The organism is Mesorhizobium sp. WSM3873, from assembly GCF_001672445.1.
GTDB lineage: Bacteria > Pseudomonadota > Alphaproteobacteria > Rhizobiales > Rhizobiaceae > Mesorhizobium.
In genome coordinates this window covers 1-55424 of record NZ_LYTM01000024.1, presented here as the reverse complement: position 1 = coordinate 55424, position 55424 = coordinate 1, and the positions used below count along the sequence as shown (strand labels likewise).

Here is a 55424-nt window from a genome sequence, read left to right as displayed (position 1 = left end):
GGCGGTTCTTGCCTATCTCTCCGACATGACGCTGCTCGACACCTCGACCTTCGCGCATGGCCGCGCCATCTTCGATCGCGACATCCAGGCGGCGAGCCTCGACCATGCCATGTGGTTCCACCGCAGTCATTCGCTGGACGACTGGATCCTCTACACGCAGGACAGCCCCTCCACGCAAGGCTCGCGCGGTTTCACCCGCGGATCGCTGTTCGCGCGCGACGGAACGCTGATCGCCTCGGTCGCGCAGGAAGGCCTCATCCGGCTGAAACGCTGAGCCGGCTTCGAGGCATGGCTAGAAAGCAGGCATTTTCCAAATTTTGCTCATTTTTTAATCATGAGCCATTAAGGCGCTGCGCCCGTTTGTTGAGCAAGCGCTGCTGATCACCTATGTTTACAACAGGTTAACGCCCTGCTTCGGCAATTGGCACGGAGCTTGAATCCTGTCCTGCACTCTCCGGCTCTCCTCGGGATCGGTGAAGGTGTGCAAACGCGGGGGACCGCAACAGCAAAGGGTGAAACCTTATGAAAATCGTGATGGCAATCATCAAGCCGTTCAAGCTCGACGAGGTGCGCGAAGCGCTCACCGCCGTCGGCATCCAGGGCCTGACCGTCACCGAAGTCAAAGGCTACGGGCGTCAGAAGGGACATACGGAAATCTATCGCGGCGCCGAATACGCGGTCAGCTTCCTGCCCAAAATCAAGATCGAGGTCGCCGTCGGCGCCGACATGGTCGACAAGGCCGTCGAAGCCATCAGCTCCGCCGCCAAGACCGGCCAGATCGGCGACGGCAAGATCTTCGTCTTCGGCATCGACCAGGCGGTGCGCATCCGCACCGGCGAAACAGACACCGACGCGCTCTGAGCGGCGACCAGCTATTCCAACGGAGAGTTCAATGAATATTCCTTCCCCCTTGAAGACGACGGGACGGGCGGCCGCTGCGCTCGCTCTCGTAGCGTTCAGCACCGCCGCCGCCTTCGCGCAGGAGGCCGCTCCGGCAGCCACGGCCGCAGCGCCGGCCGCCCCGGCGCCCGCGCTCGACACCGGCAACACCGCCTGGATGCTGACCTCGACGGCGCTGGTGCTGATGATGACCATCCCGGGCCTGGCGCTGTTTTACGGCGGCATGGTGCGCAAGAAGAACGTGCTCGCCACCATCATGCAGAGCTTCGCCATCACCTGCCTGGTGACGGTGCTGTGGTTCATGTTCGGCTACTCGCTGGCCTTCTCCGACGGCGGCGGCATGAACAAGATTATCGGCGGTGCCTCGAAATTCTTCCACCACGGCATCACCACTTCCTCGCTGTGGGCGCCCGGCGTGGCGAACATCCCTGAATTCGTCTTCTCGATGTTCCAGATGACCTTCGCCATCATCACCCCGGCGCTGATCGCCGGCGCCTTCGCCGAACGCTTGAAGTTCTCGGCGCTGCTCATCTTCATGGGGCTGTGGCTGCTGGTCGTCTACGCGCCGGTGGCGCACTGGGTATGGGGCGGCGGCTTTCTCGCCACCGCCGGGGTGCTCGATTTCGCCGGCGGCACCGTCGTCCATATCAATGCCGGTGTCGCGGGCCTGGTCTGCGCGCTCGTTCTCGGCAAGCGCGAGGGCTACGGCACCACCAACATGGCGCCGCACAACCTGGTCTACTCGGTGATCGGCGCCTCGCTGCTGTGGGTCGGCTGGTTCGGCTTCAACGCCGGTTCGGAACTGGCGGCCGACGGCCTCGCCGGCGCTGCGATGTTGAACACGCAGGTCGCCACCGCCGCGGCGGCGCTGGCCTGGATGTTCGCCGAATGGATCGTCGCCAAGAAGCCTTCGGTGCTCGGCATCATCTCGGGTGCTGTCGCGGGCCTTGTCGCGGTGACGCCGGCTTCCGGCTTCGTCAACCCGACCGGCGCCTTCTTCGTCGGCATCATCGCCGGCGTCGTCTGCTACCTGTCGGCGGTCAAGCTCAAGCACGCCATGGGCTATGACGACTCGCTCGACGCCTTCGGCGTCCACGGCGTCGGCGGCATCGTCGGCGCACTGCTGACCGGTGTGCTCGCCGATCCGGCGATCAACAGCCTGTCGTCGGGCGCCTCGCTCGCCAAGCAGGCATACGGCGTCGCTGTCACCATCGTATGGACGGCGGTCGCCACCTTGGTGATCCTATACATCGTCAAGGCGCTGGTCGGCCTGCGTCCGAGCACCCAGGAAGAGGTCGAGGGTCTCGACGTCACCCAGCACGGCGAAGTCGTGCCGTAAGGCCGACCCGGCCAAGGACCGGCGGATACTCCTCCCGCCGGTCCGGATATCAAGGGAAGCCGCGGCGCGGCTTTCCCGATTTGCTCCCAAGATCCCGTCGTGATGCTCTCGAAAGGGGCTCACGCCTTGAGGCCCGGAAGATTTTCCGGGCCTCCTTTTTTCTCGGATATGAGCATTGAGCGTTTCGATCACATTCACTTGATCGCGAATGTGTGAAACGTCCGCCCTTCCGGTTCCGTACTGGGATTGCGACAGCCATCGTGGTGTCGCCAAATATCAGGGAAGGAATCGACCAATGAACTGCAAGAATATCTTCCTGGGAGCAATGGCTCTGTCGATGGTCAGCGGTGTTGCACTTGCCGGCGCGCTCGACTCGCCTGACAATATGGCTCCGTTCTTCACCGATTCCAGCATGAAGACCATGAAGTCCGAGGCCGATTTCAAGGCCGCCTGGGCGACGACGGCAAAGGACAAGCAGGACGCGATGATGAAGGAGTGCCAGGACGCGGCGATGAGCAAGCCGCATGCCGAATTCTGCGCCAACCTGATGCAGTACGCCGGCCATAAGTGATTTGCGGCAGGTCGGGTCCTTACGGGCCTGATCGTTTCATCTTTGCCAATGAGATGGCGAGCTTCATGGGCCCGCCATCTCCCTTCGGGGGAGCATGTCGGTAAAAGGCCATGGTTAATGCGGCCTTAACCTTCCCGCCGATAGTCTGGGAGACGAATCTCCCGGCATGCGTCACGCATCCGGCCAGGCATCGACACACGGGGAAGAGGCATGCGTTCAGGCGCTTCAGCACCGCTCGCGCTGACCGATACGGGGCACGGCATCCAGGCGTTCGCGCGGCGGCAGGTTGGGCGCCTGGTCGGTGCCGGGATGTTCGTGTTCACCGCTTTCGGCGTCGCCAGCCTCGCTACCTGGAACGTCGCCGATCCGAGCTTCTCGCACGCCACCAACAATCTCGTCACCAACGCCATGGGCTATGCGGGCGCGGTGTTTTCCGACCTTGCCATGCAGTTCTTCGGCCTTGCCGCCGTCGCCGGACTGGTGCCGGCGGTGATCTGGGGTTTTCTGCTCTTCTCCGCCCGCGGCGTCGACAGGCTGGGCAAGCGCGGGCTTGCTTGGTTCGGCTTCGCGCTGCTTGCCGCGTCGATCGTCGGTTGCGTGACGCCGCCCAACACCTGGCCGCTGCCGACCGGTCTTGGCGGTGTGTTCGGCGATATGGTGCTGAAGATCCCGGGCATCGCCGTCGGCGGCTATCCGAAGGGCCTCTTCGCCACCGTCATCGCCGTTGTGCTCGCCACACCGGCGCTCTGGCTGTTCGCCTATGGCTCGGCGCTGATCGCGCGCAAGAACGGCTTTGCCGTCATGGAGCGCGCCGCCGAGCCGGAGCCGCGCGAGCAGGACGATCTGCTCTTCGATGAGGATGAAGACGAGGGCGACGAAGGCATTCTTGCGCTCGGCGCCATCACCCATTGGTGGCTGTCCTTCCGTGCATGGATGCATCGGCGTGCCGCGCGCCGCAGGCAGGAGCGTGACGAGTTTGAGCCTCAGATGGAGCCGCGGGCCAGCGCCTGGCGCCGCGCCGCCGAACGGGTCGAATCGGCCGAGTACGCGGAATCCAGGATGAGCCCCGGCGGCCGCGCCCGTGTCGAGCCGGAATTCTTCGCCGCAATGGTCAACGACCGCAGCGCTTCGGTCGATCCGGTGGACGACAATGACTTCGACGACGAAGAGGCCGATCTCGACGACTTCGACGACGAAGAGCCGGTCCAGCGCCGCGCCAATGTGCGCAACTTCCGCTCGGACGCGGCGACGCGCGTGGAGGCGCCTGCGCCGCGCCCGGTGCAAGGCGCACGCGTTCAGCGCGAGGCGCAGACCTCGCTCATCGGCTCCGGCACGTTCGAGATGCCGTCGCTGCATTTCCTGTCCGAACCGAAGAACGTGGCGAAAGACCCTAGCCTGTCGAAGGACGCGCTGGAGCAGAACGCAAGGCTGCTCGAAGGCGTGCTCGAGGATTTCGGCGTCAAGGGCGAGATCATCCATGTCCGCCCGGGTCCGGTCGTCACCCTCTATGAGCTGGAACCTGCGCCCGGTATCAAATCCTCGCGCGTCATCGGCCTTTCCGACGACATCGCCCGCTCGATGAGCGCGATCGCCTGCCGCGTCGCCGTCGTGCCCGGCCGCAACGCGATCGGCATCGAACTGCCGAATGCCAAGCGCGAGACGGTCTATCTGCGCGAGATCATGGCGAGCCGCGACTTCGAAACCACCAAGGCGAAGCTCGCCTTGGCGCTCGGCAAGACCATCAACGGCGAGGCGGTCATCGTCGACATCGCCAAGATGCCGCATGTGCTGGTCGCCGGCACCACCGGCTCAGGCAAGTCGGTCGCCATCAACACGATGATCCTGTCGCTGCTCTACCGGCTCACCCCGCAGGAATGCCGGCTGATCATGATCGATCCGAAGATGCTCGAGCTCTCGGTCTATGACGGCATCCCGCATCTGCTCACGCCCGTCGTCACCGATCCGAAGAAGGCCGTGGTGGCGCTGAAATGGACGGTGCGCGAGATGGAGGACCGCTACCGCAAGATGTCCAAGGTCGGCGTGCGCAATATCGACGGCTTCAATGCACGCGTCAGCCAGGCCGAGAAGAAGGGCGAGAAAATCTCGCGCACCGTGCAGACCGGCTTCGACCGCCAGACCGGCGAGGCGATCTACGAGACGGAGGATCTCGACCTCGAGCCGATGCCCTATATCGTCGTCATCATCGACGAAATGGCCGACCTGATGATGGTGGCCGGCAAGGACATCGAAGGCGCGGTGCAGCGCCTGGCGCAGATGGCGCGCGCCGCCGGCATCCACGTCATCATGGCGACGCAGCGCCCGTCGGTCGACGTCATCACCGGCACCATCAAAGCCAATTTCCCCACCCGCATCTCCTTCCAGGTAACGTCGAAGATCGACAGCCGCACGATCCTGGGCGAGCAGGGCGCCGAGCAGCTGCTCGGCATGGGCGACATGCTCTACATGGCGGGCGGCGGCCGCATCCAGCGTGTCCACGGTCCCTTCGTCTCGGACGACGAGGTCGAACGGATCGTCGGCCATCTCAAACTGCAGGGCGTGCCGGAGTATCTCGACGCCATCACCGAGGATGACGAGGAAGACGACGAGGACGGCGCCTCGGGCCGGGGCGGTTCCGGCGGCGGCGGTGGGGGCGGCAATTTCGAGGATTCCGATGATCCCTACGATCAGGCGGTGGCCGTGGTGCTGCGCGACGGCAAGGCCTCGACCAGCTACATCCAGCGCCGGCTGGGCATCGGCTACAACCGCGCGGCGTCAATCATCGAAAAGATGGAGAAGGAAGGCATCGTCGGCCCGGCCAACCACGCCGGCAAACGCGAGATTCTCGTTCCCACCGAGGACGATAAGTTCTAGCCCGGCGACGTCCACGGGAGGCGGCCGGCAACTTTGAACCCTCTGGCGCGTTGATGCGACCAAGCGCCGTGCGACCCGCCAAACTTAGGCCCAACTGGCGGTCCAGAGACTGCGACCAAGGCAAATCACAGGAAGTGACCGGCATGAAGACCCAGACAGATTTCGCTCCGACCCGCCGACAGCTGCTCGGCCTTGGCCTGGTGCTTGCGGGCGCCGCCGCCATCAATGTCGTGCCGGGCTTCCAACTTCTGGCCTTGGCTCAGGCCGCGGTTCCGCCGGCGGCGCAAAAGATCGCCGACCATTTTTCCTCGGTCAAATCGATGAGCGGCGAATTCGTGCAGTTCGGCCCGAAGGGCGAGCAGACCGGCGGCAAGTTCTTCCTCGAACGTCCCGGCAAAATCCGTTTCAACTATGACGGATCGTCGAATTTCCGGGTGATCTCGGACGGCAAGTCGGTCGTCATCCTCAACAAGAAGCTGAACACCTCCGACCTCTATCCGCTGTCGAAGACGCCCTTGAAGCTTTTGCTCGACGACCGGATCGATCTGTCCGGCGGGCGCGTGAAGGCCGTCAAGGAAGAAGACGACCTCACCACCATCCAACTCTCCGACAAGTCGGTGTTCGGCAACGCCAAGATCACCATGATGTTCGATCCGAAGACCTATGAACTGCGCCAGTGGACGATCACCGACGCGCAGGGCAAGGACACGACGGTGATGATCTTCAACGTCAAGGAAGGCGTCTCCATTCCGGACGGCACCTTCGCCATCGACTATACGGCGAACCGCGAGCTCAATACCAAGACGCGGTAGGTCCGCCCATATTCAGGGCAGGGCCGGCTTGCAGCGCGGGCCGGCTTGTCTTTATGGCGCGTGGCTGGCAGTAGATCGGCGATCTTTTGCCGGACCTGCCTGAATGCCCTTCACCATAGCCACCTGGAACATCAACTCGGTGCGTCTGCGCATGCCGATCGTCGAGCGGCTGCTCAAGGAGCAGGCGCCGGACGTGCTCTGCCTGCAGGAAACCAAGGTCCCGGACGAGCTGTTTCCGGAAAAGGCTTTCCGCAAGGCGGGATACCAGCACATCCTGTTCCACGGCCAGAAAGGCTATCACGGCGTGGCGACGGTGGCGCGCCGGCCGATCGAGCTGGTCGAGAAGCGGCGTTTCTGCGAGATCGACGACAGCCGGCATCTCTCGGTCAGGGTCCAGGCCGGCGGCAGGTCGATTCTACTGCACAATTTCTACGTTCCGGCCGGCGGCGATGAGCCGGACCCGGAGATCAACCGGAAATTCCGCCACAAGCTCGATTTCGTCTATGAGATGAACAGCGTGCCGGCGAGCCGGGACGATGCCTCGATCCTGGTGGGCGACCTCAACATCGCGCCGCAGGAGCATGACGTGTGGTCGCACAAGCAATTGCTCAACGTCGTCAGCCACACGCCGGTCGAAACCGAAAACTTCGAGGCGATGCGGCGGGCCGGCGGCTGGGTTGACCTGATGCGGCTCAACGTGCCGGCCGAGCAAAAGCTCTACACCTGGTGGAGCTACCGCGCGAAGGACTGGCAAGCATCGGACCGCGGCCGGCGGCTCGACCATATCTGGTCGTCCGCCAATCTGGTGCCGAGCTTTGCCGGTTACGAGATTGTCAAGGCGGCGCGCGGCTGGGAGAAGCCGTCGGACCATGTGCCGGTCATCGCGAAGTTTGAATTGGATTGAGCGCTATCAATCGGCAGAGGCGCTGCGGCGCGTCTATTCCGTAAACCGTGGCGCGAGCTCCTCGATGCGGGCGATCATCTCTTGGAATTCCTCCAGGATGCGCTCGTGCAGCTGCACCGCCAGCTCCGGATACTCCTCCAAGATGCGGCGGAACATCTTGCGGCTCAAGCGGATCACCTCCGAATCGATCACGGCCGAGGCGCTGGTCAGCCGGTTTGTGTCGGCGATAAGGGCCAGTTCGCTGAGCATGGCGCCGGGGCCGGCCGTGCCGATCGGGACGCGTTCGCCACTGCCGTGCTCGCGATAGAGGATTATGCGCCCGCTGACGACGATATAGGCCGAGTCGGCCACGTCATCCTCGCGGTAGAGCTTGTGGTCGGCCTGCAGAAAAGTGGTCTCGGCGCCGAAGGCCAGCAGGCGCAACTGTTCCTGCGTGAAGCCCTGAAAAAGCTTCACGGCGGACAGGATGCGGATGTCGTCATCCAGCGCCATGCTAGCTGTGTCCCCGAGCGGTCAGTCCAGTCCCTCCTTTGGAGCGCCGCCTCCTTGCGGGAGCGCGCACTCCAACTTTCAATCACGCGTCGTGCGATGCGTGCAGCGAGCCGATCCATCACCCTCCAGCATCAGGATCGTACCCGAGGCAGTCCCGCCCGACCGCCTATCTGTTTGGTTCGACGCAATTCCGATCGGAAAACCGCTTTCACACTTTTCCTGGAATTGCTCTAGATCATGAAATGTTTAAGGAACCAGCTTGTAGCCGCCGCTTTCTGTCACAAGAATTTCGGCATTGGAAGGATCGCGCTCAATCTTCTGGCGCAGCCGGTAGACATGGGTTTCCAGCGTGTGGGTGGTGACGCCGGAATTGTAACCCCACACTTCTTCCAAGAGCACGTCGCGCGTTACCACCTTCTGGTCGGCGCGATAGAGATATTTGATGATCGAGGCTTCCTTTTCGGTCAGCCGCACCTTGGCGCCGCGCGGATCGATCAAAAGCTTCTGGCTGGGCTTGAAGGTGTAGGGGCCGACCGAGAAGGTGGCGTCCTCGCTCTGCTCGTGCTGGCGCAACTGCGCACGGATGCGCGCCAAGAGCACCGCGAAGCGGAAAGGCTTGGTGACGTAATCGTTGGCGCCGGCCTCGAGCCCCAGGATCGTGTCGGAATCGGTGTCGTGGCCGGTCAGCATGATGATCGGGGCCTTATAGCCGCCCTTGCGCAGGATCTTCACCGCCTCGCGACCGTCCATGTCTGGCAGGCCGACGTCCATGATGAGCAGATCGACAAGGCCGCCGCGCGCCGTGGCGACGCCTTTTGCGGCAGTGGCTTCCTGCTGGACGTCGAATTCCTCGTAAAGCGCCAGTTGCTCGACGAGGGTGGCTCGCAGGTCGTCGTCGTCGTCAACGATCAGAATGGTGCGTGATGTCATGATCAATCCGTTGTTTTAAAAAGAATATTCAGTTGACCTCCCCCCATTTATGCGGAAGCTCACCGGCGCAACAGTCGTTCACAGTGATTTGTTCCGTGAGACAATCATACAAGAAAAAACGCGCGCGCAATGCGGCAGGCGAATTTTTGCCGAAAGGGCTGCATGTCCTGGTTGTGCGTGCGAGGCCCGGCAACCCTGCGCAGGGATTGCTGCAAGCTGGCAAAACGGTGTTTCGCTGCGCCCTCGGGCGCGGCGGCATTTCCGCCAGCAAGCGCGAGGGCGACGGCGCGACGCCACTGGCTGCGATGCGGATATTGTCAGGCTATTTCCGCAACGACCAGTTTCCCGGCGGCCGCCGGACGGGGCTGGCGATGGCGCCGATCGGCCCGGATCTCGGCTGGTGCGAGGTGCCGGACGACCGCAACTACAACCGGCCGGTGAAGATCCCTTACGGCGCCAGCCATGAACGGATGCGGCGCGCCGACCGGCTCTACGATGTGTGCCTGGTGCTGGACTGGAACATCGCGCCGCGCCGGCGCGGGTGCGGCAGCGCGATCTTCTTCCATCTGGCGCGTCCCGGCTTCACGCCGACGCAAGGCTGCGTCGCGGTGACGGCGCGCACCATGGCGAGGCTGCTGCCGCTGCTGTCGGACCGGACGGTGGTGAAGGTGGTGAGGTAGGGAGTAGGGAGTAGGGGGTAGGGGAGTAGGATATGTCACGGAGGACGCACGTCCACCGAAGCGAGATTCTCTGCCTACTCCCCTATTCCCTCAGTGCCGCTTAGGCTGCTGCCAGCCGGTATCCAGCAATCCGATCCGGCCAAGCTCCCGGTTCATCGCCTTTGCGACGTCCCTGCGCTCGACGCCGATGTCGCGCAGCTGACGGTCGGAGAGATCCTCGACGGATTCGTCGGGAAGCCGAGCGGCGACCCCGGCCTGGCGCAGCCACTCGAATGCCGAACGCAGCCAAAGCGTGATGCCGGAGTCGGATTTCTGGACGGCGTGAGACTTCAGGACGATCTCGGTCATGGCGCTATCCGTGTTCTCCGGATATCAAATCCGGTTTGATGGTTTATCGATGCGGCCATCTTGCCGGATTGAAAAACAAACGGGAAACGAGTAGTTCTTGTCTGATCATCAAGTTTTTTTTGGAGATTGAGATGGCCCGCTTGCTGCCCGGAACGCGTGCGTTGAGGACGTTCGAGGCAGCGGCGAGGCACCTCAATTTCACCCGTGCCGCGGACGAGCTTGGCCTGACGCCGGCGGCGGTCAGCCACCAGATCAAGGAAATAGAGGATCAGCTCGACCTCGTGCTGTTCACGCGCACCAGCCGCACCATGCGGCTAACCGAAGCGGGGAACGTTCTGTTCGAAGCCTCGGTCGATGCGCTCGACCTGCTTGGCCGCGCCGTTACCCGCGCGCGCAAGATGGCGAGAGGCACGGCGCTGCTGAAAGTGACGCTCGACGCGCAGTTCGCAACCAAGTGGCTGATGCGGCGCGTCGACGGTTTCCGCCGGCAAAAGCCTGGCGTCGAGTTGCGCTTCGACATTACCTATGAAGTCAGGGATTTCGAGCGGGACGATGTCGATATCGGCATTCGTTTCGGCAGCGGCAAATATCCCGGGCTCTGCGCGCACCGGCTGTTCGAGAACATCATCATCCCCGTCTGCAGCCCGGCGCTGCTCGCCTCAGGCCCGCCGCTGAAGGAGCCGCGCGATCTCTTCCACCATACGCTGGCGCATATCGAATGGTCCCGGCAGGGCGTCACTTGGCCGAACTGGAGCATGTGGATGCACGCGGCAGGGGTCGAAGATTTCGACGACAGCCGCACCCTTGTCTTCGGGTCCTCGACCGATGCCGCGCAGGCGGCGCTCGACGGCAATGCGGTGGCGCTTGCCGACTTCGCCATGGTGGCCAACGACCTTTCGCAAGGGCGGCTGATCCGGCCCTTCGAACTCGGCATCAAGGTCGCGCCGGAGTTCGCCTATTTCCTGGTTTATCCGGAAGCGATGAAGGACGACGCGCGCATCGTCGCCTTCCGCGAATGGCTTCTCGACGAAGTCACGAAAGACGCAGACGCGGGGTAGCGGCGCTCCGGACCGCTCTCTCTGTTTATTGGGCGCAATTCCGACGGAAACCGTTTCACACTTTTCCTGGAAATGCTCTAGCCTGCCGGCGCGGCCGGCGCGCCGAACCAACCGATCACGGCGCCGATGATGAGCAGCACGCCGAGCCAATGGCCGGCATCGATCAGCGTGAGCTCCCAGCCGAAGCCCTGATAGCGGTGGTTGACCGACAACGTGGTGGCGACGAAGCCAAACCAGAGCACAAAGCCGAAGATCACGCCGGCGAGCGGGTTGGGCTCGCCGCCGGTCATCGCGCCGACCACCAGGGTCATGACCAGCGCCATGACGAGCTCGGCGACGAAGCTGACGATGAACGGAACGGCCGAGCGCTTCATCGTCGCCGGATCGAGCTTTGCCGCCTTCAGCCAGGGCCTGCTCAGGCCCATGTACCAGGCGGCACCGAACAGCCACGCCACGACGGCTGCGGCGATCACTGCCAGCCAGTTCACCGTTGAGAAATCCATAGAATCCCCTCCCGAACGATGAGCGATGGAATCCCTGTTCGCCGGCTGCGTCAAGCCGAAGCGGCGGAAACCCATCGCCACACGGTCGTGCGCTTGACCTCGGCATCCTCCAGCACGCGCGTCACCGGCACCTGGTAGACGGCGAGCGATTGCAGTCCGGTCTTCGGCAGATAGGCGCGCCCGGGATCGCCGACGAGGACGTCGGCGCCGCGCGCCTTGAGGCTCGTGAACCACGGCGTCAGCCTCTCCGCCAAAGGCTTGTCGTAGAAGACATCGCCGGCCAAGACGACGTCCCAGCCGTCATCCGTGCCGATGCAGTCCGCATCCAGGAAATCGGCCTTCACGCCATTGGCTTCGAGGTTGAGGGTGATGACCGTCGCGCAAAAGGGATCGATATCGGCCGCGTTCACTTCAGCCGCGCCGGCCTTTGAGGCAGCGATGGCGACCATGCCGGAGCCGGAAGCGAAGTCGAGCACGCGTTTGCCCTGCACCGTCGCCGGATGGTCGAGCACATAGCGGGCAAGGCCCTGGCCGCCGGCCCAGGCGAAAGCCCAGAAGGGCGGCGGCAGGCCGATCTCGGCCAGCTCCTCCTCGGTGCGCAGCCACAGGTCGTGTGCCTCGTCAGCCAGGTGCAGCAGCACTTCCGGCACGTGCGGCGGCGCCATCAGCGCCGTATTGTCGAGGATGAATGTCCTTGCGTTTTTGGGGGTGAGTCTGGTCACGGCGCCGGGTCGAGGCCGGCCATGCGGCAGACTTCTTTCCACTCTGCCGGCGTCACCGGCTGCACGGAAAGCCGGCCAAGCCGCACCAGCGCCATGTCGGCCAGCTTCGGATTGGCCTTGACCTGTTCCAGCGTCACCGGCTTCGGCACGTCTTTGCGGGCGCGGATGTCGACGCATTCCCAGCGTGGATCGTCCGTGGTGGAGTCGGGGTGGGCGAGCGCGCAGACCTCGGCGATGCCGACGATGTCGAGGCCTTCATTGGAATGGTAGAAAAAACCGAGATCGCCGATCTGCATGGCCTTCATGTTGTTGCGCGCGGCGTAGTTGCGCACGCCGTCCCACTGCGTGCCGGCCTTGCCCTTCGCCTTCAGCGCCTCGAAGGAAAAGACCGAAGGTTCGGACTTGAACAGCCAGTAGTTCATCTCAGTTGTCCCCTTGATTGTCGGTTCGCCACGATTGAAGCGTTGGCGCTCTTCCTTATCCTTTCCCCGTTCTCGCGGGGAGCGGGAGCGCCAGCGACCGGTCACGCGGCGGCGGGCTTCTGGAAGACCCAATTCCATGGACGGATTTCGACGCTTTCGAACAGGCCAGCCTTGGCATAAGGGTCGGCGGCCGCCAGGGCTTGCGCGCCGGCCATGTCGGGCGCCTCAATCATCACCAGGCTTCCGTCAGGCTTTCCGGCAGCGTCGAGGAAGGGACCTGCGAAGGCAAGTCTTCCTTCGCTGATCAGCCCTTCCAGGAACGCCGCATGCGCCGGCCTTGTGTCGGCGCGCAGCTGCAAGCTGCCGGGCTTGTCCTTGCAAATCAATGCAAACAGCATGTTTCAACTCCGAGGCTTCAAATGTCGGTTTCGGTTTTGAGCGGCCGCGTCATCAGCGCCGTCACCGCCTGGCCGATGGTCACCTTGCCATCGAGGATGGCGGCGACAGCTGCAATGATCGGCGCCTCGATGCCGCGCTCGGCGGCTATGCGGGCGGCAATGGCGGCCGTCGGCACGCCTTCGGCGAGCGGCAGGCCGGTGAGCTCCTTGCCTTGGCCGAGCGCCAGGCCGTAGGCGAAGTTGCGCGACTGCGCCGAGGAACAGGTGAGCAGCAGGTCGCCGAGGCCGGAGAGCCCCATCAGCGTTTCCGGCCTGGCGCCGAACGCGGCGCCGATGCGGCGCAGCTCGACGAAGCCTCGCGTCACCATGGCGGCCTGGGCGCTGGCACCAAGCTTGGCTCCGGTGACGGCGCCGGCAGCAATGGCGAAGACGTTCTTCAGCGCGCCGCCGATCTCGACGCCGATGAGATCGTCGCTGGAATAGCAGCGCAGGTTCTCGGCCGAGAAGCGGGCAGCGAGATCGGCCGCCAGTTCTCCGTCGCGGCCGGCCACCACCACGGCCGTCGGCAGGCCGCGCGCGACATCGCTGGCGAAGCTCGGGCCGGAAAGTGCTGCGACCGGATTGTCGGGCAGGTTTTCCTCGACGATCGAGGACAGCAGCGCGCCGGTGTCGCGCTCGATCCCCTTGGCGCAAAGGACCAGCGGCACGCCGGATGGCACATGGCCGGCGGCGGCGGTCAGCACCGCGCGCAGCGATTGGGCGGGCGTTACCGCCAGCACGCAATTCGCACCGTCGAGCGCAGCAGCGATATCGCTGGTGGCGACGATGCCGGGCTCGATCGCGATGCCGGGCAGATAGTGCGGGTTTTCGCCACGGTCGATCGCGTCGACGGTGTCGGGATCGCGGGCATAGAGGCGGACAAAATGGCCGGCGCGCAGCATGGCAAGCGCCAACGCCGTGCCCCAGGCGCCGCCGCCAAGCACTGCTACACGCCAGCCGCTGGGCGCCTTGGTTTGTGCGCCGTTCGTGACCGCGTCAGTCATGCCTTTGCCCCGCGACGGCCCGAGCCGACCAAGGGGGCGGAAACACTGTCCAGCGGCCAGCGCGAGCGCGGCACGAAGTCGGCGGCGCTCGCGTCGGCCATCCCGGCGCGCAGCCGCTCGATGCCGGCCCACGCGATCATCGCGGCATTGTCGGTGCAAAGCTTTTGCGGCGGCGCGACGAATGCAAAGCCGGCCTTGGAACAGCGCGCCTCCAACGTTGCCTTGATCGTGCGGTTGGCGGCGACGCCGCCGGCGACGACCAGCGCAGGCTTTGCCGTCTCGGGAAATTCCTTGCGGAAACGGGCGAGCGCCCGCGCGACACGGTCGCCCAGCGCATCGGCTACCGCCGCCTGGAAGGCGGCGCATATGTCGGCGACGTCCTGGTCGCTGAGCGGCGCGATCGCCGTTGCCGCCTGGCGCACAGCGGTCTTCAGGCCGGAGAAGGAGAAATCCGGCTGCGCCGAGCCTTTCATCGGACGCGGGAAGGCAAAGCGGCTCGCATCGCCGCCGGCCGCGGCCTTTTCTACATTCGGCCCGCCCGGATAAGGCAGGCCAAGCATCTTGGCCGTCTTGTCGAAGGCTTCGCCCAGCGCATCGTCGATGGTCGTTGCCCAGCGCTGGTAGTCGCCGACGCCGCGCACCGCGACGATCTGGGTGTGGCCGCCGGAGACCAGCAAGAGCAGATAGGGAAAGTCGAGCCCGTCGGTCAGCCGGGCGGTCAGCGCGTGACCTTCGAGGTGGTTGATGGCGATCAGCGGCTTGTTCGCGGCGGCGGCGATCGCCTTGGCGGTCATCAGACCAACGATCAGCCCGCCGACCAGCCCCGGCCCGGCAGTCGCGGCGACGGCGTCGACCTCATCGAGCGATACGGCCGAATCGGTCAGCGCTGCCTCGACGATCCCATCCAGCGCCTCGACATGGGCGCGCGCGGCAATCTCGGGGACGACGCCGCCGAAGGCGGCATGCTCCTCGATCTGGCTCAAGACGACATTGGAGAGGATTTCGGGCGCGGAGTCGCCGTCCAGCGCCACCACGCTGGCCGCCGTCTCATCGCAGCTTGTCTCAATGCCCAGAACGCGGATCAATTCGTCGCTGTCCTCGAAGATTGTGTCTCCGACCTTTCCTATATAGGAGGTCTGTCGATAGTCAGGTGGTGCCGGCCTGCGAATGGCGGTTTTCTGCGCTTCCGGCGCTCACGTACCCAAAAGTACGCTCCGCTCCGGTTCTCGAAATCCGCCTTTTTCGGCTCGGCCTGACCTGAATCTCGGCAGACCTCGAAATCACCTCGGGGGTTATCACGGACCGCGCGCCATGCAAACAACCTTGAAAATCGGAACACGCGGCAGCCCGCTGGCGCTCGCCCAGGCGCATGAGACGCGGGCGCGGCTCATGCAGGCGCATGGCCTGCCCGAGCAGGCCTTCGAAATTGTGCCGATCTCAACCAGCGGCGACCGCATTCAGGACCGGCCGTTGTCGGAAGCGGGCGGCAAGGGCCTGTTCACCAAGGAGATCGAGGAAGCGCTGCTCGACCGCCGCATCGATATCGCCGTGCATTCCTCGAAGGACATGCCGACGGTGCTGCCCAACGGGCTGGAGCTTTCCGTCTTCCTGCCGCGCGAGGACGCGCGCGACGCCTTCATCGGCAAGACCGCGAAGCGGATCGCCGATCTGCCGCATGGCGCGACGCTCGGCTCGTCGTCGCTCCGGCGCCAGGCGCTGCTCCGCCGGATGCGGCCGGACCTCAATGTGGTGATGTTCCGCGGCAATGTGCAGACCAGGCTGCGCAAGCTGGATGAGGGCGTGGCCGAAGGCACCATCCTCGCCTATGCCGGGCTGAAGCGGCTCGGGCTCGAGAGCGTGATTACCGATCTGATGCCGCTGGATGTCTTTCCGCCGGCGCCGGGGCAGGGGGCGATCGGCATCGAAAGCCGCATCGGCGACGGCGTGGTCGAAAATATGTTGGCGGCTATTCACGACATGCCAACCGGCCAGGCGCTGGCTTGTGAGCGCGCTTTTCTTGCTGCGCTCGACGGCTCCTGCCGCACGCCGATCGCCGGCCATGCGATCGTCTCGGACGAATACCTGTCTTTCGCCGGGCTGATCATCTCGCCCGACGGCACCGAGTCGCATGAGGTCAGATTGAATGGCCCGGCCCGGGACGCGGCGAATACCGGCGTGGAAGCCGCGCGGGCCGTTCGCGCCGAGGCCGGCGCAAAATTCTTCGACGGCTGGGCCTGATATGGTCCGCGTCCTGGTGACGAGGCCGGAACCGGGCGCCTCCCGCACGGCCCGGCGCCTTGAAGCCCAGGGGTTCCAGCCCGTCCTGCTGCCACTGACAAAAACGGCGGCGCTGCCGGTCGAGGCACGCGTCCTTCCCGCCGCTGCCGCGGTTGCCGTTACCAGCGCCAATGCTGTCCGCTATGCGCCCAAGGAACTGGTCGCTGCGCTTGCCGCCCTGCCTTGCCATGCGGTTGGCAAAAGGACGGCGGAAGCCTGCCGTGCGGCTGGATTTACGTCCGTCTTTGAAGGCCCAGGCGATGCCGAAGCACTGGCCGGCCAGATAACCGCCGAACTTACGGGCAAGGAGATGGTTTATCTTTGTGGCCGGGCGCGCTTTCCCGTCTTCGAAGAACGGCTGGCGGCAGCCCGGGTGCGTGTCCGGCCTGTCGAGACCTACGACACCATCGAATTCGATTATGGCGACGATGCCGTCGTTGCCCGATTGTCGGGCACGCCGGTCGAGGCAGTGCTGCTCTATTCGGCCAAGGCGGCACCCGTGATGATTGGCCTGGCCATGCGCCCAGCACTGCGGCATCTCTTTGAACGGGCGGAGTTTTTGGCCCTTTCCGCGCGAATCGCCAACGCATTGGACGGGGTTGGCGGGCAAAAGGTTCGAATTGCCTCTCAACCCGACGAGGACGCGCTGTTCCAGCTTTTGTCGCTACCGGGCTGAGCCGCGTCATCACACCGCCCCTTTTCACCGCTTGGTGATGTGGTAGAGCATCCTTGAGCTCTAGACTCTTTGAACCATCCTCAAGCCAATTTGCGGAGCCCAAGCATGGTCAAGACGCCTAAGGTGCGACATTCGAAGAGCCGCCGCGAGCCGGTGACCATCGAACTCGAACCCGGCGCCGTCTCGCGAATCACTGACGAGGATGCCGCCAATACCGATACCAACACGGAACGAACCGACGAGGCGAAGGCAGAGGAAGGGGCTGCTGCTTCGCAGCCGGAAGCTCCCGAAGAGCCGATCCATGCCGAACAGGCCGACATCGAGCCGTGGGAACACACCGACGCGGCGCAGGGCGGAGCTGACCAGGCTGGAACCAACAAGGATGGGGCGGAAGCATCCTATCCGGGCACTGATGAGGCTCCGAAGAGCGAACCAAAAAGCTTCGGCTACAGTTTCGAGGATGCGTCGGCAGCCAAGACCAGTTCTGCCGCCTCGACGGCGAAGCCGAGCGAAACCCGAAGCGACGATCGCGACTTCCCGGCCGCCAGGCGCTCAGGCGTCAACATGATTGCCGCCGGCGTGATCGGCGGCGTTGTCGCGCTTGCCGGCGCCGGTCTTCTGCAAGCGGTAGGGCTGCTCGGGTCTCCGACTTCGGTCGGCGGGCCCTCGCCCGACGGCGTCACCGGCGAGATCGCTTCGCTGAGAAGCCAAATCGCGGCTCTCAAGGAGACGGCCGATACCGGCGCTTCGGCCAAGGTCGACGGCCTGTCCTCGGCGCTCGACCAGGTGAAGTCGGACGTCGCGGCGCTGAAATCCTCGCCCGGCCAGGGCGACGACGGCGCCGCGCTCAAGGCGCTCACCGACAAGGTCGGCCAGGTCGAGACGTCGGTCGCCGACCTGCAGAAGGCCGGAAATGCTGCACCGGTCGATCTCGCCCCGCTCAACGAGAGGCTCGCCGGGCTCGACGCGCTTGTGAAATCGGCGGGCGACGCGGCGAAGGCGGCGGACAGCCGGATCGCGGCGCTGGAACAGTCGGTGCAGCAGCTCTCCGGCAAGGTCGAGGCGCAGGCCTCGCAGCCGAAGATCGCGTTGGCGATCGCCGCTTCGGCGCTGAAGGCGGCGCTCGATCGCGGCGCGCCGTTTGCGACCGAGCTCGACACGTTCGCCGCGATTGCGCCCAACGCGCCGGAGCTTGGCGTTCTGCGCGGCTATGCGGAAAAAGGCGTGCCCACGCGAGCCACCATCGCTTCCGAGGCCGAAGCCGCCGCCAACGCCATGGTCGAAGCGGCAACGCCGGTCGACCAGAATGCCGGCTTCTTCCAAAGCCTGGTGTCGAGCGCGAAATCGCTGGTGCAGGTGCGGCCGGTCGGCGCCGTCGAAGGCAAGGGCGTGCCGGAAACGGTCGCGCGCATTGAAGTGGCAGTCAGCCAGGGCGACTATGCCAAGGCTCTCGCCGAATACGATACCCTGCCCGATGCGTCGAAGGCGGCCGGCGCCGATTTCGCCGGCAAACTGAAGGCGCGGCTCGAGGTCGAAAAGCAGATCGAAGCGCTGATTGCCGGCGCGACCAAGGCATGAGGACCGTCAAATGATCCGCATCCTCGCCTTCCTCGCCGTCGTCTTCGCGCTGGGGCTCGGCTTTGCCTGGCTGGCCGACCGTCCGGGCGAGATGATCGTCACCTTCAACGGTTACCAGTACCAGGTCACGCTGATGGTGGCGGCGGTGGCGATCGTCGCCGTGGTCGCAGCGGTGATGATCGTCTGGTGGCTGATCAAGTCGCTGTGGAACAGCCCTTATGCGATCTCGCGCTATGTCCGGGTGCGCCGCCGCGACCGCGGCTACCAGGCGCTGTCGACGGGGATGATCGCGGCCGGCGCCGGCGACGGCGCGCTGGCGCGCAAGAAGACCAAGGAGGCGGCCAAGTTGATCAGTTCCGACCAAGAGCCGCTGATCAACCTGCTCGATGCGCAGGCCTCGCTGCTCGAAGGCGACCATGACGGTGCGCGGGAAAAGTTCGAGCGCATGCTCGATGATCCGGAGATGCGGCTGCTCGGCCTGCGCGGGCTCTATCTCGAAGCTGAGCGACTGGGCGACCGCAACGCCGCGCGCCACTATGCCGGTCGTGCCGCAGCTGTGGCACCGCAGCTTGCCTGGGCGGCGGAATCGACGCTTGAAGAGCTGACCGAGCGCGGCGACTGGGACGGCGCGTTGAAGCTGGTCGAGGCGCAGAAATCGACAAGGCAAATCGAACGCGATGCCGCCAACCGCCGCCGCGCCGTGCTGCTCACTGCCAAGGCGCAGGCGCTGGTCGACAGCGATCCGAACGCTGCCCGGACCGCGGCGCTCGAAGCCAACAAGCTGGCGCCCGATTTCGCGCCGGCCGCGGTGATCGCGGCCAACCTGCTGATTAAGCACAACGATGTGCGCAAGGGTTCCAAGATCCTGGAGATCGCTTGGCGGGCCGAACCGCATCCGGATATTGCCGAGCTCTACATCCATGCGAGGCCGGGCGATGCCGTGCTCGATCGCCTCAACCGGGCGAAAAAGCTGCAGGAATTGAAGAAGAACCATGCCGAATCGTCGATGGCGGTGGCGCGCGCCGCGCTCGACGCGCAGGATTTCGCCACCGCCAGGCGCGAGGCGGAATCCGCAATCCGCATGGATCGCCGCGAAGGCGCCTATCTGTTGCTGGCCGACATCGAGGAGGCCGAAAGCGGCGACCAGGGCAAGGTGCGGCAACTGCTGTCCAAGGCTGTGCGCGCGCCGCGCGATCCGGCCTGGGTGGCGGACGGTGTCGTCTCGGAGCGCTGGGCGCCGGTATCGCCGATCACCGGCAAGCTCGACGCGTTCACTTGGCGCGCGCCGATGGAGCGGCTCGGGCAACTAATCGACAGCGCGGTTGAGGAGGCGGTTCCCGCGATCGCTGCATCGGCGCCCGCTTTGCCGGCTGACGAGAGAGCGATCGACCTTGAGCCCGATAGTTCGGCCGAGAAGGCGGCCGCCGAGGCGCCGAACGGCATCGAGAGGGAAACCGCGGTCGCCGCCGCCGATGACACGGTGGTCGAGCAGGCGCCGGAGTTGCCGCGCTTGCCGGATGATCCCGGCGTCACGCCGGAAGACGAGGCGGAAAAATCGCCGCGCCGGTTTCGTTTGTTTTGAGGCTCGGCTTGGCGGACAGGGAAAAAGCATCGATGTTCGAACGCGTATTGTCCTTCCTGAGGGATTTGCCTGCTGCGGGCGCGAGCAAGCCAAGCGCGGACGATCCGCGCGTCGCGGCCTCGGCGCTGCTCTATCACGTGATGAACGCCGACGGCGTGCGCCAGGATATCGAGTGGGAGCGCTTCAAGGAGATCCTGGCCGAGACCTATTCGATCAGCGGCGACGAGCTCGACGCGCTGGCCGCCGCCGGCGAGCGTGCCGATAACGAGGCGATCGACCTCTATGCCTTCACCAGCGTGCTCAAGCGCCATCTGGATGCCGAGGCGCGCAAGGCCTTCATCGGCCTGATGTGGGAGATCGTCTACGCCGACGGCGAGCTGCACGAGCTCGAGGACAACACCGTCTGGCGCGTCGCCGAGCTGATCGGTGTCGAGCGCCACGACCGCATCGAGGCGCGCCGCAAGGCGGCGGCCGAAGCGCCGGGCGCGCGGGGCACATCGAGCGACGAATAGCTGGACCTTTCTTCTTCCATGCCACCCAGACCCAGGCCGAGACCAAAAATCCTGATCGTGCTGCATCAGGAGACTTCGAGCCCCGGCCGCGTCGGCCATATGCTTCTGGAAGAAGGTTTCGATCTCGACATTCGCCGGCCGCCGCTTGGCGAAGAGCTTCCCTGCACTTTGGACGGCCACGCCGGGGCGGTGATCTTCGGCGGGCCGATGAGCGCCAACGACCAGGACGAGTTCGTCCGGCGTGAGACCGAGTGGCTCGAAATCCCGCTCAAGGAAAACCGGCCTTTTCTTGGGATCTGCCTCGGCGCGCAAATGCTCGCCAGGCATCTTGGCGGCAGGGTCGAGGGCCATGGCGAAGGACTGGTCGAGATCGGCTGGTATCCGCTGAAGGCGACCGACGCCGGCAAGAAACTGCTGCACTGGCCGGAGATGGTCTACCAGTTCCACCGCGAGGGCTTTTCCCTGCCGAAGGACGCGACGCTGCTCGCCACGGCCGAAACCTATCCCAACCAGGCTTTCCGGTATGGCGAGAATGCCTGGGGTATCCAGTTCCATGGCGAACTGACCAGGGTGATGATGCAGCGCTGGGTGGTGCGCGGCGCGCATCGCTTCGAGCTGCCGGGCGCGCAGCCCGGCCGCGATCATCTCGGCGGCCGGCTGATCTGGGACATGCACCTCAAGCGCTGGCTCGGCGAATTTTTGAGCCTGATCTTCGGCAAGCCGGCCGTCGGATAGATTTTGCCGCAATTGCAGAGGGAAGCCGCTGCACTCTTCTAGTCCGGCCGTCAAGTTGCTGCGCTGGCAATTAGTTCCTGCTATTCAAATGCCGCACCTGCCGCAGCGCAGGGAACAACCAAGCCCAGATCCCGGCAACCGCGATGGCGCCGATGCCGCCGATCACCACCGCCGGCACGGTGCCGATCAGCGCCGCCATGGTGCCGGCGCGGAACTCGCCAACCTCGTTGGAAGCGCCGACGAAGACCTGGTTGACGGCGTTGACGCGGCCGCGCACCTCGTCGGGCGTCCAGAGCTGGATCAGCGTCTCGCGGATATAGACGCTGAACATGTCGGTGGCTCCGAGCATGGCGAGCGCCACGATCGACAACCAGGTGATGGTCGAGACGCCGAACAGGACGGTGAAGGCGCCGAACAAGGCGACGAAACCGAGCATGATCTTGCCGGCATGGTCGCGGATCGGATGGCCGGCGAGCCAGACGGCTACGGCGATGGCGCCGATGCCAGGCGCCGAGCGCAGCAGGCCGAGGCCCCAGGGCCCAAGCTCCAGAATGTCGCGGGCATAGACCGGCAGCAGCGCCGAGGCGCCGGAGAGCAGCACCGCGAACAGGTCGAGCGAGATCGCGCCGAGCACGATCTTCTCGCCCCAGATGTAACGAAAGCCGGCAAACAGGGTCTGCATCGTCGGCTTGTCGGTAGCCGTCTGCTGCGCGGGCTTGGGGATGGTGAAGACGAGCAGCGCGGCGACAAGCATCAGGATCGCCGCAGTAGCGTAGGCGATCTCCGCCGAAAGGCCGTAGAGCAGGCCGCCGGCGACCGGGCCGACGATGGTTGCCGTCTGCCAGGCGGACGAATTCCAGGCAATGGCGTTGGCGAAATCCTGTGGCGGCACCAGATTGGCGACCAGCGAGGACGAGGCCGGCCCGTAGAAGGCGCGGGCGATGCCGAACATGGCGAGCACGACGAAGATCGGCAGCGGGCCGCCAAGGCCGCGCAGCGTCAGCAACAACAGAGTGAGCGCACAGCCGGCCTCGACGAACGACGCCAATGTCATGATCAGGCGGCGGCCGAAGCGGTCGGCGACGACGCCGGTGACAAGCACCAGGAGCAGCGACGGCAGGAACTGGACGATGCCGACGATGCCGAGGTCGAAGGGATTGCGCGTCAGGTCGTAGATCTGCCAGCCGACGGCGACTGAGACGATCTGGGTGGCGAAAGTGGTGAGGAAGCGCGCCGTCCAGTAGCTGAGATACGGCCGGTGCCGGAAGGCGGCGTAGCGCTGTTCAGGTGAAGTTGCTTCGGCGGTCATGATTCGAGGGCCCCGTTGTGACATCGGCCGGCGGGGCACTTCCACGGTGGGCGCTGTTCCGGCCGGAGACCCTTAGCCCAGTTCGCCTCGTCGCGCGCGCAAAAAATCGGCGCGGGATGAAGGAACTTCGGAATTATCGTTCACGGTCAAGGAGGCTCAGTCTCTCAGCGCGGCGGAAATCGCTTGCAACCCGCCGCGCAATTCCGCCTCTTTCGGCCAGCCGAAGCCGACGCGGAAGAAGCGCTTCGGCATCTCGAACCAGTGGCCGGGACCGACATAAGTGCCGTGTTCTTCCAGGAGCCGCGCGTAGAACCGGTCGAGGTCGAAACCTGCATCGACATTCAGCCGCGGGAAGCCGACCACACCGCCTTGCGGACGCACCCAGTCGACCACCGGCTCGCCGTCGATCCAAGCCTGGACGATATCGCGGCGCTTGGCCATCTCCGGCAACAACGATGCTAGGAAGGCATCGCGCCGCTCGAGCATGGAGCGTGCGATCGCCTCGTCGATGACACTGCCGCAGATGCCGATCTGCTCCTTGGCGGCGAGGAACGTCTCTTGCAGAGCGTGGTCCTTGCTGACCAGCCAGCCGATCCGGATGCCCGGAATGCCAAATGCTTTCGAAAGGGAACAGACGCTGATCGCGCTTGGACTGAGCGATGCCGCGGAGGGCAGGCGCTCGCCGTAGGAGAGATCGCGATAGGTTTCGTCGACCAGAAGCCGGCAGCGGCGGCTTTCGGCAAGCGCGACCAGCGCGTCGAGATCGGCGCCGGTCATCATCGTGCCGGTCGGGTTGTGCGGGCAGGTGACGCTGATCAGCCTGGTGTTCGGCCGCACCGCCGCCGCGACCCGCGCGACCTCCACGGCGAAGCCCTCGTCGAAGTCGAGATCGACATAGCTGATCGCGCAGCCGATCGCCTTGGGCGTCTCGATATTGGTGGCATGGTTCGGCCGCACGACGACGAGATGGTCATCGGCCGAAAGCAGCGAGGTGGCAATGATGAACAGCGCGCCGGCAGCGCCGGCGGTAACCAGCACGTCGTCCGGGGATAGCGCTTTGTCCTGCCCGGCGATCAGCGCGCGCAATTGCTTATCGCCGCGATGCTCGCCGTAGAACAAGGTGAGGTCGGGCAGCGAGAGGCCGATATCGGCAAGCTTCTGGTCGGCGATCGAGCTTTCGGAGAGATTGAAGCGGATGCGGTCGTAGCCGTATTCCTCCGGCGCTTCCTTCTCGATCACCATCCTCGCATAGTTCATGGCTCACCCGAACAGCATTCGCTTGTCTTATCCAAGCCAAAAGCAGGAAGCCTGCCAAGGTGGATTCCTTGGCAGGCTTCTTCTAACCGTTGGCACAGGGCCAAGATCGTTTAGGCGGGGGCCTTTACTTTCCTGGCCTTTGCCGGCTTCTCCGGCTCGGCTTCGGCCTTGCGGCCGAGGCCGATCGACTTGGCGAGCTCGGAGCGCGATGCCGCGTAGTTAGGCGCGACCATCGGGTAGTCTGCCGGCAGGCCCCATTTGGTCCGGTAGGCTTCCGGGCTCAGCCCGAAATGCACGCCGATATGACGCTTCAGCGACTTGAACTTCTTGCCGTCCTCGAGGCAGATGATGTAGTCCGGCGTCACCGAGCGCCGGGGATTGACGGCAGGAACGGGCGGCGGTGCCGGCGGAGTCGGCGGCTGGTTCAGGGCGCCGATCGAGGAGGCGACACTGGCGATGAGCTCGCCGAGGCCCGAAGCAGGCAGCCGGTTCTTGGCGACATAGGCCGACACGATGTGGGCGGTGAGCTCGAGCAGGTCGACATCCTCCTTGGCTGTATTGGTTTCCTCGTCCACGTCAGTCCTCCTCTATGCCGCACGGCCGCAAATCGGGATGTAAAATCCAGCGCGCTGCCGCGCTCTTGGCGCGCCGAGGGGCGCATGTGCGGCAGGCCGGCGGATTCCTAGTCGGCAAATCTGCGCGGCGCAACGACAGGTCGTGCGACTACACGTTATTTTGAACGACTATACTGAAAAGTAAAAATATCAGACGATCAGCGCCTTATCGCGCCACAGTCGAAATCCGCCTTCGAAAGCACGTGTGTTGTCGCCGCGCCTGGATTTTTCAGGCAATTCATCGAGCTTGTCGACATTGCCGCCGCCGATGACCACATAGTCCGGCTGCAAGGCGGCGCGAAGCCTGTTTACGACATCGAAAACGTATCTGCGCCATTTTTTCTTGCCGTGCTTTTCCAGGCCGCGCTCGCCGACATAATCCTCGAAGCTGCCGCCCTTCTTGTAAGGAAGATGAGCAAGCTCCATCGGCTGCCCGACATTGTCGAGGATCATGGCGGCGCCCAGGCCGGTGCCGAGGCCGAGGAACAGCATACGGCCGCCGTCATAGCTGCCGATCGCCTGCAGGAGCGCGTCGTTGACGACTTTGACCGGCTTGCCGAAGGCGGCGGCGAAATCATAGCCGTTCCAGCCCTTGCCGAGATTGAAGGGATCGAGCGACGGCTTGTTGTCCCTGACCGGGCCAGGGTAGCCCATCGAAATGACGTCGTAATCCAGGCCCTCGGCCAGCTTCTTCACCGAAGCCACCATCTGCTCAGGTGTCAGGCCCGGCCCGGAATCGGTGCGGCGCATCTCGCCGCCGGCGCTGGTGAGAATTTTCACACGCGATCCGCCGACGTCGATGGTGAGGACGACCTGCCCGTCCTTCGTCGAAGCCCGTTTTGCTGGTTTCGCCATCCGGTCCCCCGAGAAGCTATTTCGTCGGATTGATCCAGCCATTGGGCGGGCCGAAGCCGTTCATGGCGTCGGCCGGCCCCCAGGTCTTCGGCGCGTAAATCGGAGGCGGCGTGGTGTCGCCAAGCACCGGTCCGACGATCCGCCATGCAAGCTCGGCCGCGTCCTGGCGCGTGAAGAGCTGGCCGTTGCCGTTCATGGCGTCGCCGATCAGCCGCTCATAGGGCGGCATGTCGCCCTTGGTGTCGTCGAGCGCGGTCAGTTCCACCTGCTCGCCGATCATGTCGTCGCCGGCTGCCTTGCGCTGGGCGCCGATCGAGATCGCCACCTGCGGATCGATACGGAAACGGACATAGTTGGCGTCGCCCGGCTTGATCGGATCGAAGACGTCGAGCGGCGGGCGCTTCAGCCGCACGATCACTTCGGTCGCATGCACCGGCATGTTCTTGCCGGCGCGGATGAAGAAGGGCACGTCCTGCCAGCGCCAGGTGTCGACGAAGAAGCGTACGGCGGCGAAGGTCTCGACCGGCGAGTTCGGCCGCACGCCCGGTTCGGCCAGATAGCCGTCGAACTGGCCGCGCACGACATCGTCCTTGGTCAAGGTGCGGATGGCGCGCAGCACCTGAACCTTCTCGTCGATCAAATCGTCGGCAGAGCGGCCGACCGGCGGCTCCATGGCGAGCAACAGCAGGATGTTGAGCAGATGGTTCTCGATGACGTCGCGGATGCAGCCGACGTCGTCATAGAATTTGCCGCGGCCTTCGATGCCAAAATCCTCCGCCATGGTTATCTGCACGCTCTCGACGAAGTTGCGGTTCCAGATCGGCTCGAGGAAAGCGTTGGCGAAACGGAAATAGAGCAGGTTCTGGATCGCTTCCTTGCCGAGATAGTGGTCGATGCGGAAGATGGACTGTTCGTCGAACACCAGGTGCAACACGCGGTTCAGCCAGCGGGCCGACTGCAAATCGTGGCCGAAAGGCTTTTCGACCATCAATCTGGCGCCCCGCGCGGTGCCGGATTGTTCGAGGCCCTGGACGACGGTTTCGAACATGGTGGGCGGCACTGCCATGTAATGCAGCGGCCGCTGCGCCGAGCCGAGCGCCGTCTTCAATCTCTCGAATGTCACCGGATCGCGATAGTCGCCGCTGACATAGCGCAGCAGCGAGGCGAGCCTGGCGAACACCTTGTCGTCGACGGCGCCCAGCGCATTGACGATGCCGTCGCGGGCACGGTCCACCAACTTGCCAAGGTCCCAAGGATCGAAAGCGACGCCGATCACCGGCTCGCTCAGCGTTCCCTTGGCGACCATCTGATAGAGCGCCGGAAATATTTTCTTATGCGCAAGGTCGCCGGTCGCCCCGAAAAGCACCAGCGTGTCGGATCTCTCCTGGCTCATCCCGTCACTCCCGCTCTCACGCCTTCGGCTTTTCGACATGGCCGCCGAAAGCGTAGCGCATGGCGGACAAGAGCTTGTCGGCGAAGGCGGATTCGCCCTGCGAGGAGAAGCGGTCGAATAGCGCCGAGGAGAGTACCGGCGCCGGAACGCCGGTATCGATCGCGGCCTTGAGCGTCCAGCGGCCTTCGCCGGAATCGGAGACGCGGCCACCGAACTGGGCGAGCGACGGATCGTTCTTCAGCGCGCCGGCGGTGAGATCGAGCAGCCAGGAGCCGATGACGCTGCCATGGCGCCAGACTTCGGCCACGGCGGGCAGGTCGATGTCGAACTGATAGTATTGCGGGCTTTCGAGCGGGCTGGTTTCGGCGTCCGCCGTGCGGGCGCGCTTGCCGGCATTGGCCGATTTCAGGATGTTGATGCCCTCGGCGTAGGCCGCCATGACGCCGTATTCGATGCCGTTATGAACCATCTTGACGAAATGGCCGGCGCCGCTCGGCCCGCAATGCAGATAGCCGTAAGGCGCGGTTCCGGCGCCTTTCGGCGGATTGGAGCCCGGGTCGGCGCCCGGCGCCAGCGTGGCGAAGACCGAATCCAGGTGTTTCACGGCTTCGTCGGGGCCGCCGATCATCAGGCAGTAGCCGCGCTCCAGTCCCCAGACGCCGCCACTGGTGCCGACATCGACGAAATTGATGCCCTTGGTCGCCAGCTTCGCGGCCTGGTCGACGGCGTCGTGATAATAGGAATTGCCGCCGTCGATGATGATATCGCCCGGCTCCATCAGCGCCGCAACCTGGTCGACGATCCTGCCGGTGATCGCCGCCGGCAGCATCAGCCAGGCGCAGCGCGGCTTGGCGAGCTTGGCGACGAACTCCTCCAGCGAGGCGGCGCCGATGGCGCCGTCCTTGACCATGCCGGCGACGCTTGCCGAATTGATGTCGTAGACGACGCATTCGTGGCCGTCGCGCATCAGGCGGCGCACCATGTTGGCGCCCATCCTGCCCAGTCCCATCATTCCGATCTGCATTGTGCTATCCTAATAGCTTGAGGAAAGAACCTTACTGGCTATCCGAAGGATCGATGCCGACGGTGAAGTCGACATTCTCCCAACGGCTCGCTTCGGGCCAGAAAAATGTGAAGACGACCGTCGATCCCGGCTGCAGGCCGGCGACATCCAGGTCAACCAGGTGGACGCCGAAGGCGTTCTCCACCGTGTTGTCGTCGCGCACCGTCAGCCACTTGTCGCTACTCCAGTGAACCACGCCGCGCGCCGCAAGTTCCACGCGCAGGAGCTTGTCGGCGGGAAGAGAGCGGATCTTGTTGTTGAAGCGCCATGTCCTGAACGGCGACACGGTCTTGCGCTCGATGTAGCGCTCGACGCCCTGCGGCGGCATGTCGAAGACCTTGCCGTCGCGCAGCGAGCGCAGCAGCTTGATGTGCTCGGCATGCGCCCAGACCAGCGGCATGGCGCTGCCCGATGGCGCGCCGAGCCGCAATTCGCGCTCCGGCAGGTCGGGTCTGTCCCAGACCTGCTCCGGCAGCAGGCCGCCTGCACCAGCAGAACGCTCGAAGGTTTCGAGCAGTTCGGCCGCTTTGCCGGGTCGCTCGGCGGCCAGCTCGTAATGCGCGCGCTCGCCGGCGAGTAGCGGCCAGGGCCGGCCCCGGCCGGTGCCGTCGAAGGGCGAGCCATCCTCATGCTCGCCATAGCCGTCACCGCTATAGCGATACCAGAGCGGGCCTTGCGGCAACTCGCAGCGCAGAAGCGCGTCGATGGCTTTGACGGTGTTGACGATGCGCGGATCGTCGGCGGCTCTCAGTCCGAAGCGGACCAGCGCCAGCGCATCGGGACTTATGATGGCCTCGGCCGGCCGATGGCTATCGCCGGGCGGGCGGTTCTTGATCGGCAGGAAACCGTCCTTCGGCGAAGCGGCGCCAGCACCGTCGGGCGGTGCGATGCGGACATGGTAGCCGTCGATGCCCTCCCTGGCGCAGAGTTCGGTGCCGGTGACATAGGTCCAGCGCTCGATCTGGTCGTTCCAGCAGTCGGCCGTCTCGCGCAGATAGTTTGCCGGTTCATTTTTGCCGCAAGCATCCAGCATGTCAGCCGCCGCAAGCAGCGCCGCGATCTCGACGGCCAGCGTGAACGGGCTGTAGCCGGCGTCCTCTTCCCAGCGGTCCTCGCCGGTGACCGGGCCGTTGCGCACCACATAGGAAGCCGCGCTTTCGATCATGGCTAGGAAATCGTCGAGCTTCGCGCGCGGCAGATGACCCGCGCGGCGGAGCGCGTCGGCAAGCAGCAGCGGAAAGGCGCATTCGTCCATCTGGATGCCAGGCCAGTAGGGCGTGCCGTTCGACCAGCAGTTTTGCGGCCAGTGACCATCCGGCTGTTGGATCGAGCGGAGATAGGTGAGAATATCGAGCGCCTGCCTGGCGTCGCCGGCTGCAAGGAAGCCGCCCGCCGTTTCGACCAGGTCGCGCGGCCAGACCAGATGGTAGCCGCCGAGATCGTCGTCGCCCGTGCTGAAGCCCCACGGGATCGAAAGACTGGCGACTGCGGCTCCAGGCCTGGCGATCGAGAGATGCGAGGCAAGGACGGCGGTACTGACGCGGTAGGTGTTCAAGCCGGAGGCGGCTTGCCTGTCGAGCGTCTCCAGGCCGGACTGGAAATTCCGCCAGTTTGCGGCATAGGTTTCGGCGGCCGCATCGAAATCGTCCTCCAGGCTGGCCAGCGCGACCTCCGCCGCCTCTTCCGGCGAGGCGCCGAAGCCGAGCGCCAGCAATGCGGTGCCCTTGCCTGTCGAGAAGCCGATCTCGCCGGTCAGCGCCACATTGCCATCCTCCGCGCGCTCAGCGGCAGGATCGAGCGCGCCGCCATTCCGCAGCTGCTGCCAGCCGTCGGAGAAACCGACATAGCCGGCCGAGCATGCGCCCCAGGGCGGCGAGGCGGCAAGCGCGAGCGAGACGCCGCGGCCTGACGCAAAGAGGACACGCTGCCCGTTGTGCTGGCCGACCCAGGCGGTGTTGCCCATGCCGCGATTGACGAGATGCGGCGCGAGCAGCGCGTAGACCTGGTAGTCCGAGGCTGAGCCTTTGAGCGCCGCGAATGTAATTTTCTGCAGCAGAACGGGCCGTTTCGAATCCGTAACGATGCGCTTTTCAATCCGATAGGAGCCATTGACCGCCGTGTTGACCAGGCGATAGCCGGGGACGCCGGCTTCGAATGGCTCGATATGGTGGGCGGCATCGCGTTTCTCTTCCGAGAAATAGCCATCGGGACCGGTAATGATCAGCCCCAAGTCGCGCGTGCAGGCGCTGTCGAGGCGGGGATAATAGACCTCGTTCAATATGCCGTGACTGATGGTGAACCAAAGCGGGCTGTTCGCTGAAAGCCCGGTGCCGACGCCGCTCTTGGCGCTTGACGTCCAGCGCGCGGGAATTCCCGGGGCGCCCTGAGCAACGGTCGGCGTCACTGCCATCAATTGGCCTCCTGCGGCCGTTCCTAGACCAGGAGCCGGCGGCTTTTCAATCGCCGCACCCGAAGTTGATCGGGCTCGGGTCGCTTGACCCATCGTTGACAGCGGCGCCGTCAAGCGCTCACTATTTCTCGGGCAGGGAGGAACTGCGGAAAACAGGATCGAGGCCGCGCGGCGCGGCTTGGCTGTCGTTCCACGGCATTCATCAGGGGGACAGGGAGGAGACATGTCGGAGGTATCTCCCCAGCTGATCGATCGGCTGCTCACGATCTCGCGGGCGCTCGCCGGCCATATCGATCCGGGCTCAGCGTTCCGGGCGACAGCGATCGAAATCGGCACGCTCATCCCGCACGACCATATCGATCTGGCGGTGTTGTCGCTCGATGGGCGCATGCACGCCTGCTACGAGGCCGGCTTCCATACCAGCTGGAGCGATCTGGCGCAGCATCCGGTCGAGGGCAGCCCGATCCGGCGCGTGCTGTGGGGCGAAACGCCTTATCTGCTGACCGACAACGCACTTCTCGACGACCGATTCCACTTCGAGGGAGCGTTCGACGGGCCGATCTTCGCCGCCAAGCTGCGGAGCCGCATCATCGTGCCGCTGCGGGCACGCGGCAGCGTGATCGGCGCGCTCAACATCAGCCGGCACAAGGCCGGCTGCTACTCGCAAGAGGACGTCGAGGTCGCTCAGCAATGCGCCGACCTCATCGGGCCCTATATGTTCGCGCTGATCCAGACGGAGGAAGCGCGCCGCGCCATGCTCGCCGAAAGCGAGGCGCGCAACCGGGCGGAACTGCTGAGAGTCGGCGCCTCGCAACTGACCGAGGGCATGGAGCGCGAGCGGCGCCGCATGGCCATGGACCTGCACGACCAGACGCTCGCCGACCTGGCCCGGATCGCACGTCAGGTTTCAGCTTTCCGCAGCCGGGGCGTGGCGCGGACGGCCCAGCTTGCCGATCTCGAGCAGGAGGTGGCGGGCTGCCTGGCGGAGCTGCGCCACATCGTCGACGACATGCGGCCGAGCGTCCTGGAACTGTTCGGCCTGCGCGACGCGGTCGAGGCACATCTCAACCGCAGCGTTGCCAGGGCCAAGCCGCCGATCGCGGTGCGCATCGCCGACACCAGCGACGGCAGCGCCGACGGCCTGTCGGAAACGTTGCGCACCGCGCTCTATCGCATCGTGCAGGAAGCCATCAACAATGCGGTCCGTCATGCCGCGCCAAGCCGTATCGAAGTGCAGCTGGCGTCGACGGCAACCACATTCAGCGTGACCGTCACCGACGACGGGCATGGCTGCGGCGCGATCGATCCCGCCGCTCAAGGCGGCATCGGCCACATGCACACGCGAGCGGCCCTTGTCGGGGCGCGGCTGCGTTTCGAGCCGGCCGACCGCAAGGGCGGCACCAGGGTCGTGATCGAGATCGATCGCGAGTCCGCCGAGGCCGAGGCGGCGGCGTGCGGCACCGCGATAACCGAAGCTCAGCCGGTGGCGGAGGCAGTCTGATGCTGGTCATGATCGCCGAAAATGACGGGCTGCATCGCACCTTCGCGCGGCGGACCGTCGAGCAATTGTGGCCCGGCGATGTCGAGGTGATCGAAGCCGGCGACGGCGAGGACGCCATCAATCTTGCGGCGGAACGGCAGCCGCCGCACGTCGTGCTCGACTTGCAACTGCCCAAGGCGACCGGGATCGAGGTGGCACGCGCCATCTGGAGCCAACGCGCCGGCACGCATATCCTGTTCTGGTCGAACTTCGCCGACGAGGCCTATGTGCGCGGCGTGGCGCGCATCGTGCCGCCGGGGTCGGTCTATGGCTATGTGCTGAAATCGGCGACGGAAGAAGGCATGCGCTCGGCGCTGCGCGGCGTGTTCCGCGAGGGGCATTGCATCATCGACCGCGAGATCCGCGGCATCCAGCACCGCGTCCAGGACCGGTTCGAGGGCATCACCGACGGCGAATATGAAAGCCTGATCGACATCGCGCTCGGCCTCACCGACCGAGCGATCGCGGCGCGGCGCGGCCTGTCGATCCGCGGCGCGCAGAGCCGCATCAAGCATGTCTATGAGAAGCTCGGAATAGTGCCGCCGGAGGAGGGCGCTGGCGAGGCGTCGGTGTTCAATTCGCGCACCCGCGCAATCTATCTGGCCATGGCGCGCGGCCTGATCAACATCGATGCGCTGCGGCGCGAGCAGGAGCAGCTCGATGCCTGGCTCGCGCAGGCAACGCCGTTGCAGGAGCAGTAAGCCCCGCGATGGGTCAACAGGCTCAGCTTGAATGCTGATTGCTCTTGGCCCTCAGAACGATCGGCTCGGTCTCGATCAATCGAAGCGACCTGACCATATCAGCCGTCCGCGCCTTGTATTTGAGAAAGTGCGGCGCGGTCAGGTGGGCGTGGGAGGCGGAATGATCGACGTAGCATTCGATGACGCGCACCGTTTCGGGCGAACCTTTTATCGAGACCGCGTGCAGGAACAACACGCCGGGCTCGTTCTGCACCGAGGCCTCGATCTCTTCGGCGAGCAAGGCCCTGAAGCTGTCGAGCTGGAAGGCATCGATCTCCAGTTCCGCAATCCGCACGAGCGGCCTGCCGCATCTCTCTGCCATCCATGGTTCTCCTGTCTGCAGCCGCGGGTACCGGCGCCGACTGTGCAAAACCACAGTCGGTGCTGCGCTTAGACCGCTATCGCCCGGTCCGCGTCCCGACTAGCTTTTGTCCTACAAAAACAAGAATCCCGGGGAAGCGCTCATGCCGTTCGTCAGCATACGGATACTCGAGGGTCATTCGCAAAAGCGCAAGAACGAGATCTCGCGCCGGGTCGCCGAGGCGATCAGCGAGGTCGCCGAACTGCCCATGGAAGCGATCTGGGTGGTGATCGAGGACGTGCCGGGCAGCGACTGGTTCGTCGCCGGCAAGCCGGTGCGGGAACCCAAGAGCCCGTGATGTCGATCCCGGCGCGCGCCCGTCACTCCGGCTTTGATGACGTCGTCGGCAATGCGGCGATGGAGCGGCTCGCCACCGGCTACGGCTTCATCGAAGGTCCGGTGTGGCATCCCTATGAGAAATGGCTGGTCTTTTCCGACATTCCGCAAAGCCGCATGTACCGGCGCAGCGCTTCCGGCGAAATCGCGTCGTTCCGCGACCCGAGCCACATGGCCAACGGCAACACGCTCGACCGGCAGGGGCGGCTGGTGACCTGCGAGCACGCCAGCAGCCGCGTCACCCGCGCCGAGCCGGGCGGCACCACGACCGTTCTTGCCAGCCATTACCAGGGCAAGCAGCTCAACAGCCCGAACGACATTGTCGTCGCCACTGGAGGCTCGATCTATTTCACCGATCCGACCTACGGCCGAGCGGAATTCTACGGCGTGCCGAGGCTGCAGGAACTGTCCTACCAGGGCGTCTACCGGATCGACGGCGACGGCGCCGGGCTGACGTTGCTTGCCGACGATTTCGCGCAGCCCAACGGGCTCTGCTTCTCGCTCGATGAATCGCGGCTCTTCGTCAACGATACCACGCGTGGCCACATCCGTGTGTTCGGCGTCGAATCCAATGGTGACCTCAATGGCGGCGCCGTATGGGCTGTGACCGAGGGCGATGCGCCAGGCGCGCCGGATGGAATGAAGATCGACAGCCGCGGCAACCTCTATTGCACCGGCCCGGGCGGCATCCATGTCTTTGACGCGTCGGGCGATCTGCTCGGCGTCATCGCGACGCCGGAAGATTGTGCCAATTTCACCTTCGGCGACGAGGACCTGCGGAGCCTCTACATCGCCGCGTCGACGTCGCTCTACCGGCTGAGGGTACGGGTGCCGGGATTGAGGCTGTTTTGAGCGGGACCGTTCGCGCTCAGATCGGATGGGAGTGAAGCCGGCCCGCAGGGGCCGGTGGGAAGTGCAGCAGTCAACACATCTGGGAGGATAATGACATGAAGAAACTACTGGTCTTGAGCGCCTTTGCAGCCATGCTCGCCTCGGGCACCGCGCTTGCCGACACGAGCGGCAAGAAGATCGCCTTCTCCAACAATTATGCCGGCAATTCGTGGCGCCAGGCGATGCTCGACAGCTACGCCATCGTCACCAAGAAAGCGGTCGAGGACAAGGTGGTGGCGGCGGCGGATGTCTTCACCACCGCCGACAAGGAAGTGCCGACGCAAGCCGCGCAGGTGCAGAACCTGATCCTGCAGGGCTATGACGCCATCGTCATCAACGCCGCCTCACCGGATGCGCTGAACGGCGCCATCAAGCAGGCCTGCGACGCCGGCATCGTGGTCGTTTCCTTCGACGGCATCGTGACCGAGCCTTGCGCCTACCGCGTCGTCGTCGACTTCAAGGACATGGGCAGGCAGGAAGTCGAGCAGATGGCCAAGTTCCAGCCGAAGGGCGGCAATTTGCTGGAAATCCGCGGGCTGGCAGGCACCTCGATCGACGATGCCATCCACGCCGGTATCCTCGAAGGCGTCGCCGCCCATCCCGAGTTCAAGATCGTCGGCTCGGTGACCGGCGACTGGGACCAGACCACGGCGCAGAAGGCGGTGGCGACCATCCTGCCGTCGCTGCCGGAGATCGTGGGCGTCGTCGACCAGGGCGGCGACGGCTATGGAGCCGCGCAAGCGTTCGCCGCCGCCGGCAAGCCGCGTCCGACCATCATCATGGGCAACCGTCAGGACGAGCTGAAGTGGTGGAAGGAGCAGAAGGACAAGGACGGCTACCAGACCTGGTCGGCCTCGATCGCGCCCGGCGTGTCGACGCTCGCCTTCTGGGTGGCGCAGCAGGTGCTCGACGGCCGCAAGGACGTGCCGCACGATCTGCTGGTGCCGTATCTCGCCTTCACCCAGGACAATTTCGAGGCCGCGCTGCCGAAGATCAAGGAAGGCGGCGTCGCTACCCACGAATACACCCAGGAAGACGCGATCGCGGCCATCAAGGCCAACATCAAGCAATAGCGGCGCGACGTTGCCAGCCGCATCGCCGACCGGATATCGTTGAGGATGCTCCAGGCTATTGCAGACATCGTCAGGCTGGACGGCGCCGAAAAGCACTTCGGCGCCGTCCGCGCGCTCAACGGCGTCGACTTCCATGTCGGCGCCGGCGAATGCGTCGGGCTGGTCGGGCACAATGGCGCCGGCAAGTCGACGCTGATGCATATGGTTGCGGGCACGCTGCGGCCCGATGGCGGGCAGATCGCGGTGCGCGGCAATCAGGAAGCGAGCTATTCCGTGGCGCGCGCGCTTGAGCTCGGCATACGCTGCGTTTTCCAGGAGCTGTCGCTCTGCCCAAACCTCAGCGTCGCCGAGAACACGCGCATCAACCATCCCTCGCTCAGCGGGCTCGGCTGGCGGCGCAAGGCCGCCGATCTCATCCAGGCCAAGCTCGACGAGATCTTTCCCGACCACGGCATCGCGGCGGACGACATTGCCGGCGATCTGTCGATCGGACGCCGCCAGATGGTCGAGGTGGCGCGCGCCTTCACGCTGACCCGCGAGCCGCTGCATCTGGTCATCCTCGACGAGCCGACCTCGTCGCTCGATGCGCACACGGCCGGCCAGCTGCTTTCATTCGTGCGCCGCTTCGTCGCCGCGGGCGGCAGCTGCATCCTGATCTCCCATGTGCTGGGCGAGGTGCTGCAGAATGCCGACCGCATCGTGGTGATGCGCGACGGCAAGGTGGTCGCCGCCGACGCCGCAAGCGCGTTCGACCGGGACAAGCTGGTCGCCGCGATGGGCGGCGCCGGGGAACATCAGAAGGCCGCCGCCGAGACCCGCAAGGTCGCGGTCGGGGCGCTCAGGGTGCGGGCGCGCCCGGCGCGGCAGCAGGATGGCAAGGAGCTTGTCGCCCGCGCCGGCGAGATCATCGGCCTTGCCGGACTCGCCGGGCATGGCCAGACGGACCTGCTGCTCGCGATCTTCTCGGCCGCCTCGCGCGACAGGGCCGGCATCGAAGTGACGGCGCCGGTGGCGCTGGTCGCCGGCGACCGCCAGGCGGACGGCATCTTCGCCCAATGGTCGATCGCCCAGAACATCGGCATCCGCTCGCTTCAGCGCCTGCGCGACGGCCTGCTGATCTCGCCGCAGCGCGAGGCGGAGCTGGCCGAATTCTGGAAGAAGAAGATCGGCATCCGCACGCCGGACATGAACAACAACATCTATTCGCTGTCGGGCGGCAATCAGCAGAAGGCGCTGTTTGCGCGCGCGCTCGGCTCCGATGCCGAGATCGTGCTGATGGACGATCCGATGCGCGGCGTCGACATCGGCACCAAGCTCGAAGTCTACGACCTCGTGCGCGAGGAGGCCGGAAAGGGCCGCACCTTCCTCTGGTACACGACCGAAACCGAAGAGCTCGACAATTGCGACCATGTCTATGTCTTCAAGAACGGCCGCATCGTCGCCAATCTCGGACGCGACGAACTGACGGAGGAGAAGATCATCCAGTCCTCGTTCGGCGACACGGCCTGAGATGACGGCGATCGCTCCCGGCACGCTCCCGAAATCCTCCCGCGGCAGCGCGGCCCGCGCACGCATGCTGCGCAGCCTGCTGCCGGCGCTGTCGCTGTCGCTGGTGTTGATGGCCATCGCTTGGCTCAACCCGCGCGCCATCAGCTATTTCGGCTTCAACCTGATGCTGAACCTGGCGATCCCGATCGCGCTGGCGACGATCGCGCAGATGTTCGTCATCGCCGGCAATGAGCTCGATCTGTCGATCGGCACTTTCGTCGGCTTTGTCGGCTGCGTCACCGCCACCTGGCTCAGGGATGCGCCGCTCATCGGTGTCGCTGTGCTGCTCGGTTCGATCGGCGTCTACGCGCTGCTCGGCGCGCTGATCCATCTGCGCAACCTGCCCTCGATCGTGGTGACGCTCGGCATGAGCTTCGTCTGGCAGGGGCTGGCCATCCTCATCCTGCCGAAGCCGGGCGGCAAGGCTCCGGACTGGCTGCTGGCGATCATGTCTTTCAAGCCGCCCTATATCCCGTTCCCTATACTGGCGGCATTGCTCATCGCGGCGATCGTGCATTTTGGCCTGATGCGCACTTCATATGGCGTCATCCTGCGCGGTTCCGGCGGCAATGCCGCGGCGCTCAGGCGCGCCGGCTGGTCGCTGCTCAAGACAAAGATCGTGCTCTTCGCGTTGACCGGCCTGTTCGGCGTGCTTTCCGGCATGGCGCTGATCGGCATCACCACTTCGGCCGACGCCAATATCGGCAACGGCTACACGCTGCTTTCCATTGCCGGCGTCATCCTTGGCGGCGGCGAGTTCGTCGGCGGCCGGGTGTCGCCGATCGGCGCGGTCATCGGCGCGCTGACGCTGGCTTTGGCCGCCTCGCCGCTGTTGACCTTCATGCACATCCCGCCCGATTGGCAAGTGGCTGCCAATGGCGCGATCCTGATTATCGTCCTGGCGGCCCGGGTGCTGATCAGCCGCAGGGAGAGGTGAACGATGACCTCTGTACGGATGCTGCTTGAGAAACCCTGGCTCTGGTCCTTCGTCGGCGCCGTTCTCGTGTGGGTGGCGACCGTCGCCTTCACCGGCGGCTATGGCGCCGGCGGCATGGTCACGGCGGCACTTTCGCTTGCCGTCTTCACCGTCATAGTCGGCGTCGGCCAGATGTTCGTCATCACGCTCGGCCCCGGTAATGTCGACCTGTCGCTGCCCGCCAATATCGGACTGGCGAGCGCGGTGGCGATGAAGGTTATGGGCGGCAGCGATTCGATGATCGTCGTCGGGCTGTTGGCGGCGCTCGCCTGCGGCGCGGCGATCGGCGCCATCAACTATCTGCTGATCTGGGCGCTCAGGATTCCGCCGATCATCGCGACGCTGTCGGCGAGCTTCATCATCCAGTCGGTCGACATCAGCTACGGGCGCGGCCTGCAGATCAAGCCGCCGCCGGGCTTTGCCGATTTCACCAACTGGCAGGTGCTGGGGATCCCGGTGCTGGCGATACTGACGGTGGTTTTCACCGTCGCCGCGGCGCTGGCGCTGCAGCGCATGATCTATGGCCGCTCGGTGCTGGCGATCGGGCAGAACATCCGCGCCGCCTGGCTGGCCGGCGTCAATGTCGGCCGCATCCGCTTCCTCACCTACACGCTTTGCGGCGCGCTCGGTGGCATCGACGGCGCGCTGCTTGCCGGCTATTTCCGCGGCGCCAATGTCGATATCGGCAATGAATATCTGCTCGCCTCCATCGCGGTCGTCGTCATCGGCGGCACCTCGGTCGCCGGCGGCAAGGCCAACGTGCCCGGCGTCTGGGGCGCCGGCCTGTTCCTGGTGCTTTTGCTCACCATGCTCAACACCTTCGGCGTCAGCGCCGGCGTGCGGCTGGTGCTGACCGGGCTGATCATCGTCGGGGTGATCACGGCGGCGGGTGGCGAGAAGGCTGTGCGGTGACAAGTCGCGAGGAGGGGGTCGCTCTGCGGGGTCTCTCCAGCCAAATTTGACCATGTGGACAAAGGTCGGGCGTCGTTCCATAGTCCTCCCGTCTGACATGTTTTGAACGGCCGGCTCGACACGGCTGTCGAGCAGAGGGGATTTCAATGGAAAACGATCATCGCAAAACGCAACGCGCCGGCCTGTCGCGGCGCAATGTGCTGGAACTCGGCGCCCTCGGGCTGACCGCGGTGGCGCTGCCCGGCGTGGCCTTCGCCAAGGACAAGAAGCTGAAGGTGGCGGCGATCTTCGCGACGCCGATCGAGGAGCCCTGGGACAACCAGATCCATGTCGCCCTGCAGAAGGCCGAGAAGGAGCTGGGCATCGAATACAAATGGTCGGAGAAGGTGCAGACCGCCGACTTCAGCCGCGTGATGCGCGAATATGCGCAAGGCGGCTACCAGTTGGTGCTGGGCGACGCCTTCGCCGCCGAGCGCGAATCGCGGCGCACGGCAAAACAGTTTCCGAAGACGGCCTGGCTGTTCGGCTCCGGCGCCGGGCCTGCGGAACCCAATTTCGGCGTCTTCGACAACTGGATACACGAGCCGGCCTATCTCTCCGGGCTGATCGCCGGCAAGATGTCGAAGTCGGGCACGATCGGCGCTGTCGCGGCAATGGGCATTCCGGAAGTGAACCGGCTGGTCAACGCCTTCTTCGCCGGCGCCAAGGAGGTCAATCCAAACATCAAGCGGAAGGTCGCCTTCATCGGCTCCTTCTTCGATCCGCCGAAGGCCAAGGAGGCCGCGATCGCGCAGATCGATGCCGGCGTCGACGTCATCTATGCCGAGCGTTTCGGCGTCATCGAGGCGGCGGTCGAAAAGAAGATCTACGCCATCTCCAACATGTCCGATCAGTCGAGCCTCGGACCCGACACGGTGATCACCGGCCCGGTATGGAACATGTATCCGACGGTCGAGCAGGCGATCAAGCTGGTCAAGGCGGGCGTCTTCACCGCGCAGGACTATGGCGACTTCTCGCGCATGGCCAAGGGCGGCTCCGATCTCGCGCCCTATCACAAGTTCGACAAGACGCTGCCGGCCGAGGTCAAGGACCTGGTCGCCAAGAAGAGAGCCGAGATCCTGGAAGGCAATTTCCGCGTCGACGTCGACGAGAACACGCCGGTGTCGGATTGACCAGTACCCTCCCCCTTGCGGGAAGGGTGCCGAGCGAAGCGAGGCGGGAGGGGTCGTCTCAACCGCTCGACCTTGACGACTGAAGATGGAGCGCGTCGCGGGCGACCCCACCCGGCCCTGCGGGCCACCCTCCCCTCAAGGGGGAGGGATATTAGGAGCATCCTTGCCCGTCCCACTGATCGAAATGCGCGGCATCACCAAGAGTTTCGGCGCCGTCAAGGCGAACGAGGGCGTGGATCTCAGCGTCGCCCCCGGCGAGATCCTTGGCCTGCTCGGCGAGAACGGCGCCGGCAAGACGACGCTCATGAACGTGCTGTTCGGCGCTTATGCGCCGGATGCGGGCGAGATCCTGGTCGAGGGCAGGCCGGTCGCCATCCACAATTCGGCCGATGCACTCGCGGCCGGCATCGGCATGGTGCATCAGCATTTCCATCTGGCGCCACGGCTGACGGTGCTGGAAAACCTCTTGATCGGCATTGCCGGCAAGTCCGGCCGCATCGACCGCACGGGCGGGCTGGCGCGGCTGAAGGAGATCGGCCGCCAGCATGGCTTACATCTCGATCCCGGCCTGCCGGTCTCGGCGCTCTCGATCGGCGAGCAGCAGCGGCTGGAAATCATCAAGGCGCTCTTTCGCGGCGCCAGGCTCCTGATCCTCGACGAGCCGACGGCGGTGCTGGCGCCCAGCGAGGTCGATGGCCTCTTCGCCGCGCTGCGCTCGATGGCGGCGCAAGGGCTCGGCATCATCTTCATCTCGCACAAGCTCAACGAAGTCAGGGCGCTCACCCATCGTTGCGTCGTGCTTCGGCATGGCAAGGTCGCCGGCCGCGTCGATCATCCGGCAGGAACCACCTCGGCCGAGATGGCCAAGCTGATGTGCGGCCACGAAATCATGCCGCCGATCAAGGAGGTCTCGACGCCTGGCGCGCCCGTGCTGACGCTCGACGGCGTCTCCACCTCAGGGCATGGCGGCACGCCGCTGCGCGAGGTCTCGCTCTTCGTCCGCGCCGGCGAGATCCTCGGCGTTGCCGGCGTCTCCGGCAATGGCCAGCGGGCGCTGGCTGATGTGATCTCCGGCATGCTGTCGCCGAGTGCCGGTTCGATGACGATAGCCGGCAAAGCAGTTGCGCAATTTTCGCCGCGCGAGCTGCAGGCGCTCGGCCTTGGCCGCATTCCGGAGGACCGGATGACGACCGGGCTGGTCACCAACCTGCCTCTAGCCGACTCCATGGTGCTGCCCCGCATCGGCACCGAGGCCTTCAGCCGCAAGGGACTGCTCGATCCGGCCGCGATCCGCGCCTTCGCGGAGGCGCAGATCAAGGCCTATGACATACGCTGTCCCGGGCCCATGACGCGCGCCGGCGCGCTTTCCGGCGGCAATCTGCAGAAGGCGCTTTTGGCGCGCGAGCTCGCCTTCGACCCGAAGGTGCTGATCGTTTCGCAGCCGACGCGCGGCCTCGACATCGGCGCCGCCCGGTTCATCCACGAGAAGTTCCTCGCCATGCGTGCCAAGGGTTGCGGGATCATCGTGATTGGCGAGGATCTCGAGGAGTTGCTGATGCTGTGCGACCGCATCACGGTGATGTACGAAGGCCGCATCGCCGGCACGCTTTCCGGCTCGGAGGCCACCGTCGCGAGGCTTGGGCTGCTGATGACCGGCGCGGAGGGGAGGGCGTAGAGCTATGGAATTGCCTCGGGAGCACGCCTGATGTTCCGTCTCGAAGCCCGCAGCTCGACTCCGGCCTGGTTCAATCTCGCACTGCCGCTGCTCGCCATCGCCGTCGCGCTGGTTTTGTGCAGCGGTCTCATCGCTGTCGCCGGCGCCGGTGTCATCGAGGCCTATGGCGTGATGCTCTCGGCCTCGCTCGGCGACAGCTACGCCATCACCGAGACGCTGGTTCGCGCCGCGCCGATGATCTTCACCGGCCTTGCGGTGGCGATCGCCTTCCGCGCCAAGTTCTGGAACATCGGGGCCGAAGGCCAGCTGCTCGCCGGCGCGGTTGCGAGTTGTGCCGTAGGCGCCATCCCGATGCCGGGACCGCTCGCCATGCTGCTGATGGTGCTGGCCGGCGCGGTGGCCGGCGCCCTCATCGCGCTTGTGCCGGCGACGTTGCGCGTCCAACTCAAGGTCGACGACGTGGTCAGCTCGCTGCTGCTCAACTCGGTCATCTATTACGCGCTGATGGCGCTGATCGAGGGGCCGTGGAAAGACACCTTTTCCGGCTATCCGATCTCGCCGCCGATCGAGGATTCCGCCAATTTCCCGGTGCTGATCGAAGGCACAAGGCTGCATATCGGCGTCGTCGTGGCGCTGATCGCAGCGCCCGTCTGCTGGTTCCTTATCGCGCGCACCACGCTCGGCTTCCGAATCCGCGTCACCGGCGAGAATGCGGAGGCGGCGCGCTATGGCGGCATCAATACCCAGCGCGTGCTGCTCTCCACCGCGCTGCTTTCCGGCGCGCTGGCCGGATTGGCCGGCGTCGGCGAGGTTGGTGGCGTCCACTTCCAGGTGATGAGCGACATCTCGCCGGGCTACGGCTATTCCGGCATCGTCGTCGCCATGCTCGCCCGGCTCAATCCGCTCGGCGTCGTGCCGGCCGCGATCTTCCTTGCCGCGGTCATGACCGGTGCCGAGGCGATGTCGCGCGCAACCGGCGTGCCGGCCTTTCTCAGTGAGGTCATCCAAGGCACGGCGCTGCTTGCGATGCTGGTGGCGCTGCTCTTCACCGCCTACCGCATCCGCCGCGTGGGGGCGCCCGCATGAGCGCGGTGTTCGAGCAGATTTTTCAGGTCGGCTTTCTCGCCGCCATCATCCGCATCGCCACACCGCTCGCCTTCGCCACGCTAGGCGAGATGTTTTCCGAGCGCGCCGGCGTGCTCAATCTCGGCATTGAAGGCATCATGCTATTGGCGGCCATGGCCGGCTTCACCGCCGCGAGCCTGAGCGGCAGCCTGTGGCTGGGCGTGCTGGTGGCCGTGCTTGTCGGGGCGGCGATGGGCGCGCTGCATGGGCTGTTCACGGTGGTCTTGGGCCTCAGCCAGCATGTCTGCGGCATCGGCGTGACGCTGTTCTGCTCTGGGCTCGCCTATTTCCTCTACCGGCTGATCTTCGGTCAGCAATCGGTGCCGCCCAGCATCAAGGGCTTTCAGCCGGCGCCGATCCCCCTGCTGTCGGAAATTCCGATCCTGGGTCCGGCGGTGTTCAACCAGTTCACGCTGGTTTATCTCGCGATCATCGCCGTTCCGTTTGCCGCCTTCGTGCTCTACCGCACGCCCTGGGGGCTGTCGGTGCGCATGGTCGGCGAGAACCCGCGCGCGGCGGATTCCGCCGGCGTCAGCGTGATCGCCACGCGCTTCCAGGGGGTGATCCTCGGCGGCGCGCTGATGGGGCTCGCCGGCGCCTTCCTCACCATGGCGCAGTTCAACGCCTTCACCTTCGGCGTGGTGTCGGGCCGCGGCTGGGTGGCGATCGCGCTGGTGGTGTTCGGCCGCTGGGACCCGTGGCGTTCGGCGGGTGCGGCATTGCTCTTTGCCTTCGTCGACGCGCTGCAGCTCAGGATGCAGGCCAGCGGCCTCGGGCACATCCCTTACGAAGCCTTCCTGATGCTGCCCTTCATCTTCACCATCGTCGCCATGGCCTTCATTTCGCGCAACGCGGTCGCGCCTTCGGCGCTGCTGAAGCCGTTTCGACGCGAGGAACGGTAGGTAGGATACTTTCCTCGACGGTTGCAAGGTGGTTCCCCCAACGGATCAAGGTGCAAGAACCTTCCTGCACCGCCAAGGGTCGACCCCCACTCCGTCGAGCTGCGCTCGACACCTCTCCCCCGATCGACGGGGTAGAGGAAGGGCGCCCAGCTTGGGACGCCTCAGATCGCCGTGAAGGCGTTGTCGACGAACAGATGCGCGCCGTTGACGAAGCTCGATTCGTCGCTCGCCAGGAACAGCGCCGCCTTCGCCACCTCCTCCGGCTCGCCGATGCGGCCCTGTTGCGCGGCCATGGCGGCATCGGAAACATCGACGCCGAGTTTGCCGAGGTCGGCGACCTCGCGCATTCCGTGCGGCGTGCGGATGAAGCCGGGGCAGACGGCATTGCAGCGGATGTTGCGGTCGCGGAACTCCACCGCGATGGCGCGCGCGAACATGTGGCAGGCGCCTTTTGTCGTGTCGTAGAGCACTTCGTTCGGCGTCGCTGCCACCGCCGAGATCGACGAGGTGCAGACGATCGAGCCGCCGCCAGCGGCGATCATGCCGGGCAGCACGGCCCGCGTCATCAGGAACATCGAGCGCACATTGACGGCGTGCAGCCAGTCCCATTCCTGCAGGGTCGTCTCCAAGAAGGGTTTAATCACAATGGTGCCGGCGTGGTTGAACAGCACGGTCACCGGCCCGAATTTTTCCGCGGCCGCCTTCGCCGCCGCCTCGACCTGCGCCTCGTCGGAAACGTCGGCTACGAAATGCTCCGCGACATGGCCGCGCACGCGGATCGCCGCGGCGGTCTTGCCGGCGGCCTCGCCATTGCGGTCGATGATCGCAACCTTGGCGCCTTCGGCGGCAAACAGCTCGGAAGCCGCTCCACCCATGCCCGTCGCGCCGCCCGAGATGATGGCGACCTTGCCCGCCAGCCTTCCACCCATGTTTTTCTCCCTGAGTCCTGTGAGACTATTTTGATGCTATCCCCTCGCGTACCGAGTAGCCAAGCGCTTGAACGAGGCCGTTTGCCGCCGAAAAGCCGGAGCTACAGGCATTTTGTCGGATCCTCCGGTGGCGCATCCCCGCATGTTTTTCGATCTCGGCTGAGAATAAACGCCCCTCAAGTTGCCGTTTCCGAGGACGTCCTTCCCAAAACCGGCGAAAAATAGCACTCGACAAGTCTACTAACTTTATAGATTAATGGCTGAGACGGAGGCTCGACCATGACCTACATGCAGAATGTTCAGCGCAAGGGCCAGAGGCTGACCGCCGACCAGAGCTGGAGGCCCGCCTATGGCGGAACCTTCGCCTATCTCGTTTTCGCGCTGGCATTCGTGTTCACCGGCGCGGTGGTGCTTGGGATCATCCCCTGACAGAGCCGTGGCCTACGGTCCCGCTGTCCTTGGAGTAACCGGAGAAAGATAGCTGGCCGAGCGCCAGGGCGCGTCGGCGCGCCTGCGCGCATTGGATTGTTCGAGGTGGAGCGGGGCAAGCCAACGTGACGGAGGAGATGGCAATGCCGATCGAGTTCACGCATGTTCCCGGTAAGCCTGCGAATGGCAGCTTCTTCTACGATTTCGCCGAGACGGCGACCAAGCTGTCGCTGATCGAGGATGCGGGGTTCCGCAAGCTGGTGATCGACGATCCGGCCGGCCTGCTCGCCAACATGGACATCGCCGCGCAGACGCTCGACCGCACCCCGGCGCTGGAAGTGGTGCTGACGCACTGGGCCGGTGTGGTCGAGCCGGCGGTGGCGGCAAGGCAGCTCGCGGCGCTCGACTTGAGAGGCGGCGGCCGCCTGTCGCTCAGGATGCTGAGCGAGCCGCTCCAGGACAGTGATGCCGAGGCGCGGCCGGCCGGCCACAGCGTGGTGTGGCAGCGCATCGACGAATATCTTGTGCTGCTGAAGCGGCTGTGGTCGAACGACGAGCCCTTCGACCATGAAGGCGCCTTCTACAGCGTCAAAGGCGGTTACGTGCCGCGCAAGGGCCTGCATGGCGGCGACCTCACCATCCGGCTCGGCGGCCAGTCCGACACCGCGCTGAAGGTCGCCGGCCGGCATGCCGATATATTCGAGCTGGCGGCCGGCTCGCCCGACGAAGTCGCGCAGTTGATGCAGCGCGTGCGCGGCGCTGCAGCCGAGCACGGCCGCGCCGGCAGATTGCGCTTCGCGCTTCCCGTCCGCATTCGCCCCGAAGGCTGGTCCGGCGCCTCCGACCACAAGACGGTCGAGGTCGCGGGGCCGCCGGCGCGGCTTGCGCTCTCGCTGTTGCCCTATGCCGCGCTAGGCATCGAGGAATTCATGATCGGCGGTATCGACCGTTCCAGCGAGATCGCGCGGATCGGCCGCGAAACGGTCACGCCGATCGCGAATTCGCTGGCTCGGTGCGACGCCGACACCCTGGCGCCAGGAACGTTCGCGTCGCGCTCGTTCACCGGGGCACACCTTCGGTGAAATCGCGGATGGCGGTGAGACCGGCCGCTGCGGATGCCGGTTTCATCAGGACGGGACATAATCGACGCCATCCATGACATAGTCGGCCAAGAGGAAATCGCGGATGCCGGCAATCCGGCCGTTCTCCCAATCGATGAGGATGAAAAAGCGCGGCGGCCCGTCCGGACGATCCGGGCTGGTGACCAGAATGGCGGGGCGGCCTTCGACCGATATCAATTCCGTTCTTCTGCGATCCGCGACAGCGCGGCGATCACCGCCTCCGAGCTCGCCAGCGCGCCGAAGACGCCGTCCTCGACCGTCACCATATCGGCCATGTCGGCGCGGTAGCCTTTGCCTCGTATGGACGATTGCGAGGCCGGCGGCGCGCGCCGCCGCAATCAGCCGATTCACCGTCGGCAGAATGGCCCGCAGCGGCGAAGGGTCATAGCCTTTCCTGGCGAAATAGCCTGTCGGCGACAGGAAATCCTCCTGCAGGTCGATCACGAGCAGGGCGGTGTCTTGCGGCACCAGCCTGCCGTCATAGGGGAAGTCGAACGGGGTCGCCTTGATCATCGCCTGCTGCCTCGGTTGCGGCTGGCCCAGCGACGGCGTCGCAGTCCAGACTCCACGGCGTCCCAGGTTACCGACGCGCCGACCCGGATATTTGATGGTGATGGACATCTTAATAGTTGACTCGTTAACTCATGTTTTCTAGTCAAACGGCGTTGGCGTGCAATGATAAAGCGAGGACTAGCCTTGTCCGGGAACAGTCTTTTTGTGGTGCTGGCCGCGTTCGCCATTCTTGCGGCCGGCTCCATTCTTCCCGACGGCGCGGCGGCGCAGAAGCAGGCGGCACCCGCGGCACCGGCCGCACAAGCGCCCGCTCAGCAGCCCATAACAGCTCCGGCGGCCGTGCAGCCAGCTCAGGCCCCGGCCGCGGCGCAGGCCCCGGCGACGGAGGCACCAACCGCCGCCGCACCGACCGAACCGCGCGTTCAGCCGGCGCCGAGCACTGCTGGGGGCGAAGAGCCTTCCGCCGTTGCGCTGACGCTGCCGCATGACCTGTCGCCCTGGGGCATGTTCATAAATGCCGACATCGTGGTGAAGGCGGTGATGGTCGGACTTGCTTTCGCTTCTCTGGTCACCTGGACGATCTGGCTCGCCAAGTCGCTGGAGATCCTCGGCGGCAAGCTCAAGGCGCGGCGCGCGGCGAACGCGATCGGCAATGCCGCGACGCTGATGCAGGCCGGCCGCGCGCTCGGCCACAGCGGTGGCCCGGGCGCGCTGCTGGTGCGGGCGGCGGAGGAAGAGCGCGCGCTCTCCGCCGGCGCGTTGGATCACATCTCGGGCGACGGCCTGAAGGAGCGCGTCACCTCGCGGCTGTCGCGCATCGAGGCGGCAGCGTCCCGGCGCATGTCGCGCGGCACCGGCCTGCTCGCCACCATCGGCTCCACGGCGCCCTTCGTCGGCCTGTTCGGCACCGTCTGGGGCATCATGAACGCCTTCATCGGCATCTCGCAGGCGCAGACCACCAATCTTGCGGTGGTGGCGCCGGGCATCGCCGAAGCCCTGCTCGCCACGGCAATGGGTCTGGTGGCTGCGATCCCGGCGGTGGTGATCTACAACGTCTTCGCGCGATCGATAGCCGGCTACAGGCAGATCCTCGCCGACGCCTCGGCAGGCGTCGAGCGGCTGGTCAGCCGCGACCTCGATTTTCGCACGGTGCCGCCGGCAACCGCGTTGGCAGCGGAGTGAGTGGCCAATGGCGGCGCGGATTCGCGAGACGGCCGGCGACGATCTCGAGGAAAGCCACGAGATCAACGTCACCCCGTTCATAGACGTCATCCTGGTGCTTTTGATCATCTTCATGGTCGCGGCTCCGCTTGCGACCGTCGATGTCAATGTCGACTTGCCGGCATCGACGGCGTTGCCGGCGCCACGGCCCGAGACACCGCTGTTCCTGACGCTGAAAAGCGATCTTTCGCTGGCGATCGGCAATGAGGCTGTGCCGCGACCGAGCTTCGCCACCGTGCTCCACAGCCGCACCAAGGGCGACAAGCAGACGCGCATCTTCCTGCGCGCCGACAAGACGGTGGGCTATGGCGAGCTGATGGAGGTAATGAACCTGCTGCGCGCCGCGGGCTATCTGAAAGTCGCGCTGGTCGGCCTGGAGACGGCGTCCGGCACCGGGGCTTTGGCCGCGGGCGCCACCTCCGCGCCGGCGACAAGCGGAAGCGCGGCGCAATGACGCAAGCGATCGCCGCCTTGTCCACCCAGCCACGCTTCGGCTTCCGCGAAGCCGGTCTGTGGGCAAGCGCGGCCACGGTTATTTTCGCCGCACATGTCGCGGTCGCTTATGCGGTGCAGAATCTGAGCTTTGCCGAGGTGCCGGACGGCGGCCCGCCGCCGGCGCTGGCTGTCGAAATGGCGCCGCTGCCGACGACGCCTGCCGTGCCGGAAGAGCTGGACACGGTCACGCCGGAGCCGCCCGATGCAATCGAGGAGGCGCCGGGGGTCAGCGAAGTGAAACCGGTGACCGATCCGGCGCCGGTCATGAAAAGGGTCGAGCCGGTCGCCGAGCCGCCGGTCGTTTCCGACAAGGCGGCGGAGGCCGAACCGGCGGAGACAGCAGCTGCGCTCAGCGAGCGGCCGCCGCTGGACGAGGTCGTGCCCGAACCTGTCGAGACAGTTACTCCCGACGTCGTCGTTCCGCTGCCGCAGCCAAAGCCTGTCGAGGCGCAGCCGAAGGCAAGCCAGCCCGTCGACGCGAGGAAAAAAGTGGAAAAGAAGCCGGTCGAAAAGCCGAACCAGAGGAAAAGGGCAAAGGCCGCGCCGCCAAAGGCCGTGACGATGGCCGGCATCGCTGCCAACCCAGGCGCGAAGGCCGCCGCGCCGCAATCCTCCGAGTCGGTGTCGCGATCGAGCGTCAGCCCGTCGCGCTGGAATTCCAGCTTGGCGGCATGGATCAGGCGGCATACCCGCTATCCGAGCGCGGCGCGCTCAAGGCGCGTCGAGGGCACGCCTACTGTAACCTTCACGGTAGACGTCTCCGGCAGGGTGGTCTCTGCCCGGCTGGCGCAATCCTCGGGCGATCCGGATCTCGATCGCGCCGCGCTCGGCGTGTTGCAGGGCGCGTCGGTGCCGGCGCCGCCGGCCGAACTCGGCGCCCACGTCACCCGCACCGCGCCTTTCGTCTTCAGCCTGCGCGATTAGATGCCCCGCCGCGCCATGCAACTTTGAGGCTTGACTGGCGGGCGGTAGGGAATAGGGTAGCTGCGAACATATCGGCCTCGGTCGCCGGACGGCAAGAATGCCTCGTATGCCTCGCCTGTCGGCGGCGGCTGCGGGGCTTTTTCATTTTTGGGGCATTGCTTGAAACGGCGTATCGAGATCGGCGTCCTCTATTCGCGATCCGGCAGCTACCAGCTCGTCTCGGACGCGTGCCGTACGGGCGCGATGCGGGCGATCGCCGACATCAATGCCGACCGAAGCTGCGGGATCGAGCTGGTGCCGGTCGAACGCGATCCGCAAAGCAATGCCGACCGCTACGCCACGCTTTGCGAGGATATCTTCCGGACCAGCAGCGCCCGCCACGTGATCGGCTGCATTACCTCCTGGAGCCGCAAGGAGACGATCCCTGTGCTGGAGAAGGCGGGCGGCATGCTCTGGTATGCCTGCCCCTATGAGGGGTTCGAGGCCAACGAGCATGTCGTCTACATGCATGCCTGCCCGAACCAGCATCTGGTTCCGCTGATGGCTCATGTCGCGCCGCGTTTCGGTGCCAACGGCTTCCTGCTCGGCTCGAACTATATCTGGGGCTGGGAGATGAACCGCGTCGCGCGCGACCTGATCGCCGACGCTGCGGGCAAGGTGCTCGGCGAGCGCTACCTGCGCATCGGCGAAACCGACGTTTCGCGCCTGATCGATGAAATCCGCGCCACGCGGCCGAATTTCATCCTCAACAACCTCATCGGCACCTCGTCCTATGCCTTCCTGGCGGCATATCGCGACTTGGGACGCGAGAATGCGGCCTTCAAGGCCGATGCCTGCCCGGTCATATCCTGCAATCTCACCGAGGGCGAGTTGCCGGCGATCGGCGAAACGGGCAGGGGCCATTTGTCGGCCGGACCCTATTTCGCGCCGCGCCCGGCTGCCTTCGCCTCGTCCTTCGAGGCGTCCGCCTATGCATCGGTGCAAGTGATGGCGGACGTGCTCTCCGGCGATCCCGACGCCGGCCCGGCGGCGTTCTCAAAAGCCTTCGCCGGGCGCCGCTTCACGACGCGCCTGGGGCCTATCGCAATCGATCCGCACACGCAGCATGCAACCCTGCCGGTGATCATCGGGCGCATCGCCGATGGATTTTTCGAGGTCGTCAGCCGCGAGGAAGAGGTGGCGCCCGATCCCTATCTGTCGCGTTACGACCCGGCGAAGACCTTCGGCCGTCCGCGGCTCAGGGTGGTGTCGTGAGCCGGTCCGCACGCATCCCCAATCTCGGCGGCGCGCGGGCTTTCGTGCTGCATCGCCCGCACGCGACGGTGCAGGCGATCACCAGGCAGCTGTCGGCGATCGGCCTTGAGGCGGTCGAATGCTGGCCGCAATTGCCGGCAGAGGCGCTTGCCGCGGATTTCGTCTTCTTCGACGCCGATCTCGGCTTCGACGAGCAGTTCCCGTGGCAGCCGGGCGAGGCGCCGATGCCCCTGGTGGCGCTGATCGGTTCGGAAGCGCCGGGCCGCATCGAATGGGCGCTGTCGCAAAAAGCCGACGCGCAATTGTTGAAACCGGTCGGCAATGCCGGCGTGTACAGCGCGCTGCTGATCGCCCGGCAAAGCTTCGAGGCGGGGAAACGGCTGGCCGACGAGATCGCGTCGCTGCGCCAGCGCGTCGGCGAGCGCCAGACCATCGTGCGCGCGGTCGCGGCGCTGTCGAAAGGCAGCGACGACGATCGCGCCTATGCGCAGTTGCGGTCGCTGGCGATGAGCTGGCAGATCAGCGTCGAGGAAGCGGCCCGGCGGATCGTGGCGATGACGGAAAATGAGGATGGCGGTGACCAATCCCATCGCGCCTGATCTCCCGGCGCCGGGCCAAATGCCGGTCAAGCCGCGCGCCGGCGTCTGGCGCCGGCTGCTCAAGCGGCCGCTGGCGCTGCTCGGACTCTTCATCGTCGCCATCGTGCTTGCTGGCGCCATCCTGGCGCCGTGGCTGACCGGCTACGATCCGAACGAGCAGATGTTCGACGGACTGACGCTGGAAGGTTCGCCCTTGCCGCCGAACGCCAAGTTCTGGCTGGGTACCGACCTGCTCGGCCGCGACCTGTTGACCCGCATCCTGTTCGGCGCCCGCACCTCGCTGATCATCGGCATCGTCGCCAACGGCGTGGCGCTTCTGATCGGTACGCTGGTCGGCGTCACGGCCGGTTATTTCCGCGGCTGGATCGGCAGCGCGCTGATGCGCTTCACCGACCTGATGATGGCCTTCCCGGCACTGCTTCTCGCCATCTGCCTGGCGGCGGTGTTCGAGCCGAGCCTTTGGATCGTTGCCATGGTGATCGCGCTGGTCAACTGGGTGCAGACCGCGCGCGTCATCTACACCGAAACCTCGTCGCTGTCCGAGCGCGAGTTCATCGATGCCGAGCGCACGATAGGGGCGAGCGCGCCGCGCATCCTGTTGCGCCATATCCTGCCGCATCTGCTGCCGACCATCATCGTCTGGGGCACGCTCGGCATCTCGACCACGGTGCTGCTCGAAGCCACGCTCAGCTATCTCGGCATCGGCGTGCAGCCGCCGACGGCCTCCTGGGGCAACATCATCTTCGAGAACCAGACCTATTTCCAGGCGGCGCCCTGGCTGGTGTTCTTCCCCGGCGCCGCGATCCTGGCGCTTGCACTTGCCTTCAACCTGATCGGCGACGCGCTGCGCGACATCCTCGACCCCACGCAGCGAGGCCGGGCATGATCGCCTATCTCGGCCGACGTCTCATCCAGTCGCTGCTCATCCTGCTCGGCGTCTCGCTGATCACCTTCGCGCTGCTCTATCTGCTGCCGGCGGACCCAGTGCGCCAGATCGCCGGCCGCAGCGCGACGCCCGACACGGTCGAAAACATCCGCAGGCAGCTCGGCCTCGACCAGCCCTTCATCGTCCAGTACTGGCACTATCTCACAAGGCTGCTCAGCGGCGATCTCGGCCGCTCCTACATCCAGCGCTCGGAAGTCACCGAGCTCATCGTCTCGCGGCTGCCGGCGAGCCTGCTTCTGATGGTCGGCGCCATCCTGTGCGAGCTCGCGATCGGCCTTACCATGGGCCTGATCGCCGCCGTCAAGCGCGGCACCTCCACCGATCAGACCTTGATGGTCGCCTCCTTTGTCGGCGTCTCGGCGCCGCAATTCGTCGTTGGCCTGCTCCTGCTCTATGTCTTCGCCGTCCGGCTCGGCTGGTTCCCGATCGGCGGCTACGGCAGCTGGCGGCATCTGGTGCTGCCCTCGCTGACTATGGGCATACTCGGCGCCGGCTGGTATGCGCGCATGATGCGCTCGTCGATGATCGACGTTCTGCGCCAGGACTATATGCGCACCGCCCGCGCCAAGGGCCTGGCGCGCGGCGCCATCCTGTTCCGCCATGCGCTGCCCAACGCCATCCTGCCGGTGGTCGCCATGATCGGCATCGACATCGGCGTCTTCATGGGCGGCATCGTGGTGGTCGAAAGCGTCTTCGGCTGGCCCGGCATCGGCCAGCTCGCCTGGCAGGCCATCCAGCGCGTCGACATCCCGATCATCATGGGCGTCACCCTGGTCTCGGCCTTCGCCATCGTGCTCGGCAACCTGCTGGCCGACATCATCGCGCCCTTCATCGACCCCCGAATTAAACTCAGATGAACAAGGCAACAACCAGAGAAAGGGAACAGTGACATGAGACGATTTCTGGCATCCACCGTGGCGGCCTCGGCGCTTGCGCTGATGCTCGGCATGGCAAGCGCGCGCGCCGACGACGCGATCGACCCTAACGCCAAGCAGGGCGGCGCCATCACCATCACCTACAAGGACGATGTCGCGACGCTCGATCCGGCGATCGGCTACGACTGGCAGAACTGGTCGATGATCAAGAGCTTGTTCGATGGCCTCATGGACTATGAGCCCGGCACCACCAAGCTGAAGCCCGACCTTGCCGAAAGCTACGAGATCTCGCCGGACGGCAAGACCTTCACCTTCAAGCTGCGCCACGGCGTGAAGTTCCACAATGGCCGGGAGATGACGGCCGACGACGTCAAATACTCGCTCGACCGCGTCACCAATCCGAAGACGCAGAGCCCGGGCGCCGGCTTCTTCGGCTCGATCAAAGGCTATGACGAGGTCGCCGCCGGCAAAGCGAACAGCCTCTCCGGCGTCACCGCGGTCGATCCCTATACGATCAAGTTCGAGCTGACCCGTCCGGACGCCACTTTCCTGCATGTCATGGCGATCAACTTCTCGCATGTGGTGCCGAAGGAGGAGGTCGAGAAATACGGCGCCGACTTCGGCAAGCATCCGGTCGGCACCGGCGCCTTCAAGCTCGCCGAATGGACGCTCGGCCAGCGCATCGTCTTCGAGCGCAATCCCGACTACTGGCACAAGGGCCTGCCGCATCTCGACAAGATCACCTTCGAGATCGGCCAGGAGCCGATCGTGGCGCTGCTGCGCCTGCAGAAGGGCGAGATCGACGTGCCCGGCGACGGCATTCCGCCGGCCAAGTTCCAGGAGGTGATGAACGATCCGGAGCAGAAGGCCCGCGTCGTGGTGGGCGGGCAATTGCACACCGGCTACATCACCATGAACACCACCATGCCGCCCTTCGACAATGTGAAGGTGCGCCAGGCGGTGAACATGGCGATCAACAAGGACCGCATCGTTCAGATGATCAACAACCGCGCGGTGCCGGCCAATCAGCCGCTGCCGCCGTCGATGCCCGGTTACGACAAGGCATTCAAGGGCTATCCCTATGACGTCGCCCAGGCCAAGGCCCTGCTTGCCGAGGCCGGCCACTCCGATGGCTTCGAAACGCAGTTGTTCGCCATGAACACCGACCCCAATCCGCGTATCGCGCAGGCGATCCAGCAGGATCTGGCGGCCATCGGCATCAAGGCCAGCATCCAATCGCTCGCCCAGGCCAACGTGATTGCCGCCGGCGGCGACAAGTCCGGCGCGCCGATGATCTGGTCGGGCGGCATGGCCTGGATCGCCGATTTCCCGGATCCGTCCAACTTCTACGGACCGATCCTCGGCTGCGCCGGCGCGGTGCCGGGCGGCTGGAATTGGGCGTGGTACTGCAACAAGGATCTCGACGCCAAGGCGGCCGAAGCCGATTCGGTCGTCGATCCGGCAAAGTCCGCGGATCGCGAGAAGATGTGGAGCGCGATCTACGACAAGATCATGGAGGACGCACCCTGGGCGCCGGTCTTCAACGAGCAGCGCTTCACGCTGAAGTCGGCCCGCATGGGCGGCGCCGACAATCTCTATGTCGACCCGGTCCATATCCCGATCAACTACGACAATGTGTATGTGAAAGATGTGCAGTAACTGCGACTACACCATCCACGGGCGCCATCACCACTTCGGCTGGGACAATTCCTTTGCCCCGGCCGAGCGCGTGGCACCTGGCTCGACGATCGAGTTCCAGTGCCTGGATTCCTCCGGCGGGCAGCTCAAGGCCGACAGCACCGTCGGCGATATCGCCAATCTCGATTTCGGCATGATCAACCCGGTGACCGGGCCGATCTTCGTCGAGGGCGCCGAGCCCGGCGACGCGCTGAAGGTGACAATCGAAATGTTCAAGCCGTCCGGCTTCGGCTGGACGGCGAACATTCCGGGCTTCGGTCTGCTTGCCGACGACTTCAAGGAGCCGGCACTCAACATCTGGAAATACGACGCCGGCTCGCTCGAGCCGGCGCTGTTCGGCAGACAAGGCCGCGTGCCGCTGAAGCCGTTTGCCGGCACGATCGGCAACGCGCCGGGCGAGATGGGCCACCATTCGGTGGTGCCGCCGCGGCGCGTCGGCGGCAACCTCGACATAAGGGACCTTGCCTCCGGCTCCATTCTCTATCTGCCGGTGGAAGTGGCAGGCGCGCTGTTTTCCGTCGGCGACACGCATGCCGCGCAGGGCGACGGCGAAGTGTGCGGCACTGCGATCGAGAGTCCGATGGACGTCGTGCTCAAGCTCGACCTGGTGAAGGACGCGCGGCTGAAGACGCCGCGCTTCACCACGCCGGGCCCGGTGACGCGGCATCTCGACGCCAAAGGTTATGAGGTGACGACCGGGATCGGGCCCGACCTGATGACCGGCGCCAAGCAGGCGGTCAGTCAGATGGTCGACCTGCTGGCCGGCCGATACAAGCTCGACCCGGTCGACGCCTATATGCTGGTCTCGGTCTGCGGCGATCTCAGGATCAGCGAGATCGTCGACATGCCGAACTGGGTGGTGTCGTTCTACTTCCCGCGCTGCGTGTTTGAATGAGAGGTCGGCGCCCCACCCCC

57 protein-coding genes and 1 pseudogene (1 of these 58 running past the window's edge) are annotated in these 55424 nt (G+C 65.3%); 38 read left to right on the top strand and 20 right to left on the bottom strand.

Annotated features, from left to right (window positions below; genetic code table 11):
• From tesB to A9K71_RS17530, 7 genes are all read left to right on the top strand, one after another.
• Positions 1-274, top strand: partial view of an acyl-CoA thioesterase II gene (gene tesB, locus A9K71_RS17560; RefSeq protein WP_066998363.1) — the final stretch only. 590 nt of this gene lie to the left of the window's left edge; the window shows 274 of its 864 coding nt (coding positions 591-864); its start codon lies beyond the left edge, outside the window; its stop codon occupies positions 272-274.
• Positions 275-522: 248 nt separating this feature from the next.
• Positions 523-861 (top strand): P-II family nitrogen regulator, encoded by a 339-nt coding sequence (locus A9K71_RS17555; protein ID WP_066998360.1) that lies wholly within the window; start codon positions 523-525, stop codon positions 859-861.
• 196 nt (positions 862-1057) lie between these two features.
• Positions 1058-2239, top strand: a complete 1182-nt coding sequence (locus tag A9K71_RS17550; protein ID WP_245299658.1) for an ammonium transporter — start codon at positions 1058-1060, stop codon at positions 2237-2239.
• 295 nt (positions 2240-2534) lie between these two features.
• Positions 2535-2810: a hypothetical protein gene (locus tag A9K71_RS17545; protein WP_066998346.1), complete on the top strand. Its 276-nt coding sequence runs from the start codon at positions 2535-2537 to the stop codon at positions 2808-2810.
• A gap of 210 nt (positions 2811-3020) precedes the next feature.
• Positions 3021-5681 carry a DNA translocase FtsK gene (locus A9K71_RS17540; protein WP_066998343.1) on the top strand — a complete coding sequence of 887 codons (2661 nt, stop codon included), beginning with the start codon at positions 3021-3023 and terminating at the stop codon, positions 5679-5681.
• A 143-nt stretch (positions 5682-5824) separates the two neighbouring features.
• Positions 5825-6493: an outer membrane lipoprotein carrier protein LolA gene (locus A9K71_RS17535; protein ID WP_066998340.1), complete on the top strand. Its 669-nt coding sequence runs from the start codon at positions 5825-5827 to the stop codon at positions 6491-6493.
• 103 nt (positions 6494-6596) lie between these two features.
• Positions 6597-7397 carry an exodeoxyribonuclease III gene (locus A9K71_RS17530; protein WP_066998337.1) on the top strand — a complete coding sequence of 267 codons (801 nt, stop codon included), beginning with the start codon at positions 6597-6599 and terminating at the stop codon, positions 7395-7397.
• A gap of 33 nt (positions 7398-7430) precedes the next feature.
• Here the strand turns inward: A9K71_RS17530 and A9K71_RS17525 are convergent, their stop codons facing one another.
• Together A9K71_RS17525 and A9K71_RS17520 are read right to left on the bottom strand one after the other, a co-directional pair.
• Complete coding sequence (locus A9K71_RS17525; RefSeq protein ID WP_066998334.1) at positions 7431-7889, bottom strand: cyclic nucleotide-binding domain-containing protein; 459 nt, start codon at positions 7887-7889, stop codon at positions 7431-7433.
• A 246-nt stretch (positions 7890-8135) separates the two neighbouring features.
• The gene (locus A9K71_RS17520) at positions 8136-8819 is read right to left on the bottom strand and encodes a response regulator transcription factor (protein WP_066998380.1); all 684 of its coding nucleotides are present in this window, start codon (positions 8817-8819) and stop codon (positions 8136-8138) included.
• 83 nt (positions 8820-8902) lie between these two features.
• Here A9K71_RS17520 and A9K71_RS17515 point away from each other — a divergent pair, with 83 nt between their 5' ends.
• The gene (locus A9K71_RS17515) at positions 8903-9499 is read left to right on the top strand and encodes a L,D-transpeptidase (RefSeq protein WP_066998331.1); all 597 of its coding nucleotides are present in this window, start codon (positions 8903-8905) and stop codon (positions 9497-9499) included.
• Between the two features lie 90 nt (positions 9500-9589).
• Here the strand turns inward: A9K71_RS17515 and A9K71_RS17510 are convergent, their stop codons facing one another.
• Positions 9590-9847 (bottom strand): DUF1127 domain-containing protein, encoded by a 258-nt coding sequence (locus tag A9K71_RS17510; protein ID WP_066998328.1) that lies wholly within the window; start codon positions 9845-9847, stop codon positions 9590-9592.
• A gap of 131 nt (positions 9848-9978) precedes the next feature.
• On the opposite strand from A9K71_RS17510, the gene gcvA reads away from it, so the two are divergent.
• Positions 9979-10905: a transcriptional regulator GcvA gene (gene gcvA, locus A9K71_RS17505; RefSeq protein ID WP_066998325.1), complete on the top strand. Its 927-nt coding sequence runs from the start codon at positions 9979-9981 to the stop codon at positions 10903-10905.
• Between the two features lie 77 nt (positions 10906-10982).
• On the opposite strand, the gene A9K71_RS17500 is transcribed toward gcvA, so the two are convergent.
• From A9K71_RS17500 to tsaD, 6 genes are all read right to left on the bottom strand, one after another.
• Positions 10983-11408: a DUF1761 domain-containing protein gene (locus tag A9K71_RS17500; RefSeq protein ID WP_066998322.1), complete on the bottom strand. Its 426-nt coding sequence runs from the start codon at positions 11406-11408 to the stop codon at positions 10983-10985.
• 50 nt (positions 11409-11458) lie between these two features.
• A complete protein-coding gene (locus tag A9K71_RS17495; RefSeq protein ID WP_066998320.1) occupies positions 11459-12130 on the bottom strand; it encodes a methyltransferase in 672 nt (223 codons plus the stop codon).
• Positions 12127-12552, bottom strand: a complete 426-nt coding sequence (locus tag A9K71_RS17490; RefSeq protein WP_066998318.1) for an EVE domain-containing protein — start codon at positions 12550-12552, stop codon at positions 12127-12129. Before A9K71_RS17490 ends, A9K71_RS17495 begins: the two co-directional genes overlap by 4 nt.
• 101 nt (positions 12553-12653) lie before the next feature.
• Entirely contained in the window at positions 12654-12950 is a 297-nt protein-coding gene (locus tag A9K71_RS17485) for a YciI-like protein (RefSeq protein WP_066998315.1), read from the bottom strand.
• 17 nt (positions 12951-12967) lie between these two features.
• Positions 12968-13993, bottom strand: a complete 1026-nt coding sequence (locus A9K71_RS17480; protein ID WP_066998309.1) for an NAD(P)H-dependent glycerol-3-phosphate dehydrogenase — start codon at positions 13991-13993, stop codon at positions 12968-12970.
• A complete protein-coding gene (gene tsaD / locus A9K71_RS17475) occupies positions 13990-15075 on the bottom strand; it encodes a tRNA (adenosine(37)-N6)-threonylcarbamoyltransferase complex transferase subunit TsaD (RefSeq protein ID WP_197504245.1) in 1086 nt (361 codons plus the stop codon). The genes A9K71_RS17480 and tsaD overlap by 4 nt, the downstream gene beginning before the upstream one ends.
• A 229-nt stretch (positions 15076-15304) precedes the next feature.
• Here tsaD and hemC point away from each other — a divergent pair, with 229 nt between their 5' ends.
• The 6 genes from hemC (at position 15305) to A9K71_RS17445 (ending at position 21353) form a co-directional block, all read left to right on the top strand.
• On the top strand, positions 15305-16231 hold the full coding sequence (hemC, locus tag A9K71_RS17470; protein WP_066998305.1) for a hydroxymethylbilane synthase: 927 nt from the start codon (positions 15305-15307) through the stop codon (positions 16229-16231).
• Between the two features lies 1 nt (position 16232).
• The gene (locus A9K71_RS17465; protein ID WP_066998303.1) at positions 16233-16946 is read left to right on the top strand and encodes a uroporphyrinogen-III synthase; all 714 of its coding nucleotides are present in this window, start codon (positions 16233-16235) and stop codon (positions 16944-16946) included.
• 105 nt (positions 16947-17051) lie between these two features.
• Positions 17052-18524 carry a COG4223 family protein gene (locus A9K71_RS17460; RefSeq protein WP_066998300.1) on the top strand — a complete coding sequence of 491 codons (1473 nt, stop codon included), beginning with the start codon at positions 17052-17054 and terminating at the stop codon, positions 18522-18524.
• Between the two features lie 10 nt (positions 18525-18534).
• Entirely contained in the window at positions 18535-20106 is a 1572-nt protein-coding gene (locus A9K71_RS17455; protein WP_066998297.1) for a heme biosynthesis protein HemY, read from the top strand.
• A gap of 32 nt (positions 20107-20138) precedes the next feature.
• On the top strand, positions 20139-20618 hold the full coding sequence (locus A9K71_RS17450) for a TerB family tellurite resistance protein (RefSeq protein WP_066998287.1): 480 nt from the start codon (positions 20139-20141) through the stop codon (positions 20616-20618).
• Between the two features lie 18 nt (positions 20619-20636).
• On the top strand, positions 20637-21353 hold the full coding sequence (locus A9K71_RS17445; RefSeq protein WP_066998285.1) for a glutamine amidotransferase: 717 nt from the start codon (positions 20637-20639) through the stop codon (positions 21351-21353).
• Positions 21354-21423: 70 nt separating this feature from the next.
• On the opposite strand, the gene A9K71_RS17440 is transcribed toward A9K71_RS17445, so the two are convergent.
• From A9K71_RS17440 to A9K71_RS17410, 7 genes are all read right to left on the bottom strand, one after another.
• A complete protein-coding gene (locus A9K71_RS17440) occupies positions 21424-22662 on the bottom strand; it encodes an MFS transporter (protein WP_066998282.1) in 1239 nt (412 codons plus the stop codon).
• A gap of 156 nt (positions 22663-22818) precedes the next feature.
• Positions 22819-23919, bottom strand: a complete 1101-nt coding sequence (locus A9K71_RS17435) for a pyridoxal phosphate-dependent aminotransferase (RefSeq protein WP_066998279.1) — start codon at positions 23917-23919, stop codon at positions 22819-22821.
• 110 nt (positions 23920-24029) lie between these two features.
• On the bottom strand, positions 24030-24494 hold the full coding sequence (locus A9K71_RS17430; protein ID WP_066998275.1) for a MucR family transcriptional regulator: 465 nt from the start codon (positions 24492-24494) through the stop codon (positions 24030-24032).
• 189 nt (positions 24495-24683) lie between these two features.
• Positions 24684-25388 carry an ROK family protein gene (locus tag A9K71_RS17425; RefSeq protein WP_066998272.1) on the bottom strand — a complete coding sequence of 235 codons (705 nt, stop codon included), beginning with the start codon at positions 25386-25388 and terminating at the stop codon, positions 24684-24686.
• A 16-nt stretch (positions 25389-25404) separates the two neighbouring features.
• Entirely contained in the window at positions 25405-26781 is a 1377-nt protein-coding gene (gene zwf / locus A9K71_RS17420; RefSeq protein WP_066998268.1) for a glucose-6-phosphate dehydrogenase, read from the bottom strand.
• Positions 26782-26797: 16 nt separating this feature from the next.
• The gene (gnd, locus tag A9K71_RS17415; protein WP_066998266.1) at positions 26798-27805 is read right to left on the bottom strand and encodes a phosphogluconate dehydrogenase (NAD(+)-dependent, decarboxylating); all 1008 of its coding nucleotides are present in this window, start codon (positions 27803-27805) and stop codon (positions 26798-26800) included.
• Between the two features lie 31 nt (positions 27806-27836).
• Complete coding sequence (locus A9K71_RS17410) at positions 27837-30254, bottom strand: glucan 1,4-alpha-glucosidase (RefSeq protein WP_066998263.1); 2418 nt, start codon at positions 30252-30254, stop codon at positions 27837-27839.
• Between the two features lie 223 nt (positions 30255-30477).
• On the opposite strand from A9K71_RS17410, the gene A9K71_RS17405 reads away from it, so the two are divergent.
• Entirely contained in the window at positions 30478-31755 is a 1278-nt protein-coding gene (locus A9K71_RS17405) for an ATP-binding protein (RefSeq protein ID WP_066998261.1), read from the top strand.
• Entirely contained in the window at positions 31755-32495 is a 741-nt protein-coding gene (locus A9K71_RS17400; protein WP_066998258.1) for a response regulator transcription factor, read from the top strand. Before A9K71_RS17405 ends, A9K71_RS17400 begins: the two co-directional genes overlap by 1 nt.
• Before the next feature lie 22 nt (positions 32496-32517).
• On the opposite strand, the gene A9K71_RS17395 is transcribed toward A9K71_RS17400, so the two are convergent.
• The gene (locus tag A9K71_RS17395) at positions 32518-32856 is read right to left on the bottom strand and encodes a putative quinol monooxygenase (RefSeq protein ID WP_066998255.1); all 339 of its coding nucleotides are present in this window, start codon (positions 32854-32856) and stop codon (positions 32518-32520) included.
• Between the two features lie 142 nt (positions 32857-32998).
• Here A9K71_RS17395 and A9K71_RS17390 point away from each other — a divergent pair, with 142 nt between their 5' ends.
• From A9K71_RS17390 to A9K71_RS17345, 10 genes are all read left to right on the top strand, one after another.
• The gene (locus A9K71_RS17390) at positions 32999-33193 is read left to right on the top strand and encodes a 4-oxalocrotonate tautomerase family protein (protein ID WP_066998377.1); all 195 of its coding nucleotides are present in this window, start codon (positions 32999-33001) and stop codon (positions 33191-33193) included.
• Positions 33193-34083, top strand: coding sequence for an SMP-30/gluconolactonase/LRE family protein (locus A9K71_RS17385; protein ID WP_066998374.1), 891 nt, complete (start codon positions 33193-33195; stop codon positions 34081-34083). Before A9K71_RS17390 ends, A9K71_RS17385 begins: the two co-directional genes overlap by 1 nt.
• Positions 34084-34178: 95 nt before the next feature.
• Positions 34179-35195, top strand: coding sequence for an ABC transporter substrate-binding protein (locus A9K71_RS17380; RefSeq protein ID WP_066998252.1), 1017 nt, complete (start codon positions 34179-34181; stop codon positions 35193-35195).
• Positions 35196-35240: 45 nt separating this feature from the next.
• Positions 35241-36704 (top strand): sugar ABC transporter ATP-binding protein, encoded by a 1464-nt coding sequence (locus tag A9K71_RS17375; RefSeq protein WP_066998249.1) that lies wholly within the window; start codon positions 35241-35243, stop codon positions 36702-36704.
• Between the two features lies 1 nt (position 36705).
• A complete protein-coding gene (locus A9K71_RS17370) occupies positions 36706-37680 on the top strand; it encodes an ABC transporter permease (protein ID WP_066998246.1) in 975 nt (324 codons plus the stop codon).
• Between the two features lie 3 nt (positions 37681-37683).
• Positions 37684-38631 (top strand): ABC transporter permease, encoded by a 948-nt coding sequence (locus A9K71_RS17365; protein ID WP_066998243.1) that lies wholly within the window; start codon positions 37684-37686, stop codon positions 38629-38631.
• A 146-nt stretch (positions 38632-38777) separates the two neighbouring features.
• A complete protein-coding gene (locus tag A9K71_RS17360) occupies positions 38778-39803 on the top strand; it encodes a BMP family protein (RefSeq protein ID WP_066998240.1) in 1026 nt (341 codons plus the stop codon).
• 163 nt (positions 39804-39966) lie between these two features.
• A complete protein-coding gene (locus A9K71_RS17355) occupies positions 39967-41478 on the top strand; it encodes an ABC transporter ATP-binding protein (protein WP_156752700.1) in 1512 nt (503 codons plus the stop codon).
• Positions 41479-41508: 30 nt separating this feature from the next.
• The gene (locus A9K71_RS17350; RefSeq protein ID WP_066998236.1) at positions 41509-42564 is read left to right on the top strand and encodes an ABC transporter permease; all 1056 of its coding nucleotides are present in this window, start codon (positions 41509-41511) and stop codon (positions 42562-42564) included.
• Complete coding sequence (locus tag A9K71_RS17345) at positions 42561-43505, top strand: ABC transporter permease (protein ID WP_066998234.1); 945 nt, start codon at positions 42561-42563, stop codon at positions 43503-43505. Before A9K71_RS17350 ends, A9K71_RS17345 begins: the two co-directional genes overlap by 4 nt.
• A 161-nt stretch (positions 43506-43666) precedes the next feature.
• Here A9K71_RS17345 and A9K71_RS17340 read toward each other — a convergent pair whose 3' ends face one another.
• Positions 43667-44434, bottom strand: a complete 768-nt coding sequence (locus tag A9K71_RS17340; protein WP_066998232.1) for an SDR family oxidoreductase — start codon at positions 44432-44434, stop codon at positions 43667-43669.
• Positions 44435-44713: 279 nt separating this feature from the next.
• Between A9K71_RS17340 and A9K71_RS32100 the strand changes: the two genes are divergently transcribed.
• Entirely contained in the window at positions 44714-44863 is a 150-nt protein-coding gene (locus tag A9K71_RS32100; protein ID WP_082980569.1) for a hypothetical protein, read from the top strand.
• 143 nt (positions 44864-45006) lie between these two features.
• Positions 45007-45945 carry an LLM class flavin-dependent oxidoreductase gene (locus A9K71_RS17335; RefSeq protein ID WP_066998372.1) on the top strand — a complete coding sequence of 313 codons (939 nt, stop codon included), beginning with the start codon at positions 45007-45009 and terminating at the stop codon, positions 45943-45945.
• A gap of 45 nt (positions 45946-45990) precedes the next feature.
• Here A9K71_RS17335 and A9K71_RS32095 read toward each other — a convergent pair whose 3' ends face one another.
• Positions 45991-46161: a hypothetical protein gene (locus tag A9K71_RS32095; RefSeq protein WP_197504243.1), complete on the bottom strand. Its 171-nt coding sequence runs from the start codon at positions 46159-46161 to the stop codon at positions 45991-45993.
• Between the two features lie 86 nt (positions 46162-46247).
• Positions 46248-46497, bottom strand: a pseudogene (locus tag A9K71_RS17330) (isochorismatase family protein); the annotation flags it as partial.
• Between the two features lie 183 nt (positions 46498-46680).
• Between A9K71_RS17330 and exbB the strand changes: the two are divergent.
• The 9 genes from exbB (at position 46681) to A9K71_RS17285 (ending at position 55404) form a co-directional block, all read left to right on the top strand.
• Complete coding sequence (exbB, locus tag A9K71_RS17325) at positions 46681-47679, top strand: tonB-system energizer ExbB (RefSeq protein WP_156752699.1); 999 nt, start codon at positions 46681-46683, stop codon at positions 47677-47679.
• Between the two features lie 7 nt (positions 47680-47686).
• Positions 47687-48172 (top strand): TonB system transport protein ExbD, encoded by a 486-nt coding sequence (exbD, locus tag A9K71_RS17320; protein ID WP_066998226.1) that lies wholly within the window; start codon positions 47687-47689, stop codon positions 48170-48172.
• Complete coding sequence (locus tag A9K71_RS17315; RefSeq protein ID WP_066998222.1) at positions 48169-49137, top strand: energy transducer TonB; 969 nt, start codon at positions 48169-48171, stop codon at positions 49135-49137. Before exbD ends, A9K71_RS17315 begins: the two co-directional genes overlap by 4 nt.
• Positions 49138-49296: 159 nt before the next feature.
• Positions 49297-50391: a transporter substrate-binding protein gene (locus A9K71_RS17310; RefSeq protein ID WP_066998219.1), complete on the top strand. Its 1095-nt coding sequence runs from the start codon at positions 49297-49299 to the stop codon at positions 50389-50391.
• On the top strand, positions 50388-50990 hold the full coding sequence (locus A9K71_RS17305) for an ANTAR domain-containing protein (RefSeq protein WP_066998217.1): 603 nt from the start codon (positions 50388-50390) through the stop codon (positions 50988-50990). Before A9K71_RS17310 ends, A9K71_RS17305 begins: the two co-directional genes overlap by 4 nt.
• Positions 50991-51009: 19 nt before the next feature.
• Positions 51010-51876, top strand: coding sequence for an ABC transporter permease (locus tag A9K71_RS17300; protein WP_176478976.1), 867 nt, complete (start codon positions 51010-51012; stop codon positions 51874-51876).
• Positions 51873-52793, top strand: coding sequence for an ABC transporter permease (locus tag A9K71_RS17295; RefSeq protein WP_066998214.1), 921 nt, complete (start codon positions 51873-51875; stop codon positions 52791-52793). The genes A9K71_RS17300 and A9K71_RS17295 overlap by 4 nt, the downstream gene beginning before the upstream one ends.
• Before the next feature lie 33 nt (positions 52794-52826).
• Positions 52827-54470 (top strand): ABC transporter substrate-binding protein, encoded by a 1644-nt coding sequence (locus A9K71_RS17290; RefSeq protein ID WP_066998212.1) that lies wholly within the window; start codon positions 52827-52829, stop codon positions 54468-54470.
• Positions 54460-55404 carry an acetamidase/formamidase family protein gene (locus tag A9K71_RS17285; RefSeq protein ID WP_066998210.1) on the top strand — a complete coding sequence of 315 codons (945 nt, stop codon included), beginning with the start codon at positions 54460-54462 and terminating at the stop codon, positions 55402-55404. The genes A9K71_RS17290 and A9K71_RS17285 overlap by 11 nt, the downstream gene beginning before the upstream one ends.
• Positions 55405-55424: the final 20 nt, after the last annotated feature.

Excerpts from the sequence above, each read along its gene's own strand:
- A9K71_RS17555 (WP_066998360.1), top strand. The coding sequence starts at position 523 with ATGAAAATCGTGATGGCAATCATCAAGCCGTTCAAGCTCGACGAGGTG.
- A9K71_RS17550 (WP_245299658.1), top strand. The coding sequence starts at position 1,058 with ATGCTGACCTCGACGGCGCTGGTGCTGATGATGACCATCCCGGGCCTG.
- A9K71_RS17545 (WP_066998346.1), top strand. The coding sequence starts at position 2,535 with ATGAACTGCAAGAATATCTTCCTGGGAGCAATGGCTCTGTCGATGGTC.
- A9K71_RS17540 (WP_066998343.1), top strand. The coding sequence starts at position 3,021 with ATGCGTTCAGGCGCTTCAGCACCGCTCGCGCTGACCGATACGGGGCAC.
- A9K71_RS17535 (WP_066998340.1), top strand. The coding sequence starts at position 5,825 with ATGAAGACCCAGACAGATTTCGCTCCGACCCGCCGACAGCTGCTCGGC.
- A9K71_RS17530 (WP_066998337.1), top strand. The coding sequence starts at position 6,597 with ATGCCCTTCACCATAGCCACCTGGAACATCAACTCGGTGCGTCTGCGC.
- A9K71_RS17525 (WP_066998334.1), bottom strand. The coding sequence starts at position 7,889 with ATGGCGCTGGATGACGACATCCGCATCCTGTCCGCCGTGAAGCTTTTT.
- A9K71_RS17520 (WP_066998380.1), bottom strand. The coding sequence starts at position 8,819 with ATGACATCACGCACCATTCTGATCGTTGACGACGACGACGACCTGCGA.
- A9K71_RS17510 (WP_066998328.1), bottom strand. The coding sequence starts at position 9,847 with ATGACCGAGATCGTCCTGAAGTCTCACGCCGTCCAGAAATCCGACTCC.
- gcvA (WP_066998325.1), top strand. The coding sequence starts at position 9,979 with ATGGCCCGCTTGCTGCCCGGAACGCGTGCGTTGAGGACGTTCGAGGCA.
- A9K71_RS17500 (WP_066998322.1), bottom strand. The coding sequence starts at position 11,408 with ATGGATTTCTCAACGGTGAACTGGCTGGCAGTGATCGCCGCAGCCGTC.
- A9K71_RS17490 (WP_066998318.1), bottom strand. The coding sequence starts at position 12,552 with ATGAACTACTGGCTGTTCAAGTCCGAACCTTCGGTCTTTTCCTTCGAG.
- A9K71_RS17485 (WP_066998315.1), bottom strand. The coding sequence starts at position 12,950 with ATGCTGTTTGCATTGATTTGCAAGGACAAGCCCGGCAGCTTGCAGCTG.
- A9K71_RS17480 (WP_066998309.1), bottom strand. The coding sequence starts at position 13,993 with ATGACTGACGCGGTCACGAACGGCGCACAAACCAAGGCGCCCAGCGGC.
- hemC (WP_066998305.1), top strand. The coding sequence starts at position 15,305 with ATGCAAACAACCTTGAAAATCGGAACACGCGGCAGCCCGCTGGCGCTC.
- A9K71_RS17465 (WP_066998303.1), top strand. The coding sequence starts at position 16,233 with ATGGTCCGCGTCCTGGTGACGAGGCCGGAACCGGGCGCCTCCCGCACG.
- A9K71_RS17460 (WP_066998300.1), top strand. The coding sequence starts at position 17,052 with ATGGTCAAGACGCCTAAGGTGCGACATTCGAAGAGCCGCCGCGAGCCG.
- A9K71_RS17455 (WP_066998297.1), top strand. The coding sequence starts at position 18,535 with ATGATCCGCATCCTCGCCTTCCTCGCCGTCGTCTTCGCGCTGGGGCTC.
- A9K71_RS17450 (WP_066998287.1), top strand. The coding sequence starts at position 20,139 with ATGTTCGAACGCGTATTGTCCTTCCTGAGGGATTTGCCTGCTGCGGGC.
- A9K71_RS17445 (WP_066998285.1), top strand. The coding sequence starts at position 20,637 with ATGCCACCCAGACCCAGGCCGAGACCAAAAATCCTGATCGTGCTGCAT.
- A9K71_RS17440 (WP_066998282.1), bottom strand. The coding sequence starts at position 22,662 with ATGACCGCCGAAGCAACTTCACCTGAACAGCGCTACGCCGCCTTCCGG.
- A9K71_RS17435 (WP_066998279.1), bottom strand. The coding sequence starts at position 23,919 with ATGAACTATGCGAGGATGGTGATCGAGAAGGAAGCGCCGGAGGAATAC.
- A9K71_RS17425 (WP_066998272.1), bottom strand. The coding sequence starts at position 25,388 with ATGGCGAAACCAGCAAAACGGGCTTCGACGAAGGACGGGCAGGTCGTC.
- zwf (WP_066998268.1), bottom strand. The coding sequence starts at position 26,781 with ATGAGCCAGGAGAGATCCGACACGCTGGTGCTTTTCGGGGCGACCGGC.
- gnd (WP_066998266.1), bottom strand. The coding sequence starts at position 27,805 with ATGCAGATCGGAATGATGGGACTGGGCAGGATGGGCGCCAACATGGTG.
- A9K71_RS17410 (WP_066998263.1), bottom strand. The coding sequence starts at position 30,254 with ATGGCAGTGACGCCGACCGTTGCTCAGGGCGCCCCGGGAATTCCCGCG.
- A9K71_RS17405 (WP_066998261.1), top strand. The coding sequence starts at position 30,478 with ATGTCGGAGGTATCTCCCCAGCTGATCGATCGGCTGCTCACGATCTCG.
- A9K71_RS17400 (WP_066998258.1), top strand. The coding sequence starts at position 31,755 with ATGCTGGTCATGATCGCCGAAAATGACGGGCTGCATCGCACCTTCGCG.
- A9K71_RS17395 (WP_066998255.1), bottom strand. The coding sequence starts at position 32,856 with ATGGCAGAGAGATGCGGCAGGCCGCTCGTGCGGATTGCGGAACTGGAG.
- A9K71_RS17390 (WP_066998377.1), top strand. The coding sequence starts at position 32,999 with ATGCCGTTCGTCAGCATACGGATACTCGAGGGTCATTCGCAAAAGCGC.
- A9K71_RS17385 (WP_066998374.1), top strand. The coding sequence starts at position 33,193 with ATGTCGATCCCGGCGCGCGCCCGTCACTCCGGCTTTGATGACGTCGTC.
- A9K71_RS17380 (WP_066998252.1), top strand. The coding sequence starts at position 34,179 with ATGAAGAAACTACTGGTCTTGAGCGCCTTTGCAGCCATGCTCGCCTCG.
- A9K71_RS17375 (WP_066998249.1), top strand. The coding sequence starts at position 35,241 with ATGCTCCAGGCTATTGCAGACATCGTCAGGCTGGACGGCGCCGAAAAG.
- A9K71_RS17370 (WP_066998246.1), top strand. The coding sequence starts at position 36,706 with ATGACGGCGATCGCTCCCGGCACGCTCCCGAAATCCTCCCGCGGCAGC.
- A9K71_RS17365 (WP_066998243.1), top strand. The coding sequence starts at position 37,684 with ATGACCTCTGTACGGATGCTGCTTGAGAAACCCTGGCTCTGGTCCTTC.
- A9K71_RS17360 (WP_066998240.1), top strand. The coding sequence starts at position 38,778 with ATGGAAAACGATCATCGCAAAACGCAACGCGCCGGCCTGTCGCGGCGC.
- A9K71_RS17350 (WP_066998236.1), top strand. The coding sequence starts at position 41,509 with ATGTTCCGTCTCGAAGCCCGCAGCTCGACTCCGGCCTGGTTCAATCTC.
- A9K71_RS17345 (WP_066998234.1), top strand. The coding sequence starts at position 42,561 with ATGAGCGCGGTGTTCGAGCAGATTTTTCAGGTCGGCTTTCTCGCCGCC.
- A9K71_RS17340 (WP_066998232.1), bottom strand. The coding sequence starts at position 44,434 with ATGGGTGGAAGGCTGGCGGGCAAGGTCGCCATCATCTCGGGCGGCGCG.
- A9K71_RS32100 (WP_082980569.1), top strand. The coding sequence starts at position 44,714 with ATGACCTACATGCAGAATGTTCAGCGCAAGGGCCAGAGGCTGACCGCC.
- A9K71_RS17335 (WP_066998372.1), top strand. The coding sequence starts at position 45,007 with ATGCCGATCGAGTTCACGCATGTTCCCGGTAAGCCTGCGAATGGCAGC.
- exbD (WP_066998226.1), top strand. The coding sequence starts at position 47,687 with ATGGCGGCGCGGATTCGCGAGACGGCCGGCGACGATCTCGAGGAAAGC.
- A9K71_RS17315 (WP_066998222.1), top strand. The coding sequence starts at position 48,169 with ATGACGCAAGCGATCGCCGCCTTGTCCACCCAGCCACGCTTCGGCTTC.
- A9K71_RS17300 (WP_176478976.1), top strand. The coding sequence starts at position 51,010 with ATGCCGGTCAAGCCGCGCGCCGGCGTCTGGCGCCGGCTGCTCAAGCGG.
- A9K71_RS17295 (WP_066998214.1), top strand. The coding sequence starts at position 51,873 with ATGATCGCCTATCTCGGCCGACGTCTCATCCAGTCGCTGCTCATCCTG.
- A9K71_RS17290 (WP_066998212.1), top strand. The coding sequence starts at position 52,827 with ATGAGACGATTTCTGGCATCCACCGTGGCGGCCTCGGCGCTTGCGCTG.
- A9K71_RS17285 (WP_066998210.1), top strand. The coding sequence starts at position 54,460 with ATGTGCAGTAACTGCGACTACACCATCCACGGGCGCCATCACCACTTC.